The organism is Flavonifractor sp. An112, assembly GCF_002161085.1.
GTDB lineage: Bacteria > Bacillota > Clostridia > Oscillospirales > Oscillospiraceae > Flavonifractor > Flavonifractor avicola.
This window is the reverse complement of the sequence record NZ_NFLU01000014.1, coordinates 1-52,858: the sequence shown is the minus strand read 5'-3', so window position 1 is coordinate 52,858 and position 52,858 is coordinate 1. Positions and strand designations below refer to the sequence as shown.

Below are 52,858 nucleotides of genomic sequence, written 5' to 3'. Positions count from 1 at the left end.
GCGTCAGTGAAATCCTTGCTCGCAGCGCCGGCGCCCACGACCATCATGCCCATCAGCATAACAGCGGCCAGAGCCAGGCTGAGAGTCCTCTTGAGGTTTCTCATTTGGAATTCCTCCTTGTTTTATTTGACCATGAGGAGGGGACATCCTGCGAGTTTTTCAAGAATAGACTGTGCTGCAAGGCTTTCCTCTTTTTTAACCGGCTACTGGTAGCCAGCGGGTAGCCGTCAGGTAGCCACAAAAAAAGGCCGAAATCCCCTGTTTGGAGATTTCGGTCTTTTTGACCCAATCAATGGTTTTCCATCAGCCGCACAGGTCAATGATGGCCTGAGCGAAGATCTTGGCGGCGGTGAGCTGGTCGGCAATGCAGGTGTGCTCGTCGGCGCCGTGCATATTGCCATTGAAGCCGGGCATGGCGCAGCCGAAGGCCACGCCGCCGGGGATATCGTGGACGTAGGTGCCGCCGCCGATGGCCAGGCACTCCCCCTTCCGGCCACTGTACTGCTCGTAGCACTTGAGCAGAGTGCTGACCAGCGGGGTATCGGCGGGGGTATAATGGGGGGCCTGCATCCCGCCCTCGGCAGTAAAGCCGAACTTGGCAAAGGCGGCCTCAGCCGCGGCCTTGCAGTTTTCCTCGTTGGCGCACACCGGCACCCGGCTGTCAAACTGGCCGGACAGGCCGGTGTCGTTCAATTCCAGCAGAGAGAAGGCCAGGGTCAGCGGACCGGACATCTCGTCGGCCTGAGCAATGCCCAGGGCCTTACCGGCGCAGTCCCCGTGGGGGAAGAGGGCGTTCAGGGCATGGAGGGCAGCGGTGGAGCCCACCTTGGCCAGAGGCAGAGCGCACAGCAGATGGATCAGGCCGGTGATGGCGTTGACGCCCTCCTCCGGAGTGGAGGCGTGGGCGCCCTTGCCCTTGCACAGGATATGCAGGTCATCTCCCCGCTCGGTAAGCACATAGGTGACGCCGGTCTCACCGGCAGCCTTGTCGCAGTAGGGCTGCGCCGCTTTGGCGGACAGGCCGGCCACCACACACTCCGCCTCGGGAGGCAGCACGTTGATGCGGAACCCGCCGTGGAGCTCCTTCACCCGGGGGGTGGCGCTCTCCGCCGCCCAGGTCTTGGTGAATACCGGCTTGTAGCTGCCCTTCTCCAGGTTGATGACGGGGAACTCGCCGTCGGGGGAGAAGGTGCAGGGGGCGTAGGGCTCCTTACTATAATAATAGGCGATATCTTCAGAGCCGCTCTCCTCGTCGGTGCCCAGCAGCAGCCGGACATTCTTCTTCAGGGGCACGCCCAGGTCCCGGACGGCCTGCATGGCCAGCAGCACGGCGGCCACCGGGCCCTTGTCATCGTCGGTGCCCCGGCCGTACAGCATCCCGTCCACCTCGATGGGCTCATAGGGCTCCGTCACCGTCCAGCCGGTGCCCTCCCCCACCACGTCCAGGTGGCACAGGATGTGCAGCTGGGTCTCCTGATCGTTGAAGTCCACCGCGCCCACATAGTTGTCATAGTTCTTGACGGAGAAGCCCAGCTCCTCCGCCAGCTTCAGGCCCTCCGCCAGGGCGGCGGCGGGGCCGGGGCCAAAGGGCATCCCGGGCTGAGCCTCCTCCCGGACGCTGCGGATGCGCACAAGCCGGGAGATCATCTCCACCAGCTGCTGCCGGCGGGCCGGGTCGTCAAAATAGGCGTTGATTTGATCCTGATACATGGAACTTATTCCTCCTTGGGTTCTTCATCTCCGCCGGCGGCGCCGGTCAGCTCCCCCAGGTACTTGTACACCGTATACCGGGACACCTGGAGCCGCTTGGCCACAAAGGGCACCGACTTGCGGAAGGAAAAGGCGTTTTTCTGGTCCAACAGGGCAATGATCTTCATCCGGTCCCGCTTGGTCAGCACGTTCACCGGCTTGCCTACCGCCGCCAGGCACTCCTCGAAGATCTGGGTCAGCTGGCCCTCCCCGCCGTGCCACATGGCGCTTTGCAGGTCGGCCTCGGCGCTCATCAGATCCACCAGGATGCGGTTGGCATAGACCAGAGAGCTGTAGTCAAAGTTGATGCCCAGGGCCAGGTTGAAGTCCTCCCCGATGAGGTGGAAGGTACTGCTCTTGATCTGCTGGCCCGAGGGGGTGGTGGCGTAGAGGTTGACGAAATCGGTGACCAAGGCGTCCTGGTCCAGCTCCTTGGCGGTGCCCAGGATGTCCATGGTGGAGCCTACCGTCCGGCCGGATACATGGCCGTTATAAATGGATAAAATGGGGTGCCTGGGGTCCCCCATGTCGTGGACCAGCGTCTCGCAGGTGGAGCCAAACATCTCCGCGATCCCCCGGGCGGTCCGGTCCAGAAATTCAAAGGCTTCCTCCCGATCCATTGGTTCACTTCCTTCTCTCTTGGTTTCCAGTCCAGATTGTACTCTGAACCGGGCTAAAATGCAAGGCTCAGGCCTGGCGGTAGCTCTGGAACTTACCCAGCACCGCCTCCAGCTCCTCCGGCGTCAGGTTCACGCCGCCCCCGGCCTGCCTGGTGTAGTAGTACACCTTGGCCAGAAACTCCAGCTGCTGGGCGGCGTCAAAGGCGAAGGACAGGCTGCCCCCCACCGTCAGCAGGCCGTGGTTGCCCAGCAGGCAGGCGTTGTACTCCTCCTTCATCCCCTCCCAGGCCGCCTCGGCCAGCTCCAGAGAGCCGAAGGGATAGTAGGGGATGCAGGGCACCTGCCGCCCGGCGTAGGCCACCAGATAGTGGACCGGCTCAATATTCCAGCGCAGGCAGGAGAGCACCGTAGCGAAGGTGGAGTGGGTGTGGACCACCCCATTTACATCCTGCCGCCGCTGGTAAAACAGCCGGTGGAGGTCCAGTTCGCTGGAGGGCTTGCGCTTGCCCTCCACCACCTTGCCCTCCAGGTCGGCCACCACCACGTCCTCCGGGGTGGTGGCAAAATAGTCCATACCGGAGGGGCTGATGGCCATGAAGCCGCTCTCCCGGTCAAATACACTGAGGTTGCCGAAGGTTCCGTCGGTGAGGCCGGTGGTGACCAGCTTTTTGCCGTACTCCACCACCTGCTCCCGCTGCTCCTGTAACAGCATAAACAAGACTTCCTTTCTCCATGCTCGTTTCCTCAAGCATACGGAAAACCGGAGCGCAAGTCAAGCCTTTGCATTGACAGCAGGGCCACCCGCGCATAAAATGGACACAGACAAGGAGGCACCCATTATGACAACGGAAACCCTGCGCTTCGCCCTGGGGGGCGTGGCCGCTTATCGACATATTCTGGACACCCCTGAGCTGGGTCTGGTACGCACGCTGCTGGACAAGCTGGCCGGAGGGGACGCCGCCGGAGCGGCAGAAGCTTACGCCAGTCTCTTCTATACCCTGCGGGAGGGCCGGTATCCCGGCCTGGGGGACTGGCTGTACGACCAGCTGCGCTATACCGAGTCCCCCTACGCCCGGCTGGCCGAGGAGGGCGGGTCAGACCCCGCCCTGGAGGAGGCCGCCCGCCGGGACGTGGCCATTTTCGCCCAGCTGTGTGAGCTGGACTGCGGGCAGCTCATCGCCGCCATAGCCCGGAAGGCCGCCCCCGCCCTGCTGCCGGTGCTGGAGGGCCTGCCCCGGTGGCCCGCCGGCTGTCCCTTCACCTTTGAGGGGCTCACCGAGTTCTACCGCGCCCACGGCTCCGGCCTCTTCGCCCGCAGCCGTGCCTTCCTGTGGGAGGACGGCCAGCTCTTCCCGGTGGAGGAGCCCGACTGTCCCGGCCCCGACGAGATGCTGGGCTACGAGCTCCAGCGGGACCAGGTCATTGCCAACACCCGGGCCATGCTGGAGGGTCACCACGTCAACAACGTGCTTCTCTTCGGAGAGAGCGGCACCGGCAAGTCGGCCACGGTGAAGAGCCTGCTCTCCCGGCCCGGCTTTGAGGACCTGCGGCTCATCGAGGTACAGAAGGAGGGGCTGGCCGATCTGCCCCGGCTCATCCGGAAGCTGGGCGGGCGGCGGCTCAAGTTCATCCTGTTTATCGACGATCTGGCCTTCGATCAGGACGACACCACCTATTCTGTCATGAAAACCATCCTGGAGGGCGGTCTGGAGCGCCGTCCCGCCAACGTGGCCATCTACGCCACCTCCAACCGCCGCCACCTGGTGCGGCAGACCTTCTCCGACCGGGCGGGGGACGAGGTGGATGCCAGCGAGACCATCCAGGAAAAGACCTCTCTGGCCGAGCGGTTCGGCCTGCGTATCCCCTACCTGGCCCTGAACAAGGTGGAATTCCTGGACCTGGTGGAGAAAATGGCCGCGCTGCACGGGGTGACCATGGACCGGCAGGCCCTGCGCACCGGCGCCGACCGCTGGGAGATGAGACATCCCGGCCGAACCCCCAGAACCGCCAAACAGTACATCGCCAGCCTCAGTCTGGCATAAACACAGTGCCCCGTACAAGGAAAGGAGCATCTCTATGAGACGGAATCTGTTGAAAAAAGCACTGGCCGGTCTGCTCTCCGCCGCTCTGCTGGCCCTTCCCACGCTGGCGGCGGAGCCCCAGCAGCCCTCCCCCTGGGCGGTAAGCCAGCTAGCCGACAGCTACGCCCTGGGTCTGGTGGACGACAACTACACCACCTACATCCAGAGCCCGGTGACCATGGAGCAGTTGGAGTCCATGACCAAGGTAGTGGCCGACAAGCTGGCCCTGCTGGAGCTGGAACCCCGGACGGCAGACGCCGTGGGCCTGGTGGTAGACACCACCCGGGGCGGCGTGATGAACGCCCTGTATCAAGAGGCGGCCACTTATGACCTGCCCGGCGTGGAGGAGGGCCCGGAGGCCTTTCTGACCGGGCTGGGCGTGGTCCAGGGAGACGGCGCAAGCCTGGCCCAGGAGCGCACCTGCACCTATCAGGAGGCCATGGTCATGGCCAACCGGCTGATTCTGGCCATCTATGACGGGCAGGACGCCGGCTCCAAGGGCCTGCTGTGGAAGGCCACCAACGGGGATAATACCCTGTATCTGCTGGGCACCATACATCTGGACCGGGACAACGTCTATCCCCTCCACAAGTCCCTCCGGGACGCCATTCAGGCCTCCGAGGAGGTCATCTTTGAGCTGGATCTCAACGACCAGGAGGGCATTGCCCTGCTCCAGAGTATGCAGACCTATCAGGACGGCACCACCCTGGCCGACCACATCAGCCCCGAGCTCTATCAGCGGGTACAGGCCGCCGCTGCCGCCCTGGGCATGGCCCCCAACGGGCTGGACGCCTATAAGCCCTGGGCTCTGGCCTCCACCTTCTCCACCCTGTCCATGCAGGACGACACCACCGGCAGCAACGCCATGGCCATTGACCTCTATGTGAACGCCGCCGCCGTCAATTCCGGCAAGGCCATCGGCGCGGTGGAGACCTACGCCTTCCAGGGCGGCATCTTTGACGGTCTCTCCCCCGAGTATCAGGAGGCCTATCTGGACTCCGCTCTGGCTGGTTTTGAGGCCACCCTGTCCGGCGCCGCCACTTCCCCCGAGATCGACGAGGCGCTCCAGGCACAGGAGGAGATGCTCTCCGCCATGTTCGCCGCCTGGAAGGACCGGGACCCGGAGGCCTTCTCCAAGGTCTACGACAAGGCCGCCATCATCAACAGCACCGACGAGCTCAACTCCAAGCTGTTCACCCAGCGGGACCCCGGCATGATCGAGGCCGCCGCAGGCTATCTGGAGACCGAGGGGAGCCACACCTACTTTATGGCAGTGGGTGCGGGCCACATGGTGGACCCGGGTGGAATTGTCAGTGGTCTGCGTGAGCTGGGCTATACTGTAGAACTGGTGCCCTAAACTCCGCTAATCCCGAAAGGAGTACCATATGATCCTGAAAGGAACCTTCCTCCACACCCCTACGTTGGGGGAACTGGAGGTACGCCAAAATGCCTATCTGGTCTCTGAAGGCGAAACCATTGTGGGGCTGTACGACACCCTGCCCCCGGAGTACGCCGCCCAGCCGGTGGAGGACTGGGGGGACGCCCTGATCATCCCTGCCTTTACCGACCTGCACATCCACGCCCCCCAGATCATTAACCGGGGCATCGGCTACGACAAGGAGCTGCTGCCCTGGCTGGAGACCTATACCTTCCCGGCGGAGGCCCGCTTTGCCGATTCTTCCTTTGCCGACCGGGCGTGGAAGGCCTTCCTCAACCGCCTTTGGGCCGTGGGTACTTTGCGCTTTTCCGCCTTTGCCACCATCCACAAGGAGGCGGCCTGGCGTCTTATGGAGCTGTCCGAGGCCTCCGGCCTCCGGGGACTCATCGGCAAGGTGAACATGGACCGCAACTCCCCGGACGACCTGCGGGAGGACACCGACGCCTCCCTGGCGGACACCGAGGAGCTGATCTGCCGCAGCCGGGAAGCGCTGCGCCGCACCGGCTTCATCCTCACCCCCCGGTTCGTCCCCTCCACTACGGCAAAGCTGATGGACGGTCTGGGTCAGCTGGGCGAGAAATATGATCTGCCCATCCAGTCCCACCTGTCAGAGAACCAAAGTGAGGTGGCCTGGGTAGCCCAGCTCCACCCGGATATCCCCACCTACACCCAGGTGTACGAGCACTTCGGCCTGCTGCGGCAGGACAAGACCATCATGGCCCACGCCATCCACCTGTCCGACGGGGAGAAGGCCCTGCTCCGGGACAAGGGGGTCATGCTGGCCCACTGCGCCCTGTCCAACACCAACCTGTCCAGCGGCATCATGCCTCTGCGGCAGGATCTGGAGCAGGAGCTGCGGTGCTGCGTGGCCAGCGATGTGGCCGGAGGCCACACCGCCAACGTGAGCCGCAGCGTCACCGCCACGGTGCAGGCCTCCAAGCTGCGCTGGCTGAACCACCCCGACCAGGCCCCCCTCTCCCTGACCGAGGCCTTCTATCTGGCCACCCGGGGCGCGGGCTCCTTCTTCGGTCAGGTAGGCGCCTTCCTGCCCGGCTTCGCATTTGACGCCCTGGTGCTCCGTCCCTCCGCCCTGGACGCGCTGGTGGAGCGCACTCCCTTCGAGCGGCTGGAGCAGTTCCTCTATGACGGGGACGACCGGAACATCGCCGCCCGCTACTGCGCCGGGGAATTGATTCCTCAGCCCTTCTCCCAGCTTTAAACCAAAAGGGGCCTGCCGCCGCAGGCCCCTTTTTCCCATAAAAATTAGTTCTGACTGTAACCTTTCCCCCTCCCAACTCGCTGACAGGGGTGAAAGGCCTTTTCACCAGCCCACAGGAGAGGAGTGAGTACCGTGGAGGACGCCCAGATTGTGACCTTATTTCTGACCCGGGACGAGGGAGGCATCCGGGCGGCATCGGACAAGTACGGCAGCCGCCTGCGGCAGCTGGGCTTCCGGCTGCTGCCCGACCGGCTGACGGTGGAGGAGTGCGAAAACGACGCCTACCTGCTGGCCTGGGACAGCATCCCGCCCCACCAGCCCAGGGATTACCTCTTCCCCTTCCTGGCCCGGCTCATGCGCCACACGGTGCTGGACCGCTGCCGGGCCCTCACCCGCCGGCGGCAGCTGGCCCGGCTCACCGCTCTCACTCAGGAGCTGGAGGACTGCCTTCCCGGCCCCGACCACACCCAGGCGCTGGTGGACGCGCTGGCCCTGGGCGAGAGCCTGAACGCCTTTCTCAAGGCCCTGCCTGAGGAGGCCCGGAACCTTTTCCTGCGGCGGTACTGGTTCTTCGACTCCATCACCGCCATCGCCCGGCGGTACGGGCTCACCCAGAGCAAGGTGAAAACCACCCTGTTCCGCACCCGGCAGCGGCTGCGGGACCACCTGATTAAGGAGGGATTTACGGTATGAAAGCGGATGATCTGTTGGACAGCCTGGAGCACGTAGACCCGGAGCTGGTGGCTCAGGCAGACAAACCGCCCCAAAAAGCGCCTCACCGCCGCCCCCTGTGGATGGGGCTTACCGCCGTGGCGGCAGCCGCCGCCATCGTCATCGGCATCGTGCTGTGGCCGGGCGGCGGCCCCCTGACGGGCCAGGCCTACGCTCTGGCAGTGGCGGAGTACCCGGAGGTGCCCCCCTACCCCAGCGAGATGGACTATCTCAACCCCGACGGTTCCCTGGATTCCGACCGCTGGAGCGCCGACTACGACACCTGGCGGGCCGACCAGAAGGCCCGGCTGGACCAGCCCGAGGGCTACGACAGCGGCCTGGAGGGGTACTATACCGCCGCCCTGCGCCAGTTCCTGGGGGACAGCGGTACGGAGAACAAGGTCTGCTCCCCCCTGAACATCTACTTCGCCCTTGGGATGCTGGCCGAGCTTACCGACGGCAGCAGCCGACAGCAGATCCTGGACCTGCTGGGCCAGGACGGTATCGAGGCCCTGCGCACCCAGGCCAGGGCCCTGTGGAACGCCAACTACTGCCACGACGGAGCGGTGACCAGTATCCTGGCCTCCTCCCTGTGGCTCAATGAGGACGTACCCTTCAACCAGTCCACCCTGAACACCCTGGCCGACACCTACTACGCCTCCTCCTACCAGGGGGAGATGGGGTCGGCGGAGCTGGACCAGGCCCTCCAGACCTGGCTCAACGACCAGACCGGCGGGCTGCTGAAGGAGGCTGCGGACCAGGTGAGCCTGGACCCGGAGACGGTGCTGGCCCTGGCCACCACCGTGTACTATCAGGGCCGGTGGTCCCAGGAGTTCAACCCGGACAACACCGCCCCCGAAACGTTCCACGCCCCCGGCGGGGACGTGACCTGTGACTTCATGCACAGCTCCTCCTCCAACACCTACTGCTGGGGGGATCAGTTCTCCGCCGTGGGGAAGTCCGTGCTGTACGGCGGTACCCTGTGGATGGTCCTGCCCGACGAAGGAGTGAGCGTAGATCAGCTGCTGGACGACCCGGAGGTCATGGAGTTCCTGCTCTCCAACGGGGAATGGGAAAACCAGAAGTACCTCAGAGTCAACCTGTCCATGCCCAAATTTGACGTGTCCGGCCAGCTGGATCTGATTGAGGGATTGCAGGCCATGGGGATCACCGACGTGTTTGACCCGGCGGTGTCCGACTTCACTCCCATGACGGAAGCTGTGGAGGACATTTCTGTCACTCAGGCCACCCACGCCGCCCGGGTGGCGGTGGATGAGGAGGGCGTCACCGCCGCCGCCTTCACCGCCATGGCAATGGGGGGTTCCGGTATGCCGGAGGACGAGGTGGACTTCACTCTGGACCGTCCCTTCCTCTTTGTCCTCACCAGCGCCGCAGGCCAACCCCTCTTTGCCGGAGTAGTCAACCAGCCCACATAAAAAACGAGGCGCCTCCCCAGAAGGAAGGCGCCTCATTTCTTATCGATATTTATCTACCGCGGAGCACATCTTGTCCCAGCAGGCCTCCATATCGGCCACCAGCTTGAACTGGGTGCGGCACCGGTCCAGGTTCTGGCCGGGCCGGTGGATACGGAAGTATTTGTCCCCCTCCAGGTAGTCGGTGAGGAAGCGGATGCCGCACTCCAGGGTGATGAGCCGGGCGCCCCAGGGCAGGTAGTCCAGCTCCGCGGGGGTGAGGGCCCCGTCGGCCCCCTCCAGAAAACCCTGGGTGTAGGCATCAAACAGGTTCAGGTCGAAGTGGACCTTGTTCATATCCCGCTCATCCTCGTCGCAGTGGTTGGCACCGAACCGGATGGAGTCGCCGAAGTCGTTGACCGACAGGCCGGGCATCACGGTATCCAGGTCGATGACGCACACCGCCTCGCCGGTCTTGCGGTCCATCAGCACATTGTTCAGCTTGGTGTCGTTGTGGGTGACCCGCAGGGGCAGCTCTCCCCGCCGCAAGGCCTCCAGCACCACGGAACAGTCGGCCTCCCGGGCGGCTACAAAGTCCAGCTCGGGGCCTACCTCCTTCACCCGGCCCACGGGATCGGCAGCCACCACTTCCTTCAGCCGGGCCAGCCGGGCCTCGGTGTCGTGGAAGTGGGGGATGGTCTCATACAGCGTCTCCGCCGGGTAGTCCTTCAGCATCCGCTGGAACTTGCCGAAGGCCCGGGCCGAGGCGGCAAACCGCTCCGGCGTCTCGGCAGACTGGAGGCACATGGTGTCCTCCAGGAAGGGGTACACCCGCCAGGCACCTCCCTCGGGGTCGGTATGGTAGTAGCTGCCGTCCCGGGCGATGCACAGGGAGAGGGTCTCCCGCTCCGGATCGCCCCCCTCGGCGGCAATCTCCTTTTTCAGGTAGTTGGTGACCCCCGCAATGTTGGCCATCACCTGTTCCGGGTGGTGGAAGGCGTTGCGGGAGATCCGCTGGAGGATAAACCGGCGGCAGGGGTCCTCCCCCGGCTGGGTGTGGACGCAGAAGGTGTCGTTGATGTGGCCGGAGCCAAACCGCACCGCGCCCACCACTTCTCCTCCAAAGTCAAAGGCATTCAGGGCCTCCTGTAAGTACTGCTCAGCAGGCGCCATGGTCGCACACACCCCACAGATCGTCGGGATAGAGGCCCGCCTCGGTCATGGCCTTCACCGCAGCCACCACCACCGGCTTGTCCTCCCGGTAGGTGACGCCGTACCACTTATCGGCGCTGCGGAGCACCTTCACCCGGGCCTTGCCCTCCTCCAGTAACTGGGTCACCACGCTGGGCAGGAAGTACTCCCCTTTCTCCGGATTTTCCACCAGGGCCTTGTCCAGGAAGGCAGGGAACCGGGCTTGCGCCTCGGTGAGGAAGCTTTTGGTAAAGCCCCACAGGTTCATGGATACGATGGTATCGCCGCTGAGATGGGTCCAGGTCTGGCCGTCGTCCTCGGTATAGCGGGCGTCCGCCCCGTCCTTCTCAATGTGGGTGTGCTCCACCACCTCTTTCAGGTAGTGGTCCCCCTCCTCGGCGCACACGCCCCGGGCCACATGGCCGTGCTCGGTAACGGTGTTGCCCAGGCGGTAGCCCACCATGGCGTACTCATAGCAGCCGGGCTGGTCGGGATGGCTCTCCAGGTACTGATAGATCTCCCGGAAAGCCTGGGGGCCGTAGTAGTCGTCGGAGTTGATGACGGCGAAGGGACCGTCCACCACCTGACCGGCGGCCAGCACCGCGTGGCAGGTACCCCAGGGCTTCACCCGGCCGACGGGCACGGCGTAGCCCTCCGGCAGGTCGTCCAGCTCCTGATAGGCGTACTTTACGTCGATCACCTTGCTGAGCCGGTCGCCGATGGCAGCCTTGAAGGTATCCTCGATCTGGTGCTTGATGACAAACACCACGGTCTCAAACCCGGCCCGCCGGGCGTCATAGATGGAATAATCAATGATCATCTGGCCGTGGCTCCCCACGGGGTCGATCTGCTTGAGCCCTCCGTAGCGGCTGCCCATGCCCGCCGCCATGACCACAAGAACAGGCTTGTTCATGCCTCTGTTTCCTTCCTTCCTCTCCCCGTCCGGCACCGCAAAACACAACGCTGGAGGGGGAAATGGTGATACAATAGTAGGTTTTTTGCTGAGATCCGGCTTTTTCGCCGGATCTTATTTATTATATACGCCTGTGTGTCAATGTGCAACCGCAGAAACCGGACTTCACGCAGTTTTTCCCAGATCTGACCTTACTAAAAAAGCAATATGTGACACTTTAATAAGGTCAGTTTCTCTGTTATACTGCACCCAACGAAACCAGAAAGGAAGTGCGGTTCTTGAAACGGATCGTCAGCATTCAGGATGTGTCCTGCCTGGGGAAATGCTCCCTGACGGTAGCCCTGCCCATCATCTCGGCCATGGGCGTGGAGTGCTCCATCGTCCCCACGGCGGTGCTGTCCACCCACACCATGTTCTCCGGCTTCACCTGCAAGGATCTCACCGACCAGATTGAGCCCATTGCCGCCCACTGGAAGGAGAGCGGCCTGGGCTTTGACGCCGTTTACACCGGCTATCTGGCCTCCGCGGAGCAGATCGACTATGTGTGCGCCTTCTTTGACGCCTTCCGGCGGGAGGGCAGCCTCATTGTGGTGGACCCGGTGATGGCGGACAACGGCAAGCTCTACCCCGCTTTCGGGCCCGACTTCCCCGCCCAGATGGCCAGGGTGTGCGCCAAGGCCGACCTGATCCTGCCCAACCTGACCGAGGCCAGCCTGCTCACCGGCCTGCCCTACCGCACCGAACAGGACGAGGGCTATATCAAGGAGCTGCTCCAGGCCCTGGCCGCCCTGGGTCCCCGGTACGTGGCCCTCACCGGCGTCAGCTTTGAGCCGGACAAGCTGGGTGTCATGTATTACGACAAGGTCACCGGCCAGTACGGCAGCTACTTCACCCAGCACCTGCCCGCCAGCTTCCACGGCACCGGCGACGTGTTTGCCTCCACCTGCGTGGGCGGCCTCATGCGTGGCCTGGAGCTGGGGGATGCCCTGGCCCTGGCCGCCGACTACACGGTGGAATCCATCCGCTGCACCCTGGAATCTCCCGACGCCAACTGGTACGGCGTAGAATTTGAGCGCGCCATTCCCTACCTGGTCCAGCACCTGAACTGATCCCCAAAGCGCCAAAAACGGCCGCCTTTCGGCGGCCGTTTTGTTTTTTGCCTCTGTCAGGCTTCTTCCTGGCTCCGGTCGGCAAAGCAGACCCGCTTCAGCCCCAGAATGGGGGCGGCCCCTGACAGAGTGGTACCGAAGAACACTACCTCTTTATCCAGATCCAGATAGTCCACAATGGTGCCGTTGCACAGGGTGCTGCCGGTACACAGCACCAGGTCGGCCCAGTCCACCGCCTCCCGCCGGTCGGCCTCCCCGTCCAGCACCGGGCAGCCGTCCTTCATCTTGCCGATGTTGTCCGGGTTCAGGTCCAGCACCTTCACGGAAAAGCGCCGGGACAGTGCGGCGATGAGGGCGGGCTGGAAGCCCACCAGGGCGATTTTGGGGGCGCCGTAGTGGTCGGCCACCCACTCCACCATGTGGCGGGCGCAGAACTCCGGCCCGCCGTCCTTACAGTGGACGGTGTTGTCCGCCCGACCCAGATACTTCATCACCGCGTTCAGGGTGGCGATGAACAGCCCCCGGCTGTGAGGGTCCCCCTCCAGATCCAAAGCCAGCACCTGGTCCAAAGCCCCCTCAAACTGGGCGGGGGCGTCGGTGAAGGCCTGGCCCTTCGCCCCCCGGAAGTCGGCCATCAGCATGACCTCCTTGCCGGTGAGGATGGGGTAGTCGGTGCGCTGGGTGTGGCCGATGGCCTCCTCCGGCGTCAGCCCACGGGCTTTGATGGTCACCGCCGAGCCGGTAAGGCCGTGCTCCTCCAGGGCGGCAGCCAGAGCGGCGCGCAGGGTCTCGTACAGGGTATGCCGGTCCATGTTACAGATCCCTTCCTTTTCGTCCGGCCAGACGGCTTACCCCCTGGACCGCCAGGGAGAGCAAAAGCAGCAGTAGAGCCGCCGCCAGCGCCATGCCGTTGTCGCCGGTAGAGATATTAAGGTAGATGCTGGCGGGCAGGGTCTCGGTTTTCAGCCGGGTGACCCCCACCAGCATCAGGGTGGCGCCGAACTCCCCCATGCCCCGGCTCCAGGCCAGCAGAAAGGCCGACAGCAGGGCCGGGCGGCACAGGGGGAAGGTAATGTAGCGAAAGGCCTGGAACCGGGTGGCCCCCAGAGTCTGGGCGGTGAGGGGAAGCTCCGGGTCGATCTGCCGGAAAGCCTGGGCGGCCAGATGGATCACAAAGGGCAGGTTGATGAGCAGATGGACCGCCACAATGCCCTTTGGGTCAAATACCAGCCGCAGGCCCAGCTCTTTCAGGGCCTTGCCGAAGGGAGAGGAAAAAAGGGTGAGCAGGCACAGGCCCAGCACCAGATAGGGTAAGGCCAGGGGCAGCTCCAGCAGGGCCTCCGCCCACCGCTTGCCGGGCAGAGGCGTGAAGGCCAGCAGATAGGCGCAGGGGATGCCGATGAGGATGCACAGCAGGGTGGACAGGGTGGTGGTCCACAGACTCAGCCCCACGGCAAACCGGATCTCCCCGTCGGCCAGAGCACGGCCCAGGTTGGGCAGGCCCCCGGTCACCACCCCCCACAGGCTGGCCGCCACATAGAGCAGCACCGCCAGCAGCAGCACCAGAAAGCCCCACTCAAAGGGTTTTAACGGGCGTTTATCCCGCCAGCTCATAGCCGTAGCTGGTCCAGATGTCCTGGGCGGTCTGGCCGTTCAGAAATTCCGCGAAGGCGTCGGCAGCCTCAGCGTCCGCCGAGCAGGTCAGCCGGGCGGCGGGGATGGTCTTGACATAGGCCTCCATCTCGGCACTGTCCACGATCTCCCCCTGGTCGGCGCTGACGTTCTCCTTCCACACGATGATGGCATCGCACTCGTCGGCGGCCAGAGCGGTGGTCATGGCGGGAGCGGTGGCGGTATTGGACACGATATCCACCTGATTGGTAATGCCGAAGTCCTCAAAAAGCTGCACGGCGATCTTGCCGATAGGGGTAGCCTCCGGGTCACCGATGACCACACGGACCCCCTCCTTGGCCAGGTCGGCGGGGCCGGTGATCTTCAGCGGATTGCCCTTCTGCACCGCGATCACCGGGATGTGGCGCACCAGAGGAGTGGAGGACTCCACCAGCTGGGCCACCGGCTTGACCTCCTGCTCGGAACCAGCGATGAAGAAGTCGCCCTCCTGGGCGGTATTGATCTGAGTCTGGATCTGAGCGGCGTTGGCGCAGGTCACCTCCACCGTACAGCCGGTCTGATCCTGGAAGGCCTGGGCGATCTCAGCAAAGGGGTCCTTCATGCCTGCGCCGCAGAAGACCAGCAGGGTGTGGCCGCTGAGATCTGCAACAGCCGGGGTGGTCTCCACAGCGGCGGGGGTTGTCTCCGGAGCGGACGGCGTGGTCTCCGCCGGGGCAGGGTTGGAGCAGCCCGCCAGCATAGACAGCGCCAGCAGGGCGGACAGGGTCAGGGATACCAGTTTCTTCATGACAAACACCTCCAAGGTTTGCCACGAGTATACCAAAATCCCCTCACCCGGTATGTTGTCCGGACAACTTTTCTGGAAAAAGCGTAAACCGATTCTTGCGAAAGGTGAGCACCCCTTCCCCCTCCAGCTCCTTCAGGGTATGGGAGAGGACTGAGCGGTTGAGGCAGAGGTAGTTGGCCATGGCCTCCCGGTCGAAGGGGATGGTAAAGGTGGTGCTCCCCGACCGTCCGGCCTGGGCGGTGAGATACTTCAAAATCCGCTGTCTGGCGCTTTTCACCGAAAGGGCATCAATTTTATAATATTTTCGGATGTTCTGGTTGGATACGAAGTGGAGCAGATTGCCCAGCAGGGCCAGCCGCAGCTCCGCCGGCAGGGCGGGGTCGCTCAGCCGGTCCACGGGAACGCTCCAGGTGGTACAGCGCTCCAGGGTACAGACCGAGTAGGGGCTGGTGCGCCTGGGGGTGCAGGCCACCTCCCCCGCCACCAGATGGCCGGGAAAAAGCTGCTGGTAAAGAAATTCCGAGCCGTCGGCGTCCAGTCGGACCGCCCGCATGGTACCAGAGAGCAGCACCTCCAGCCGGTCCACCCGCTCCCCTTCCTGAATGACCACCCGGTTGGCGGGGTACTCCTCCTGCCGCCCGCCCAGCAGCGGCACTACCTCCTCCGGCTCCAGGTCCCGGAAGAGCACACTGCCCGCCAGGATCTCACGGTCCTCCATGGTCCCACCTCCTTGCCCGCAAGGATAGCACGCCCCGGTCTTTTTTGCAACCGCCGGGGCATACAGGCAGGAAAACCCGTTCTGCCACACTTGTTTTTGCCGTTCTTGTTTGATATAATAACGTGTCATCTTGTATTTGATCGCAGTTGGGAGGTCCCTATGCGTAAGAATAAGCTAACTCATCTGGTAGAGCCCAGTCTGAGGTTGTATTTCCTCTGTCTGGTGGTGTTTGCCATCATTACCGCCTTTTTCTCTGTCCCCGCTGCGGTGGCGGAGCTGGCGGTGGTGGTCATTCTCTACCTCTACTTCCGCCGCAGCAATGCCCTGCGGCAGAAGGAGATTTTAAAGTACATCGAAAACGTGACCTGCAACATGGACTCGGCCACCAAAGACACCATGGTGAACGCCCCCCTGCCCATGGTCATCTTCCGGCCGGAAAATGACGAGGTCATTTGGTCCAACGACCGGTTCCTCCAGATCACCGGGGAGCGGGAGCACCTCTTTGACGCCAAGATCACGGCGGCGGTGCCCGACTTTTCCTCCCGCTGGCTGATGGAGGGCAAGACCGAGTGCCCCACCGAGGTGCGCATCGGGGACCGGCGGTTTTTGGTGTTCGGCCATCTGGTCCGCACCGAGGAGCAGGGAGCCAGAGGCTATCTGGCCACCACCTACTGGGTGGACGTTACCGACTTTGCCACTGTGCGGGACGAGTTCTATGCCACCCGCCCCGTGGTGGCCATCCTGACGGTGGACAACTACGAGGAGCTAATGAAGGGCGCCAACGACAGCGCCAAGTCGGCCATGCGCAGCGAGATCGACGACCGGCTGGCCCAGTGGGTTGCCCCCGCCCAGGGTGTGTTTACCCGGTATGAGCGGGACCGCTACCTCTTCCTCTTTGAGGAGCGCTTCCTGGCCCAGTTCCAGGAGGGCAAATTCTCCATCCTGGACACCGTGCGCCAGGTGACCAGCCCCTCGGGCATTCAGGCCACCCTGTCCATCGGCATTGGCAAGGACGGCGACAACCTGGGCGATTTGTTCCAGTACGCCGCTCTGTCGGTGGAAATGGCCCTCAGCCGGGGCGGTGACCAGGTGGTGGTCAAAAACAAGTTCAACTTCGAGTTCTTCGGCGGACGCACCAAGGAGCTGGAGAAACGCACCAAAGTGAAGAGCCGGGTCATGGCCAACGCCCTGGGCGAGCTGATGGCCGACGCCTCCACCGTGTTCGTCATGGGCCACAAGTACCCCGATCTGGACTGTATCGGCGCCGCCGCCGGCGTATGCGCCATGGCCCGGAAAAAGGGCACCCCGGTCCATATCGTACGGGAGCCGGGCGTCAACCCGGCCAGCGAGATGAGCGACCGGCTGAGCCAGGTTCCCGAGTACAAGGACGCGTTCCTCTCCCCCCAGGATGCCATTCTGCTGGCCGACTCCAACTGCCTGCTGGTGGTGGTGGATACCAACCGTCCCGAGCAGGTGGTGAGCCAGGACCTGCTGGAGGCGGTCCACAAGGTGGCGGTCATCGACCACCACCGCCGCGCCTCCTCCTATATCGCCGACGCCGCCCTCAACTTCCACGAGCCCTACGCCTCCTCCGCCAGTGAGCTGGTCACCGAGTTGTCCCAGTATCTGCTGGAGCCTGCCGACCTGCTGAAGATCGAGGCGGAGGCCCTGCTGGCGGGCATGGTACTGGACACCAAGCAGTTTACCATGCGCACCGGCAGCCGCACCTTTGAGGCGGCGGCCTTCCTGCGCCGCTCCGGCGCCGACACCGGCGACGTGAAGAAGCTGTTCCAGAACGATCTGGACGGCACCATTGCCAAGTACGACATCATCCAGACCGCCCGGATGTACAAGGACGGCATTGCCGTGGCCCGTGTGGACCACACCGTGGGACGCATCACAGCCGCCCAGGCCGCCGACGAGCTCTTAAACATCTCGGGCATCGACACCTCCTTCGTTCTCTTCCCCGACAATGAGGGGCGGGTCATCCTGTCTGCCCGGAGCATGGGGGATGTGAACGTACAGGTGGTGCTGGAGAAGCTGGGCGGCGGCGGCAACGCCGCCACCGCAGGCGCCCAGGTCCCCGGCAAGACGGTGGACGAGGTGACCAAGCTGCTCCTCCAGGCCATTGATCAGTATCTGGAGGATGAATAAAAAAGCCTTCCCCTCGGGGGAAGGTGCCCCCGTAGGGGGCGGATGAGGGGTCCGATACCATTTCCCTCATCAGTCACGCTTTGCGTGACAGCTTCCCCCTGGGGAAGCCTAACAGGAAGGAGATAATAGTTATGAAAGTGATTTTGCAGCAGGATGTAAAGGGCCAGGGCAAGAAGGGCCAGATGATCGAGGCCAGCGACGGCTACGCCCGCAACTTCCTTCTTCCCCGCAAGCTGGCGGTTCTGGCCACCGCGGAGAATATCAACACCATGAAGATGCAGGAGAAGGCCAAGGCCGCCCAGATGGCCGCCGAGAAGGCGGAGGCCGAGGCCACCGCCGCCAAGCTGAAGGAACTCTCCGTCAAGGTTGTTGCCAAGGCGGGCAACGGCGGCCGGCTCTTCGGCGCCGTCACCACCAAGGAAATCGCCGACGCCCTCTCCGCCCAGCATGGCATTACCGTTCAGAAGACCAAGATCGTTCAGGATGAGCCCATCAAGGCCTTCGGCACCTACGAGCTGAAGGTGAAGCTGGGCTACGAGGTCACCGGCACCCTGAAGGTGGTCGTGGCCGAGCAGTAACTATGCGTAGGGGCCGATGCCCACATCGGCCCGTCCAGGGGAGGTGAAGGAACATGGCAACCGAAGAGGAACTGCTGCTGCGGCAGATGCCCCACAGCGTGGAGGCCGAACAGAGCGTGCTGGGCGCCATGCTCATCGACGCCCGGTGCGTACCCGATGTGATCGAGGAGCTGAAGCCTGAGGACTTCTACCTGCGGACCAACCGGGAGATCTACGAAACCATCTACTCCATGTTCAACTTCTCCCTCACCATTGACCCGGTGACCGTGCTGGACCATATGCGCCAGAACGGGGTATACGACGAGAACACCTCCCGCAGCTATATCCTCCAGCTGATGGAGGTCACCCCCACGGCGGCCAACGTGAAGGAGTATGTGGCCATCGTCAAGGACAAGGCCCTGCTTCGCCGCATTGCCGAGACGGCGGGGGATCTCACCGCCCTGGTGCAGGAGGGCACCGGCACCGGTCAGGAGGTGCTGGAGGCCGCCGAACAGCGGATCTATGCCATCCGTCAGGGCCGGGCCTCCCAGGGCCTGACCCACATCTCCGGCGTCATTCTCAACGTGTATGAGCGCCTCAATGAGCTGGCCGCCAGCGATTCCGCCGTGCCCGGCCTGAGTACCGGCCTGCCCGACGTGGATATGGCTATCTCCGGTCTGAACAAGTCCGACCTGATCCTGTTGGCCGCCCGACCCGGCATGGGCAAGACCTCCTTCGCCCTGAATATGCTGCTCCACGCCGGCAAGTTCTCCGGCAAGACGGTGGTCTTTTTCTCTTTGGAAATGAGCCGGGAGCAGCTGGCCATGCGCCTCATCTCCGGCGAGGCTTTCGTGGACAACAAGAAGCTGGTCACCGGCAAGCTGGGCGAGGAGGACTGGTCCAAGATTGCCGCCGCCTCGGCAGCCCTCAACCAGACTCAGATCCTCATTGACGACAACCCCGCCCTCTCCGTGGCCGACATGAACGCCAAGTGCCGCCGGGTGGATAATCTGGGCCTGGTGGTCATAGACTACCTCCAGCTCATGACCTCCGCCGGCGGTCCCACCCGCAGCAGCGACAACCGTCAGCAGATCGTCTCCGACATCTCCCGCGCCCTGAAGATCATGGCCAAGGAGCTCAACGTGCCGGTGGTCTGTCTGTCCCAGCTGTCCCGTGGCCCCGAGAGCCGCCAGAACAAGCGGCCCATGCTGTCCGACCTGCGTGAGTCGGGCGCCATCGAGCAGGACGCCGATATCGTCATGTTCCTCTACCGGGACGACTACTATAATGAGACCAGTGAGAACCACAACCTGGCCGAGTGCATCATCGCCAAGAACCGTCACGGCGAGACCGGCACGGTGGAGCTGCAGTGGCTGCCCGAGTACACCACCTTCTCTTCCATCGACCGGAGACACAGTGAGTATTAGAATCACCCCTACAGGAACACCACAGGAGAACACCTTTATGCTGGAAACCGTCAAGGCCCTCACAACCGAATACGATATGCTCCCCTCCGGGGGCAAGGTGCTGTGTGCCGTGTCCGGCGGGGCCGATTCCATCTGCCTGCTCCACCTGCTCCACAGCCTGTCAGCTGAGGGTGGTTTTCAGATAGCCGCCGCCCACTACCACCACGGGATGCGGGGGGAGGCCGCCGATGCTGACGCCGCCTTTGTGGAACACTTCTGCAAAGAGCGGAACATCCCCTGCGTGGTGGAGAGGGGCGACGTGTACGGTGAAGCCGCCCGCCGCGGCCTGGGGGTGGAGGAGACCGGCCGGGAACTGCGGTATGAGTTCCTCCGCCGTACGGCGGAACAGCTGGGCTGTGACCGCATCGCCACCGCCCACAACGCCGACGACAATCTGGAGACCCTGCTGCTTCACCTGACCCGTGGGGCCGGGCTCCACGGCCTGGCAGGTATCCCGCCCCGCCGGGGAGAACTGGTGCGCCCCCTGCTCACCACCCCACGGGCGAACATCGAGGCCTATCTGGAAGCCCATAACCTGGCCCATGTGGAGGACTGCACCAACACCGACGAGCGCTACGCCCGTAACAGGTTGCGCCGCCAGGTGATCCCGGTACTGCGGGAGCTGAATCCCCGGCTGACCGAGCGCTCTGTGGAAACGATGAGCTATCTCCGGGCTGATAACGACTACCTCAACGCCCAGGCCGCTATGGCTTGCAGCCACGCCCGCTGGGCGGAAGACGACCTGGTCATCGAGGCCCACTACATTGCAGAACTGCCCGCCGCCATTGCCCCCCGAGCAGCCCGCCGCCTGTTGGAAATGACGGGGGACGGCAACACCGACTGTTCCGCCGCCCATTTGAAAGCAGTGGTGGACCTGGCCGTGGGAGACGATCCCTCGGCGGTGGCTTTCCTGCCCAACGGGCGGCTGGCCCAGCGGGTGTACAAGGAGCTGCTCATTACCACCCAGAGCGACAACCCGGCGATGACCCCCTGTCCTCTGAACACTAACGGGGAGACCGCCCCGGAGGGCACCGACTGGCGCTGCACCTGTCGGGCAGTAACCTGTCCCCCCAAAGAGCAGCAAAAGCCCAACGCCTGGTATTTATCTCAGGAGGCTCAGGGCCCCCTGGTGCTGCGCCCCCGTCAGACGGGGGATGAACTGGCCCTGCCGGGCCGGGACACCAAGACCCTGAAAAAATGGATGATCGACGAGAAAATTCCTCGTCGGGACCGGGACCGCATCCCGGTGCTGGCGGATGAACGGGGCGTGCTGGCGGCAGCCGGTCTGGGCCCCCATAGAGAGCGTATGGCAAAGCCCGGCCAACCGGCCTGGGAAGTGGTATTTTGGAAGGAAAGGTAAGGAGAATTATGGAACATATGCTGGACAAAGACGTGGAGCGAATCCTTTTTTCTGAGGAAGAACTGAAAAACCGTGTGGCGGAGATTGCCGCTGAGATCGACAGAGACTACGCCGGCAAGGAGCCGCTGCTGGTCAGCGTGCTGCGGGGTTCCTTCGTCTTTATGGCCGACCTGGTGCGGCAGATCCACCTGCCCTGCACCGTGGATTTCATGGCGGTGTCCTCCTACGGCGCCGGCACCTCCAGCTCCGGCCAGGTCAAGATCATCAAGGACCTGTCCGAGCAGATCGAGGGCAAGGACCTGATTGTGGTGGAGGACATTCTGGACAGCGGCAACACCCTGAGCTATCTGCTCCAGCTGCTCCAGGCCCGCAAGCCCGCCTCCGTGCGGCTGTGCACCCTGCTGGATAAGCCTTCCCGCCGGGTGAAGGAAGTAGAGGTCAGCTACTCCGGCTTCTCCATCCCCGACTACTTCGTGGTAGGTTACGGCCTGGACTACGCGGAGAAGTACCGCAATCTGCCCTACATCGGCGTGCTGAAGCCCTCCGTGTACGGCGGGGAATAAGGCTCCTCAAATCTACCCGGAAAGGACGTGTCTGTTCCTTGAAACGTAACGGAAGCCTGCGGGACGTAGGCTTTTATGTACTCATTGCCATTTTGCTGATCGTATCCATCTTTATCCTCCGGGGCGGCATGAACACCGGGGACAACATGACCTACGGCCAGGTCCGCCGCCTGCTGGAACAGCAGCAGGTCACCAAGGTGGAGCTGGACAATAAAACCGTCACCCTCTGGCTGAAGGAGGCGGTGGGCGGCAAAGCCACCGTCACCTACGACGTGGCCAATCCCCAGTGGTTCTACAACGACTTCAACGACCTGATCGTGGAGCAGATGCAGCTGGGGATTATCCAGGACTACGACTACCCCGCCGGCTTCGAGCCTCCCTTCTGGGTCAGTTTCCTGCCCTGGATCGCGGTGCTGGTGGTCTTTGGTATGCTTTGGTACTTCATGTTCCTCCGCCAGGCCGGCGGCGGGGGCGGAGGCGGCGGAGCCGACCGCACCGCCCGCTTTGGCCGGGCCCGTACCCGCACGGTTGCCGACGAGCAGAAGAAGGTCACCTTTGACGACGTGGCCGGTGCCGAGGAGGAGAAGGGAGAACTGCAGGAGATCGTGGAGTTCCTCAAGGACCCCCGCCGGTTCCTGGACCTGGGTGCCCGTATCCCCAAGGGCGTACTGCTGGTAGGCCCTCCCGGCACCGGTAAAACCCTGCTGGCCAAGGCGGTGGCCGGAGAGGCGGGCGTCCACTTCCTGTCCATCTCTGGCTCCGACTTCGTGGAGCTGTATGTGGGCGTAGGCGCCAGCCGTGTCCGTGACCTGTTTGACCAGGCCAAGAAGAACGCCCCCGCCATTGTGTTCATCGACGAGATCGACGCCGTGGGCCGCCAGAGAGGCGCGGGCCTGGGCGGCGGTCACGACGAGCGTGAGCAGACCCTCAACCAGCTGCTGGTGGAGATGGACGGCTTCGGCAACAACGAGGGCGTGGTGGTCATGGCGGCCACCAACCGGCAGGACATCCTGGACCCCGCCCTGCTGCGGCCCGGCCGGTTCGACCGGCAGGTCTATGTGGGCTATCCCGACATCAAGGGCCGCGAGGCCATTCTGAAGGTCCACGCCCGCAACAAGCCCCTGGGAGATGACGTGTCTCTGGCGGAGCTGGCCAAGGGTACCGGCGGCTTTACCGGCGCCGACCTGGAGAACCTGATGAACGAGGCCGCCCTGCTGGCCGCCCGCCAGCACCGCCGCTTCATCGGCATGAAGGACCTGAACGAAGCTGTCATCAAGGTCATCGCCGGTCCCGAGAAGAAGAGCCGGGTGGTCATTGAGCGGGAGCGCAAGCTCACCGCCTACCATGAGGCGGGCCACGCCATTGTGATCCACGACCTCAAGACCCAGGACCCGGTCCACCAGATCACCATCATCCCCCGTGGTATGGCAGGCGGCATGACCATCTCCCTGCCCCAGGAGGATGTGACCTTCCAGTCCAAGCAGCAGCTCACCGAGCGCATTGCCGTCTGTCTGGGCGGCCGGGCCGCCGAGCAGCTGGCCCTGGGCGATATCTCCACCGGAGCGGGCAACGACCTGCAGAAGGCCAGCGCCATCGCCCGCAATATGGTCACCCGCTACGGCATGAGCGACAAGGTGGGCAACGTGGTCTTTGACTCCGGCCACGACGAGGTGTTCATCGGCCGCTCCATGGCCCAGACCAAGAACTACTCGGAAGAAGTGGCCGCCCTCATTGATCAGGAGATCAAGGGCCTTATCGACGGCGCCTACAACCGCTGCGTGGAGATCCTCTCCGCCCGGCGCAAGGAGCTGGACTTTGTGGCCGACTACCTGCTGAAGTACGAGAATATGGACGCCGCCGCCTTCGAGCTGGTGTTCACCGATCCCGCCGCCATCCAGCCCCCCGCCGCCTATCAGGCAGTCGAGGAGGCTCAGGAGGAGGAATCCAACCCTCAGGATGAGCAGGAGTAACCCCCGAAAATAAAAACACGGTGTATTTTCCTTTCCGGAAAATACACCGTGTTTTGTTTATTTCAGCTCCAGACCGGACAGATATCGCCGGGCCAGGTCAAAGCCGTGGCTGGCGGCAATATGGCGGATGCGCTGGCGGCCCATGGACAGATTCACCTTACGGACCCAGGTGCCGTCGGGGGTGGCCAGGCCGATGAACACCAGCCCTACCGGGTTGCCCCGCTCGTCGGGGTCAGGGCCCGCCACGCCGGTGGTGGAGATAGCCAGGTCACAGCCCAGCACCTTCCGGGCCCCCTCAGCCATGGCCCGGGCCACTGGTTCGCTGACAGCGCCGTACTGGTCCAGCAGGTCCTGGTCCACACCCAGGACGGTGTGCTTCACTTCGGTGGCGTAGCTCACCACGCCCCCCCGGAACACCGAGGATACCCCGGCCAGATCGGTCATCCGCTTGGCCACCAGTCCGCCGGTACAGCTCTCGGCGGTACCCAGGGTGAGGCCCTTCTCCTTCAGGAGGGCAAAGACCGCCGCCTCCAGAGAGGGAATATCCACTCCGTAGACCAGAGGGCCGAAGTGGGCCTTCAGGTCGGCCTCCACCGGGTCAATGAGGGCGTGGGCGGCCTCCTCGTCGACAGCCTTGGCGGTGATGCGGAGCTCACATTCCCCCTCTTTTGCGTAGGGGGCCAGGGTGGGGTTGGTCATGGCGTTCATGCGCTCCCGCAGCTGGGCCTCCATGGAGGACTCCCCGATGCCGAAGAGCTTCAGGGTGCGGGACACAATGACCCCGTCGGCCAGGTCCTTCAGATAGGGGACCACCCGGTAGGTGAACATGGCCCTGCACTCCCGGGGCGGGCCGGGGAGCATGATGACCCGGACACCATCGGCCTCAAAGGCCACGCCAGGGGCGGTGCCCCAGTCGTTTTCCAGCACGGTGCAACCCTCAGGCAGCATGGCCTGCTGGTAGTTGTTGTCTGTCATGGGGCGGTTGGGATGGAGCCGCTGGAAATAGGCCTCGATCCGCCGGGCGGAGGGCTCATGGAACACCAGCTGCTTGCCGAAGCACTGGGCCAGCACATTCTTGGTCAGGTCATCGCAGGTGGGACCCAGGCCGCCGGTGGTGATGATGATATCCGCCCGGGTCTTGGCTAGCTCCACGGCGGCGCGCAGCCGGTCCGGATTGTCCCCCACCACCGTGTGGTAGTAGACGTTGATGCCCAGGGCGCTCAGCCCCTGGGACAGCATCTGGGCGTCGGTGTTGGCGATATTTCCTAACAGCAGTTCGGTGCCCACCGCGATCAGTTCAGCGGTATGAGACATGAGGCAAACACTTCCTTTGTTGGAATTAGGGAACGGGCGGGGATAAAGCCCGCCCCTACTGGTTGCATTGTAGGGGCGACCCTTGTGGTCGCCCGCATTCCTTATACCTGTACCCGCTCGATGCCCTCCACGGCGGCCTTCACCAGGCCCTCCACATCCAGGGCCTCCTCGGCGTGCTCCAGCTCCCCCAGCACCGGGCGGAGACGGGGATGGCGGGGGGTGAACACAGTGCAGCAGTCCTCGTAGGGCAGGATGGAGGTCTCAAAGGTGTTGATCTTGCGGGCAATCCGCACGATCTCCTCCTTATCCATGCCCACTACGGGGCGAAGGATAGGCAGGTCGCACACGGCGGTTGTGGCCCGCATGGCCTCCATGGTCTGGCTGGCCACCTGGCCCAGGCACTCGCCGGTGACAATGGCCCCGGCGCCGCACCGGGCGGCCACCGCCTGGGCAATGCGCATCATGAACCGCCGCATAAGCACGGTAAACAGCTCCTCGGGGCACTTGCGCCTTAACTCTTCTTGGATCTCTGTAAAGGGTACCACATGGACGGTGAGCCGTCCGCACCAGGGGGTGAGCAGCTTGGCCAGGTCCAGCACCTTCTGCTTGGCCTCCTCGGAGGTGTAGGGGTAGGAGAAGAAGTGGACCATCTCCAGGGCGATGCCTCGCTTGGCAATCATCCAGGAAGCCACCGGGGAGTCGATACCGCCGGACAGCAGGCTCACCGCCCGGCCTCCCACGCCCACCGGCAGACCGCCGGCGCCCGGCTCCGGGTCGGCGTGGACATAGGCGGCGTAGTCCCGTACTTCAAGATAGACGGTGAGCTCCGGATGGTGTACGTCCACCTTCAAGTTAGGGTATTTCTCGTCCAGCTCGCCTCCCACATACTGGGACAGCTGGATGGAGGTCATGGGGAAGGTTTTGTCGGCCCGCTTGGACTCCACCTTGAAGGTGTGAGCGGCGGCCAGCTTGTCCCCCAGATACTCAATGGCGGTCTGAAGCATGGCGTCCTTGTCCTTCTCGCAGGCCCGGGCCCGGCTCAGGCCCACCACGCCGAACAGCTTGGTCATGGCCTCCCAGGCCCCGTCCAGGTCGCAGTCGTCGTTTTTGGGCTCCACATACATGGTGGACTGCTTGCAGTACACCTTGAAATCGCCATAATGTTTCAGGCGGCGGCGTGCGTTGGCGATCAGCTTATCCTCAAAGGTGCGGCGGTTCAGGCCCTTCAGGACCAGCTCCCCCAGCTTGAGCAGAATGATCTCGTTCAATGGTAGTTCTCCTTTATCAATGGTTTATAAATCCCGTTTCTTTTGCAGGCGAATGTCCTCCCCGTAGAAAGGCAGCACCCGGTACTCCCCCTCCAGCCGGGAGGAAATTTGGGGTGTGTAGCGCTGGCGCACCTGGGTCATGGTCAGGTTGGAGGAGATCACCGTCTGTTTTCCCGCCATGAGCCGGGAGTTGACCAGGGTATACAGGGCGGACTGGACGAAGGGGGTAGTGAGCTCGCTGCCCAGGTCGTCCAGAATCAGCAGGTCGCAGCCCAAGTAGCGCTTTGTCTCGTCTTTGGCCTCGTCGGCGTCCAGCTTGTCCCGGGCAAACTTCTGCTCCTCAAACCGGGCAAACACGTTGACCGCCGTATCGTATACCACGGAGAAGCCGTTTTCCGACACGGTGCGGGCAATGCAGGCGGACAGGAAGGTCTTGCCCAGTCCCGGCGCACCGGAGAGGAACAGGTTGCGCAGCTTGAACCGCCCGAACTTCCGGGCGTAGTTGGAGCACAGGTCGAAGATGAACTCCATGTTCTCCCGGGGCGACATGACCTCCCCCGGCCAGGGCAGAGGGGAGTAGTAATCCATGGAGAAGGTCTCAAAGGACTGCTCGCCCAGATCCAGCAGCTTGGACAGCTCCTTAATTTGCTCCTCACCGCACAGCTTTTTCAGGCAGGTACACATCCGGGCGCCCACCCAGCCGGTGTCGTTGCACTTGGGACAGGCGGGCTGCTCGTCCAGGGCGTCGGCCCCCCAGCCGTTCTGGAGGAGCAGTTGGGTGCGTTCGGCCTGGAGGGACAGATTGTGGTCCTTGATGACCTGGATGGAGGGGCCGGGGTCCCGCCCCTCCCGCAGAGAGGAGGCGATGATCTGGTACACCGTCCCCTTCAGCTCCTTGTCGATCTCCCGGACCCGGGGCAGCTGGGCATAGATCTCCGTCTTGCGGCGGGCAAGAGCCTCCTCCCGCCGGCGGCGGCCCTCCTCCAGCCGTTTGGTGGCCCGGTAGAGCACGCTGGCTTCGTATCCCATGGCTTATCCCTCCTTGTCCCGTTCCTTCTCCTGCCGGAGAAATTCCCGCATCCGTTCCAGATCCTCCCGCACACGCCGGTCCACATCGCCGGGGGCGGCGGGGTGGTCCTGCATGGCCGGCCTGCTGCCGGCGGAGGGAGCGCTCTGGGCCGTCCGGGCGGGCTTGTCCCCCGCCTCGATCTCCGCCAGGGTATGTAGGTTCTTCTTGTGCCAGCCCGTCAGGATGCCGTTCATGTAATCCCAGTCCATCTGCTGCTTCTTGTACACCGTCTTTTCGTAGGCCAGCCGCAGCACATCGTCGGAAAAGCCCATGTCGGTCCAGGCCGCCACCTTCCGCTTCTCCTTCTCCACCAGGGGCCGGGGCTTGAGACCCAGCAGCTGGAGGATGGCCCCCTCCCGGGTGCGGTAGAGGCTCTTGCGTTTCAGGTGGGCGTCGGCGGCCTGGGCGGTATCCACCCCCAGCCGCTTCCAGGCGAAGCCCTCCTTCAGCACCTGGGACATCCGGGGCTTCTGGCCTACGCCGTATTTCCGTTCAAACTCCTCCACGCACCAGCTCACCAGCAGGCAGATCACCTCGGCGGGGAGAGCCAGGTAGTCGTACAGGGTGTACAGGCTCTTCAGATCGGCGGTGGACAGCACCTTGCCCAGCCGCCGCTGGACCTCGTTCACCAGACCGGGGAAGGTAGAGGTGGTGTCCTCGATCTCCCGGGTGATGTCGGCGGCGGTGTAGTCCGGCGGACCCTGGGGGGCGGGGATGGGGGGGGCCTCGGCCTGGGTCTTGCCGTCGGACAGGCCCAGATTCACCAGGGCGGCGGAGGCCTCCTCCAGCCGCTGGCCGTCCCACTTAAGTCCCTTCCTAGCCTGGGCGGGGTCCAGCACCCCCCCGTGGCGGAGCAGCCACAGGTAGAGCAGAGCGGCGTCCCCGTTGCCGCAGGCGGTGAGCCGGTCGGCGGCCCGGGCGTCCATGGATATGATATTGCCCGGCAGCAGCAGCTCCGGCATAGGGCATCCCTCTTTCCCTCGTGATCTCGTACCTGTTATCATACCACATTCCGGGGGTTGGGCACAATCCCGCAGTAAACATTTCCGGAGATGTGTTTTTCTTGGGAATCAATTGCATTCCAAAGGAAAAATGGTACAATGATTGTGAAGAGATCCACCTGCAAGCCTTGGAAAGGGGGCCTTGCCATGACCCGGCAGAGTTACCTCTGGCTGCTGTGTGCCGTCAGCCTGCTGCTCACCCTGCGAAGCGTTTACCAGATTGGAAAAACCCTGTTGGCGGGCGGGATGACTGGCCTGCTCCCCAACGCCATCCTGCTGGTCTGCCTGATCGCTGTGGATGGCTATCTGCTGTGGAGCGCCCTCCGTGCCGCTCCAGCGGTGGAGGCCCCGCCCTCCCCCGGACAAAAAGCCCCCCTCTGCCGGGTGGGCTGGACCTGCCTGCGGATTCTGGCCGCGGCTGGGCTGCTGGTCCTGTTCCTGAAGGATCTGCTGCCCCTTTGGGCGGTGTTCCTCCTGCTCGGCGTGATGATCCTGCTGATGATACTCATCGCCTGGCGCTTCTGCCGCTGCCCCCGCTGCGGCGGACGGCTTCGGGAGCGGGACGTGGGCGCGGAGGGCATCTGCCCCCACTGCGGGGCCCGGTTATGAGGGGGGGGAATCTATGATGGGCGTGTTTGAATGGCTGGTTGTAATCGTCCTCGCGCTGGCCGGTCTGGTCAGCCTGATCTGTCCGGGCGCAATGTGGGAGCTCTGGCGGATCAGCCGCAGTCCCTGGATCAAGTCGGCGGAACCTACCCACCTCTTTCTCATTTCCACCCGCATTTCCGGCGCTCTCTTTCTGCTGTTTGACCTGATCATGGTCCTTCGGCTGTGCCGGGTCTTGCGCTTCTGACCTCAATCTATTCGATCCCATGAGCGGAATCCATGGATTCCGCTCATGGGATTTTTATTTGCATTTCCTCAGCAGACAATCTGTTTTCCCTTGAAAAACCGCACAAAATGTAGGGGCAACGTTCCGTTGCCCCCTCCGCAACAAATATGTGGTTTACAAAAACTTCTCCATTGGATAAGCTGATTTTTAAGGATAGAGATGACGCAGCCATGTCCGCGTCTGCAAAATGCGGCTCCCTATTCTTATTCCCTTCCAGAGTCCGGGGGCGGAATCAATCCATTCCGCCCCCGGGCTTTGTCATGTGCGGAGGAGGCTGGATGGACCACAGGTTGCGGGATCGGGCAAATGGCGGTAGAATTGAGGCACGCAACGCTTCATTGCTCATGTGCAACGGAGATGATGTTTACAAAAAATCAGGTATCAGCTAGGCTATTGAGGTGAAGAAAGATGAAATTGACAGAGAGACTGGTTGAGGCGCGGAAAGCCATGGGGCTTTCCCAGGCTGATGCGGCGGAGCGGCTGAACGTGTCCAGGCAGGCCATCTCCCGGTGGGAGACCGGCGTGGGTACGCCCTCCCTGGACAGCCTGATCCAGATGAGCCAGCTGTACGGGGTGTCCCTGAACGAGCTGGTATACGGCCCTGAAACAGCCCAGCCCCGGGAGGAAATGACGGAACCGGAGGCGCAGCCGGAGTGCCCGGCGGTGCGGGAGCCCCACAGGCGGCGGACAGCTCTGCTGGCGACGGTTCTGGCCTTTGCCGCCGCTGGCATCCTGGTCCTGGGAATCTGGATCGGCTTTGGAATCGCCGGCACAAGCGGGGATGCTAAAATGTTTTCAGACGATCTAGTAGTAGAAGAAAATGTAAATGTTGGAGAGGAGTTTGATTTAGTGCCATGGGAATGAATTGTAAAAATAGGTTAAAAGCAGTAACGGCTTGTGTTGCCCTGCTGGGGTGTCTCAGTATGCAAAGCCCGACTTTTGCGATCCAATGTGATATGACGCACGGTGTGGGTGCAAAGTCTCTTCTGGAGCATCAAATAGACAGCCTTATTGAATCCAGAGCGACTGAAACCTATAATATTAGAATTTCTGCAAATACACTGTCAAAGGCCTCCAGCAGCTTTTCCATGTCTGCGGGAGAAACCATCACCATCAACGCCACCTACACCCCCTCTACCGCAAAACTGGACGTGGGACTGATCTATTCAGACGGCTCCTTCCACTATTTCACCGTCACCGGCGGACAAATCAGCAAAACAATTGAAATGACGGAGGCCGGTACCTATACGCTGGCCATCCGAAATAACGCATCTTATAAGGTCGGTGTTTCCGGTTCTGTCAACTATTAAGAAGCAGGTGGAAGGCGGATCTTCCCGCCTACCGTGCAGCAGGAAAGGGGTGAAGCCGATGGGCTAATCTATCGCTTTCTGGGAGGATATCACTGCTTTGCTGTCAAGTACGCTAACCGGAATATCTCTGCTTTGAACGCTATTCCCTGCTAGTTTTTTTAATATTCAACCCAAGCAATCTAACATTTAAACAGAGGGGGAGGAGTGCAGAAAAATGGAACCGAATCCATATAAAATAATCTTTGATATTATATTTGCTTGTACTGGGCTGATTGGTAGCATGATGGTCTTAGGCATTTCTCTTTTCCTGACGTTTGATGGTTCTTGGGACGGAGATTTGTGGGGCAATATGCGCTACACCGGCCTGAACAACTTCCTTATTTTCTTTGTTGTAATCTATTTGATTGGAATTATTCTAATCCTGATCCATGCTAAGAGTAGGAAAACTCCGTTTCATTAAGGAGGTTTGGACTCAATGAATAAGCGCTTAATATCTGCATTATTGTTTATAGCTGTTCTGTCCTCACTAGTCCCCGCCTCTGCACTTTCCAGCAGCGATATTCAAGAAGATTTATTAATGGCAGACTACAGAGCACAATCTATCATAAATGCCTACCCTAATGAAATAGAACTTGTGGAAAGTCTGTGCAATATATCTATCTCTCAAGCGGACGAAACTACTCTTCAAAAAATAGCAGAGACAGCTATAAATTATTATGATAATGACTCTTACGATTTTTCCGGTCTTATGACCTCACTTTCTGTTCTAGCTACCGAAAGAGAAATGGCCTCCTATTTCGACTCGCTCTATCCCAACAGTCTAGTAGATAATTGTACTGTTACTCCTTTTCAGGCATTTTCAGCACTAAAAGGGAAGTATATATGCGATCTGCCAATTGGAGCCACTTCAGAACGCTCGGGTACTATTTCTATAGGCATTGCCACCGGAGAGCTTATTAGTGCTGTAGAAATAGCAGCTGGTATATCTAAATCAACAACATATGAATTTGCCGGCCCGAGCCCTGGCGAAACAATGCATGATGGTAGTTATCCAACCCACCGTATTCTTGTTGGGGCATTCTGGGGATCCATAAATAAGGTAGAATTTGATGTGTATAATCCAATTACCGGTATGACAACGCACCATGTTGAATATAGGATCCCATCAGAAACCGCTTTCGTTAAGAGCTATGGGACACTTGCAATTATATTTACACCTTGCCGTATTGAAAGCGCAACCAAGTCTTACATTGTTCAGTATCCTACTTGGCCTGATTTTATCTCTATTTTTGAGACAACTCCATCTATAATTCTAACAGAATATTAAAATATGTTATTTTACCATGTTCTCAGTTTACCCACTAAGACAGTGGTTTAATGATCCCGATTCCCTTTGGTGCCCGTAGGCGGAATGAATCATTCCGCCCACGGGCCTTTTGCGCGCCCTCGAAAATTCACGAAGAATTTGTTTTTCTTCCAGGGCTGGATGTGATATAATACTATAAATTATTATGGTCAGGAGGGGTTTGCATGAAAAACCGCGTCGCCGTTACCATCGCCGGGCAGGAGTACACCCTGGTTGGCACCGAGGACGCCGGCTATACCGAGAAGGTGGCAGCCCACGTGGACGAAAAGGTGCGGGAGGTCATGGAGGGCGCCCGCGTCTCCCTGGTAGACGGAGCTGTCCTGGCGGCGGTCAATATCGCCGATGAATATTTTAAAGAGGTGGAGGCGGCGGAAAACCTGCGCCGCCAGCTGAAGGAATATCTGGAGGAAGCCACCAAGCTGAAGATGGAGCTCTCCGAGGCGAAACGGGAGATCTTCAAGCTGCAGAATAAGAAGTAAGGAAACGGGGGGCGTTCTGCCCCCCTGCTCCGGGAGGGATCGTATGTTGGAACTGCTCGCCCCCGCCGGGTCCATGGAGGCCGTGGCGGCGGCTGTACAGAACGGCGCGGACGCCGTCTATTTGGGATACGGAGATTTTAATGCCCGCCGCAACGCGAAGAATTTCTCCCGGGAGGAATTTGCGGCGGCGGTTTCTTATTGCCATGTGCGGGGAACCAAGGTATATCTGACCCTGAACACCCTGCTCACCGACCGGGAGCTGCCTCAGGCCGCCGACTTTGCCGTGGAGGCCAGCACTCTGGGAGCCGACGCGGTGCTGGTGCAGGACATGGGCGTACTGCGGATGGTCCGCCAGGTGGCTCCTGATCTGCCCATCCACGCCTCCACCCAGATGACCGTCCACAATCTGGACGGCGTCAAAATGGTGGCCGATCTGGGCATGACCCGTGCGGTGCTCTCCCGGGAGCTGTCCCGGGACCAAATCGAATATATCTGCCAGCGCTCTCCCATTGAGATCGAGGTATTTGCCCACGGCGCGCTGTGTATGTGCTACTCGGGCCAGTGCTTCCTCTCCTCCGTCATCGGGGGACGCTCCGGCAACCGGGGCCTGTGCGCCCAGCCCTGCCGGCTGAAATACGGCTGGGAGGGCAAGGCGGACTCCTATCCCCTGTCCCTGAAGGACCTGTCTCTGGCGGGTTACCTGCGCCAGCTGCGGAAGATGGGGGTAACGTGCGTCAAGCTGGAGGGCCGGATGAAGCGGCCCGAATATGTGGCGGTGGTCACCGGCATCTTCTCCCGGGCCATCCATGAGGACCGGGAACCTACCCCCCAGGAGATGGAGCAGCTTCAGGCGGCCTTCTCCCGTCAGGGCTTTACCCAGGGCTACTACCTGGACCAGCAGGGGAGCCATATGTTTGGCGTACGGGAGGAGACCCGCGAGCCCAAGGAGCTCTTCGCCGCCGCCCGCAACACCTACCAGAGCGGCGAGGCCCAGCGGGTGCCCGTCACCTTCTACGCCATGCTCCGCCCCGGCGAGCCCGCCCATGTGGGCGTGAAGGACCCCGAGGGCCGGGTATCCACAGTGGAGGGTCCGGTGCCCGAAGAAGCCCGCACCCGTCCCCTGACGGCCGACGCGGTGGAGAAGCAGCTTGCCCGCACCGGCGGCACCCCCTATCGGGCGGAGCGGATGCGGGTGCTGGTGGAGGACGGCCTGTCCCTGCCGCTGTCCACCCTCAATGCCCTGCGGCGGGATGCCCTGGACGGTCTCACAAAGCAGCGGGAACAGCTGCCCCAGCGCCGCACCGGCGAATACCACCCCGGCGCCCGGTATGAGAACCGGCGGGAGGCCCCCGCTCTCACCATTTCGGTGCGCTCCGCGGATCAGGTCACCCAGGAGCTGCTGGACCTGGGACCCGCCCTGGTCTACATCCCCCTGGAGGAACTGGCCGCCCATCCGGAGAAAGCCAACGCCCCGGCGGGCACCTCTATCGGGGTAATCCTGCCCCGTATTGCCTGGGATCGGGAGTTCCCCCAGATGGTGGAGAACCTGAAAAAGGTGAAGGACCTGGGGGTAAAAGATGCCCTGGTGGGCAACCTGGGCATGATTCAGGTGGCCAAGGAACTGGGCTTCACCCTGCGGGGAGATTTCGGTCTGGAGGTCTATAACGCTCAGGCTGTGAAAGAATATAAACGTCTGGGCTTCTCCTCCCTCACCCTGTCCTTTGAGCTGAAGTTCCCCCAGATCCGGGATATTTCCAAAAGTCTGGACACCGAGCTCATCACCTACGGCCGGCTGCCCCTGATGATCATGGAAAACTGCATCATTCAAAACCGCACCGGCGGCTGCAAACAGGGCTGCCAGGGCACCAACATTCTGACCGACCGGAAGGGCGCCAAGTTCCCGGTGGTGAAGGCCCCCGGCTGCCGCAACGAGCTGCTCAACTCCCAGAAGCTCTTCCTGGCGGACAAGGCCGCCGACTACCGCCGCATCGGCCTGTGGGCCCAGCGGCTGCTGTTCACCACCGAAACCCCTGACGAGTGCGTCCAGGTGACCCGGCGCTATCTGGAGCAGGGCAGCTGGAGCCCCAACGAGTACACCCGTGGTCTTTATTATCGAGATGTGGAGTAACCATAGATGAAGCTGAGAATCAAAGCGGTGTCCCCCAGAATCGGCCGGGACCTGCCCTGGCCCAGCCGGGCCACCGCCGGCTCCGCCGGTATGGACCTGTCTGCCTGCATCGAGGAAGATATCATCATCGCACCCCGGCAGCTGGTGAAGATCCCCACCGGCATTGCCATCGCCCTGCCGGGGCCGGAGTATGTGGCTCTGGTGTTCGCCCGCTCGGGGCTGGGCATCAAGCACGGCATCTCCCTGTCCAACGGGGTGGGTGTCATTGACAGCGACTATCGGGGTGAGATCATGGTGGGGCTCACCAATCTGTCTGAGGAGCCCTACACCATCCACCCCGGCGACCGGATCGCCCAGCTGGTGATGACCCCGGTGGTACTGCCCCAGCTGGAGCTGATGGCCGAGCTGGATGAGACCGACCGGGGGACCGGCGGCTTTGGGTCCACCGGGCAATAATGGAAAGGAACGAAAATCGCATGGATATCATTCTGGCCTCCAAAAGCCCCCGGAGACGGGCGCTGCTGGAGCAGATGGGGGTGCGGGATTTCCGCATCGTCACCCCCGACATCGACGAGCATATGGACCGGGGCCTGCCTCCGGCGGAGCTGGTGCGGCAGATCTCCCTGGAAAAGGCCCAGGCGGTGGCCGCCCAGGCCGACCCCAACACGGTGGTCATTGCCGCCGACACGGTAGTGGCCCTGGACGGGGTGGTGCTGGGCAAGCCTGCCGACAAAGAGGAGGCCTTCCGGATGCTCTCCCTGCTGTCGGGCAACCGGCACCAGGTATACACCGGCCTCACCGTACTGCGGGGAGAGCAGGTGTTCAGCCAGTGGGAGGAAACCGCCGTCACCTTCCGCTCCCTGACCGCTGAGGAGATCGAGGCCTATATCGCCACCGGCGAGCCCATGGACAAGGCGGGGGCCTACGGCATCCAGGGCTACGGGGCCCTGTTCATTGAGGGCATCAGCGGCGACTATTATAATGTGATGGGTCTGCCGGTGTGCCGTCTGGGTCAGATCCTGGGACAGCTGGGCATGGACTGTATGGCCCTGGCCGCAGCACGGTAAGAAAGGCTGGATGCAGGCGTGAAGGACTTTTTCCGGCGTAACGGACTTTTGATATTGATCGCCGCCATCCTGCTGGCACTGGTGACGACGGTAGTCTCCATGCTGCTGGGAGGCAAGGCCAACCCGGTGGCCAACCTTGTCAATTTCATCACCACCCCGGTCCGCAACGGCATCAGCGCCGTCACCAACTGGGCGGAGGAGCGCTATTCCGACGCCTTTGAGCTGGAGCAGATGAAGACCAAGCTGGCAGACCTGAAGAAGGAGAACGCCGAACTGCAGGCCAAGATCCGGGAGGCGGAGGCCGCCATCCAGGAGAACGAGCGGCTGTACAACCTGCTGGAGCTCACCCCCAAGGGCAAGGAGTTCACCAAGGAGGCCGCCATGGTCACCGCCCGCTCCACCTCCAACTGGGAGTCCACCCTCACCCTGAGTAAAGGTTCTGCTCAGGGGATCGAAGTGGATGACTGCGTGGTGGACGAATACTGGAATCTGGTGGGTATCGTGGCCGAGGTGGGCGAGAACTGGTGTACCGTCCGCACCCTCATTGACGCCAACACCGAGATGGGCGGTCAGCTGGTCCGTACCGGCGGCGCCGCCATTCTGGAGGGCGACCTGGCCCTCATGGGCGAGGGCAAGCTGAAGCTGACCTACCTGCCGGAGAACAGCCAGCTCATGTCGGGCGACCTGGTGACCACCTCGGGCCGGGGCGGCGTCTATCCCTCCGGGCTGGTGGCCGGCCATGTGGAGGAGGTACGCACCGACGCCTCCGGTATGACCGACTATGCCGTCATCGTCCCCGAGACTGACCTGGGCAACCTCCAGCAGGTCTTTGTCATCAAGGACTTTACCATTGTGGAGTAGACCCTGAAGGAGGAACGTACCCTGTGACCAGACAGGATTTTTTCATCAAGTGGGGCGTATATGCCCTTGCCCTGCTGCCGGTGTGGTTTTGTGAGGTCTATATCCTCAACCGCTTTCCCCTGTTTGGGGTGGCCCCCATGCTGCTGCCTCTGGCCGCCATCGCAGTGGCGGTGCTGGAGGGTACCGTGGCCGGTGCCGGGTTTGGCCTGGGCGTGGGCATTCTGTGCGACGCGGTCTATTTCAACCCCGACGGCGCCATGACTCTGGGCCTGTGTCTGCTGGGCTTCGGCGCCGGGGCGCTGGCCCAGTATGTGCTGCGGCAGAACCTGCTGGGCTGTCTGCTGTGCTCCCTGCTGGCCCTGGTGTGTATCGACGCTGTGCGCATCCTCTCCCGGCTGCTGGCGGGCACAGCCACGCTGCCCGCCATGCTGTCCCTGGCCGGGCGGGAGATCGCCTGGTCCATGGTATTTGTATTTCCGGTATACGCTCTCTTCCTGTGGGTGTTTCACCGGGTCCCCAAGAAAACCGTTCTATAGGGAAAGAGAGAATAACGATGCAAGGTATCCATTCGGCCTGGAAAAAATACGGGCCCTGGCTGCTGCTGGCTCTGCTGGCGATCAGCCTGATCCCCATCCTGCTGCTGGGCCGGTACGACTGGCCCTCTGCCGACGACTACAGCTACGCCCTTTTGTCTCATGAGTCTTTGCTCAAGGGAGAATTTCCTCTGGTGGGCAGCTGGAAGTATATTTTAAACTGCTACAAGGGGTGGCAGGGCACCTTCTCCGCCATTGGCATGATGACCCTCACCCCCCTCACCTTCTCCCCCTTTCTCTACTGGCTCACCCCGGTGGTTATGCTGGCCTCCCTGTGCATCGGCACCTTTAAGCTGGCCCATACCCTGGTGTGCCGGGCTCTGGGGGGGACCTGGCGGCAGGTCATTTTCCTGGCCGTTCCCATTCTGCTGCTGTCCATCCAGTTTGTAGAGTCCCCCAAGGACACCTTCTACTGGTGGAACGGCGCGGTATATTACACCTTTACCTACGGCATCTTTTTGCTGCTGATTGAGCGGCTGGTGGCCCTCAAGCTGGCCTCCACCCGGCGGCAGACCCTGTGGGCGGTGATTCCCGGCGTACTGGCCGCCCTGATGGTGGGCGGAAGCAACTATGTCTCCGCGCTGCTGGGCACCCTGCTGTGCGGACTGTTCCTGCTGTGGTTTCTGTGGAAGGATCGGAAAAAGTTCCTTCCCGCCCTGATTCCCACGGCGGTGCTGGTGGCTGGCTTCCTGATCAGCGTGGTCGCCCCCGGCAACCAGGTCCGGCAGGCCACCGTGGCGCCCCCCATCGGGGTGGTGGACGCGGTGTGCCGCTCCATTGAACAGGCATGGGCCGATGTGCTGGAGTGGTTCAGCTGGCCCATTCTGATGGTATTCCTGCTGATGATCCCCCTGCTGTGGGCCCTCACCGGCAAGGTGAAGTTCACCTTCCCCCTGCCTGTGGTCTTTTCGGTCTTTACCTTTCTCCTCTTCGCCGCCCAGAACGCCCCCCACTTCTATGCCCTGGGGGAGGCAGGACCGGAGCGGCTGCGGAGCATCGTGTTTTATTTCTTCTTCTGGCTGGTGACCTCCAACCTGTGGTACTGGCTGGGCTGGATTCGCCGGGCAGTGCTGCCCCGGCTGGCCGGTGGGGAGAAGGTGCTGCGCCGGGCCTGGGTGGCCGTGCCGGTGCTGCTGGCCCTGCTGGCTTTCACCACTGTTTACTACCACTACTACGACATGAGCACCGCCGGCCGGACCGCCGCCGCCCTGGCCGACGGCTCGGCAGAATACTACTGGCAGCAGCAGGTGGACCGCCTGCCTCTGCTGGAGGACCCCACCGTTACCGATGTGGTACTGAAGCCGTTGGACGTGCCGGCTAACCTGAATGATCTGCTCTTCAACGGCGACCTGAAGGAAGACCCCGCCATCTGGGTCAACCGGGCGGCAGCCAACTTCTACCACAAAACGACCGTTTGCATTCGCCCCTGACCCCGGAAGGAGACCTGAACTCGTGGAAGGCAAGCAATTCAACATCCGTACCCTGATTATTTCCATCCTTCTGGCATTGCTGTTGATTGGCTTTGTCATGGTCCTTTACAATCTGCAAATCGTTAAGGGCGATGAATACCGGGCCGCTTCCACGGTAAAGATCGCCAACACGGTGACAGTGGAGGCCGCCCGGGGAGAGATCCTGGATCGGTACGGCCGCTCTCTGGTGGGCAACCGTGCCACCTATGAGATCACCCTCAACTCCTCCCTCATGGGGGCGGAGGCGGAGCGCAACGCCAATTTGATGGAGCTGATCACCATCTGCCGGGACAACGGCCTGGAGTGGACCGATACCCTGCCCATCTCCAAGGACGCCCCCTTCACCTATACAGATGAAAATGCCCTGGTGTATACCAACAGCGAGGGGAAAGTCAAATTCAGCTACCTGGGATCTCTGCTGAACGCCCTGCCCCTGGGCACTGATATTCTTCCCAACCGCTGGGACAGCGACGACCTGGCCGCCGCCTCCAGCGTGGCTGACCTGGGAGAGGGCCCCACGGCGGAAGAGGTCATCGACGGCCTGCGGCAGTACTTCCTCATTGACGAGTCTCTCTCCGACGCCGACGCCCGTGCCCTCATCGGCGTGCTGTACGAGCTCAATCTCCGCAGCCAGAACGTGAAGCAGACCGAGTATATCTTTGCCCAGGATGTGGATATCGACGTGATCTCAGCCGTGAAAGAGCGGAGTCTCACCGGCGTGAATATCTCCGCCACCACCGTCCGGCAGTACAACACCACCAGCGCCGCCCATCTTCTGGGCCGGGTGGGCTCCATTCAGAGCGCAAACTGGGAGACCTACAAGGCCAAGGGCTATAATATGAATGATAAAGTGGGTATCGACGGCATGGAGGCCGCCTTTGAGGACTACCTCCGGGGCAAGTCGGGCACCCTGATCCAGGAGATGAACACCAGCGGCAAGGTGGTCAGCGAGAGCTGGATGGTGGACGATGAGACCGGCGAGGCTATGGAACCCGAGCCGGGCAACCATGTCATGACCACCCTGGACCTGCGGCTCCAGGAGAAGGTGGAGGAGGTGCTGGCCAACACCATCGAGAGTCTGGCCGACACCAAGGAGAAGGGCGCCATCATCGTGCAGAGCGTCAACGACGGCGGCATTCTGGCCATGGCCTCCTACCCCACCTACGACCTGTCCACCGTATACAGCAGCACCGAGGCCTATAAAGCGGTGTCCGACGATCCCCGCAACCCCTTTGTCAACCGGGCCACCAGCGAGATCTATTACCCCGGTTCCACCTTCAAACCTCTGGTGGCCATTGCCGCCCTGGAGGAGGGGCTGGTGACCCCCACCGAGGAAATCCAGGATACCGGTGCGCTCCAGCTGCCCGAGGAGGAGCACTATCCCTACGGCGACTACCATCCCCAGTGCTGGATCTACCGTCAATACCGGGGCACCCACGGCTGGGAGAACATGGCCGACGCCCTGCGGGACTCCTGCAACATCTATTTCTACACCCTGGGCCACCGGCTTGGCATTGATAAGATCGACGAGTACGCCGCCATGTTCGGCCTGGGCCAGAAAACCGGCCTGGAACTGAGCGAGGCGGAAGGCTATGTAGCCGGCCCGGAAACCAGCGCCATGCTGGGCCAGGAGTGGTACGGCGGCAACCTGCTGTCCGCCGCCATCGGTCAGGACAACACCAAGATCACCATGCTTCAGCTGTCCAACTACATTGCCACCCTGGTCAACGGCGGCAACCGCTACCAGACCCACCTGCTCAAGACGGTGAAATCCAGCGACTTCTCCGAGACGGTGTATGAGTATGAGGCTCAGCCTGTGGAAACCCTGGACCTGGACCCCGCCTATGTGGAGGCGGTGAAGAAGGGTATGTGGGAGGTGGCCAACGACGAGGAGAGCACCGTGGACCAGTACCTGAGCAATCTGGCGGTGGAAGTGGGCGCCAAGACCGGTTCCGCCCAGGTGTCCGCCGATGAAAACGCCAACGCCGTGTTCGTCCTCTTCGCCCCCTATGACGATCCGGAGATCGTCATCTCCATGGTGGTGGAGGGCGGCGCCTCCGGTGCCAACCTGGCCAGCGCCGCCGGTGAGATCGTGAACTATTACTTCGGCAGCGAGCATACCATGGAATCCATTGGGACAGAAAATACCTTGATCCGCTGAAGGGAGTCTTTTCTTTGCTGGATGCAATGACCTTTGACAGCCGGGACAGCCGGTATAAACAGCCCTATGGCGCGGTGCCCTCGGGCACTCAGGTATCCCTCACCCTGCGCCCACTCCGGACGGAGGGCTTCTCCCAGGCGGTGCTCATCGCCTACTTTGAGTCCTCTCAGGAGCGACGGCTGGAGCTGCCCATGGCCTGGGACGGCATTGATGGGGACCGGGACGTGCTCAAGGTCATCCTGGACACCGGGGACCATGTGGGGCTGATCTGGTACTCCTTCCGTCTGGAAGGGCTGGACGGCCGCCAGGAGGAGCTGGGCCCCTATCAGCTGACAGTGTACGACGGCACCGACCAGGTGCCCGGCTGGTTCGGGGAGGGGGTCACCTATCAGATCTTCCCCGACCGGTTCCGCCGCACCAGAGTGCCCGATCCCACCGGGATGCCCGGGGGCCGCACCGTCCACACCAGCTGGCGGGAAGAGCCGGAGTACCGGCCCGACCAGAACGGCGAGGTCCGCAACCGGGACTTCTTCGGAGGCGACCTGAAGGGCGTTATGGAAAAGCTCCCCTACCTCCACGACCTGGGGGTGGAGACCATCTACTTCTGCCCCATCTTTGAAGCGCCGGAAAACCACCGCTACGGCACCGGCGACTATGAGAAAATCGACCCCATGCTGGGCACCGAGGAGGACTTCAAGGCCCTGTGCGGCGCCGCCCACAAGCTGGGCATGAAGATCATGCTGGACGGTGTGTTCAACCACCAGGGCTATGTGAGCCGCTATTTTAACGGGGACGGCTCCTATCCGGAAAACGGAGCCTGCCAGTCCCAGGACAGTCCCTACTACAAGTGGTACCATTTCTCCCATTGGCCGGATAAATATGACTCCTGGTGGGGAATCTACTCCCTGCCCGCCGTCAACGAGGGGGAGCCCTCCTACCGGGACTATATCTTCGGGGATGAAAACAGCATCGTCCGCCGCTGGCTGCGGGCGGGGGCGGACGCATGGCGTCTGGATGTGGCTGACGAGCTGCCCGACGACTTTGTCCACGGCATCCACCAGGCCGTCCGGGAAACCAACCCTGAGGCGGTGGTCATCGGCGAGGTGTGGGAGGACGGCTCCACCAAGATTGCCTACGGCGTCCGCCGCAAGCACATCCTGGGGGGCCACTGCGACGGCCTGATGAACTACCCCTTCCGCAACAGCCTGCTGGGCTATCTGATGGGGGGCGACGCCGTCCACTTCAAGAACACCATGGAGGCCATCCGGGAGAACTATCCCCCCTTTGCCTTCCACTCCGCCATGAACTTTCTGGGCACCCATGACACCCCCCGCATCCTCACCCTGCTGGGTTACGGCGGGGACGGCCAGGACCACGACAAGGACTGGCGTTCCTCCTACTTCCTTACCCCGGAGCAATATCTGCTGGGCCGGTCCAAGCTGATGCTGGGGGCTCTGGTGCTTTTCGCCTTCCCCGGCTCCCCCATGATCTATTACGGGGACGAGGCGGGCATCGAGGGCTTTGAGGACCCCTTCAACCGCCGGACCTACCGCTGGGAGATGGCGGACGACGTGCTCCGCCGCTGGTACGCCAGCCTGGGCAAGGCCCGGAGGGAGCTGCCTGCCCTGCGCCGGGGGAGCATCCGCTGGTGGAAGGCGGAGGGCAAGCTGCTCTCCTTCCTGCGGGAGGGGGAGGGTCAGCCGGTGCTCACCGCCGTCAACATCGGCAAAGCTCCTGAGCTCATCACTCTGCCCTGGGCCGCCAAAGACTGGATGACCGGCATGGAGCTGCCCGCCGGGCAGGTGGCTCTGCCTCCCATGACCGGCTGGCTGCTCACCCCCTACCGGCCGGGGACCCGATAAAATCTGAAACGGGCCTGCTGCAACTGCAGCAGGCCCGTTTGGTTTATATTAGATCAATGACCCAGTTCAGGTCCCCATAGACCACGTCATCCTGGGTTCGGACGATGCCTCCTCCTGGACCGTCCCACCAGGTATCATGCTCATAGACCAGCCTGATCGCCCCGATCTCCACCGCCACAATGGGTTCCTCCACCCAGTCGGGGGCAGAGGCCAGCTGGACGTTCACATGGCCGGAAGTGAAACTGCGGAAGCCCTCTCCCGCGTCGGGGTAACGCTCCCCGGAGGCCCCGATAAAGGTGACCTGATGGTGGAAGAGAGCAGCCCCCGTCAGCAGCAGGCCGTCGTCGTTCTCCTCCTGGTGGGCGTATACCGACAGCTGCCGTCCATCCTGGCTGACCAGGGCAGTAACCGTGCCCTCCTCAAAGGTCCGGCTGTCCGTGTGGGCAGCCAGGGTCTCCGCCGAGGTGAGTTCCAGCAATCCGGTGCGGGACCCGCCCGCCTCCAGATCCAGCAGCTCATAGGTCACCTCCCGGGGCGTTTCCTCCGGCAGCCGATAGAGGAAGGCCATGTGGACCCGGGACTGGTAACCATCCTCCCGCCAGGCCACCTCCGGCCCACAGTCCAGGCCAGAGAGGGACACCCACGCCTGGCCCTGGGGAGCAAAGCCGTTGTAGGGCAGCCACTCCGAGTAGACCAGACACCCCTGTTCCAGGGGGGTGTCCCCGGCGTAGACCTGGAGCTTCCGGGTGGCCAGCTGATGCTCTTCCAACTCCGGGCTCACCAGGTAGAGTTCCAGCAGCAGCCACTCCCCCTGGCTCACCCCGTCCAGCTGGCACAGCCAATCCCCCTCAGTCCACTGGTCGGCCTCCTCCACCACCATGACGGGGGTCTCCGACGCCCCGGTACCGGCAAAGAACCGGATGATCTTTTGGACCCCCGCCGCCAGGGCCTGATAGTTGCCCACCCCCAGCACCAGGGCCAGACACACCAGGGCGGCCGCCAGCCGCTTGGCGGGGATGCCCCTCCGCCGGGGCCGCTCCGCCGCCGCCAGGGTATCCTCCACCAGATCCCGGCTGGGGGACGCCCGGTCAAACAGCGCCCGATAGTTCTCTTCCGTCATAGCTCTTCCGCTCCTTTCCATGCGTCGTGCAGCAAGGCCCTGCCTCGGGCCAGCTGACTGCGGACGGTGTTGGGACTGCGGCCCAGGATGGCCGCAATCTCCCCGGTGGCGTAGCCCTCGTAGTAGTAGAGGTGGAGCACCGCCCGGTACTTCTCCGGCAGGCCCTCTATCAGCTGGAGCAGCTCCCCCTCCTCCTCCGTCCGGGCGGGGATGGCCTCGGACAGGGCCGTGGTATGCCGCCGCCAGAAGGAGGTGTGGAATTTTTTGCAGCAGTTTACCGTCACCCGCAGCAGCCAGGCCTTCCGGTGCTCCTCCTCCCGAAAGTCCGGGGCGGCGCGGAGATAGCGGAGAAAGACCTCCTGAAATACGTCGTCGGCGTCGTGGCCGCTGTGGGTCTGGGCCAGGGCCAGGCGGTACACCATGTTCCCATAGGTCTCCACCACCTGCCGCAGGCCGGTTTCCTCTGCCATTGCCCTCCCCCCTTTCGCCCCTAACATCCCTGAGGGGGCACTTTTGTTGCATCCGCTCCAAAAAATAATGCTTGCGCCCAACGGCGGATGGTGCTATTATCATAGTATCTTAATCATACCATATGGTTTAAAAAGGAGAATCATCATGAAAGAACTGGAACAAAAGGTCGCGCTGGTCTCGTCCTCCACCCGGGGCATCGGCCTGGCCTGCGCCAAGGCTCTGGCCGCCCAGGGCGCTGCTGTCTATCTGGGCGTGCGCCGTATGGACGCCGGTCAGCAGATCGCCGACGAGATCATCGCCGCCGGCGGGCGGGCCGGGGTGGTCTACTTTGACGCCGCCAACGAGGAGAGTTACTCCGGTATGGTGGAAGAGGTGGCCAAGAAGGAGGGCCGGCTGGACATTCTGGTCAACAACTTCGGCGCCACCGACGTCAAGACCGACCTGGACGTGGTGACCGGCGACACCGACGACTTCTTCCGCATCGTCAACACCAACCTGAAGAGCGTGTACCTGCCCAGCAAGGCAGCGGTGCCCGTCATGGCCAAGAACGGCGGCGGCTCCATCATCAACATCGGCTCGGTGGGCGGCCTCTATCCCGACCTGAGCCGCACCGCCTACGGCGTCAGCAAGGCCGCCATCCACTTCCTCACCAAGGACATCGCCGTGCAGTACGCCCGGCAGGGGGTGCGGTGCAACGCGGTACTTCCCGGCTTCACCGCCACCGACGCGGCCCTGAACAATATGTCCCAGGCCTTCCTGGACCTGTTCCTGAAAAACGTCCCCCTGAACCGTCCCGGCCGTCCCGAGGACATTGCCGACGCCGTGGCCTTCCTGGCCAGCGACCGGGCCGCCTTCATCACCGGCGAGATTTTGCCCGTGGCCGGCGGCTTCGGCCTGCCCACTCCGCTGTACAGCTCCTATATGGGCGACGGCGCCAAAGGCTGATTCCAACTTCCCAAAAGGGCCCTTCGGGGCCCTTTTTATTTGCCCCGCTCCCCCGGACATGATATACTATCCTATCATACCGCAAAGGACGGCAGCTATGGAAAAATTAGTCGTGGGCATTCTGGCCCATGTGGACGCAGGCAAGACCACCCTCAGCGAGGGACTGCTCTACACCTGCGGAAAATTGAAAAAGCTGGGCCGGGTGGACCACGGGGACGCCTTTCTGGACACTGACCCTATGGAGAAGGAGCGGGGCATCACCATCTTCTCCAAACAGGCGTTGCTCCCCCTGGAACAGATGGAGATCACCCTGCTGGACACCCCCGGCCACGTGGACTTCTCCGCCGAGATGGAGCGCACCCTGTCGGTGCTGGACTGCGCCATTCTGGTGGTCAGCGGAGCCGACGGGGTCCAGGGCCACACCCATACCCTGTGGAAGCTGCTGGAGCGCTATCATGTGCCCACCTTCCTCTTTGTCAACAAAATGGACCTGGCGGGGGCGGACAAGGCCGCTCTGCTTGGTGAGCTGAAAAGCAAGCTGAATGAGGGCTGCGTGGATATGGGGGACAAAGAGGCTCTCTGTGAGCAGGCCGCTCTGTGTGACGAGTCTCTACTGGAGGACTACCTGGAGACAGGGAGCATTGCCAACGCCGTCCTCACCGCCCTCATCGCCCAGCGGAAGCTCTTTCCCTGCTGGTTCGGCTCGGCCTTAAAGCTGGAGGGGGTGGAGGACTTCCTCCGGGGCCTGGAGCGCTACGCCCCCCGTCCGGTGTACGGCGAGGAGTTTGGCGCCCGCATCTTCAAGATCTCCCGGGACACTCAGAACAACCGGCTGGCCTGGATGAAGATCACCGGCGGCAGCCTGAAGGTAAAGACGGTGCTGGATGGCCCCGGCTGGAGCGACAAGGCCGACCAGCTGCGGGTATACTCCGGCCTGAAATTCCAGCCGGTGGACATGGCCCCGGCGGGGTCCGTGGTGGCGGTCACCGGTCTGGGCTCCGCAGCCGCCGGGCAGGGCCTGGGCTTTGAGGCTGAGGGTGCGCCCCCCGCTCTGGAGCCGGTACTCACCTATCAGGTGATCCTGCCTGACGGTCAGGACCCGGTCACCGCCCTGCAGAAGCTGCGCCAGCTGGAGGAGGAGGACCCCCAGCTCCATCTGGTGTGGAACGAGCGGTTGAAGGAAATCCATATTCAGCTCATGGGCCAGGTCCAGCTGGAGATTTTGCAGCGGCTCATTGCCGAGCGGTTTAACATGGACGTGACCTTCGGACAGGGGGGCATCGTGTACCGGGAGACCATCGCTTCTCCCGTCATCGGCGTGGGCCACTATGAGCCTCTCCGCCACTACGCCGAGGTCCATCTGCTGTTGGAGCCGGGGGATCGTGGCAGCGGCATCGTGCTGGATACCGCCTGTCCGGAGGACGTGCTGGACGGCAACTGGCAGCGGCTCATTCTCACCCATCTGGCCGAGCGGGCCCACCCAGGCGTCCTCACCGGCTCCCCCCTCACCGATGTAAAAATCACTCTGCTGGCTGGCCGCGCCCACCTGAAGCACACCGAGGGGGGCGACTTCCGGCAGGCCACCTACCGGTCGGTGCGCCAGGGGCTCATGGAGGCGGAGAACATCCTGCTGGAGCCCTGGTATTCCTTCCGGCTGGAGGTGCCTGCCGCCCAGGTGGGCCGGGCCATGAGCGACCTCCAGCGGATGGGTGGCGACTGCGATCCCCCAGAGACGGCGGGGGAGCTGACCATCCTCACCGGCTCCGCCCCGGTGGCCGGGCTGCGGGACTACGGCAGCGAGGTGGCCGCCTACACCAGAGGCATGGGGCGGCTCAGCTGCACCCTGAAGGGCTACTACCCCTGCCACGACCAGCAGGCCGTGGTGGAGGCGCTGGGCTACGACCCGGAGCGTGACGTGGACAACCCCACCGGCTCGGTGTTCTGCGCCCACGGGGCGGGGTATAACGTGAAGTGGGACCAGGTGAAGGAGATGGCCCATGTGGACAGCGGCCTGTCCCTGGACGCACCCCAGGAGCCTGAGACTCCCTCCGCCCCCGCACGGCGGAGCAGTTCCAACCCCGGCCTGTCATTGGAGCAGGACAAGGAGTTATTGGCCATCTACGAGCGCACCTACGGCAAGGTGGAGCGCAACTCCTTCCGCCCCCAGCCCAAACCTGCCCGCACCAGCCTGGACGAGGGGAAGTACAACGTCCAGGCCCAGAACAAGGGACCGGAGTACCTGCTGGTGGACGGCTACAACATCATCTTTGCCTGGGAAGAACTGAAGGCGGTGGCCCAGACCAACTTGGACGCCGCCCGGCAGCTGCTGATGGATCTGCTGAGCAACTACCAGGGCTTTAAAAAATGCGTGGTCATCCTGGTATTTGACGCCTACAAGGTGCCCCGCAATGTACAGGATGTATTCAAATACCATAATATTTACGTTGTGTATACCAAAGAGGCGGAGACAGCGGACACTTATATCGAGCGGGCCACCTATGAGATCGGCAGGCACCACCAGGTCCGGGTAGCCACCTCCGACGGGGCGGAGCAGCTCATCATCCTGGGCCACGGAGCCCTGCGTTTGTCCGCCACCGCCTTCAAGGCGGAGGTGGAGCAGGTAGGCGGGCAGATCGCCGCCATCCTGGCCCGCAACAACCGGTCTACCCCGTCCCGGCCGGTGGCCGCCGCCCTGAAAAAGGCACAGGAGGGAAGCAAATGATCCCCATGCATATCATCGCCCGCATCCGCAGCGACTTCCCCACCAAGTTCGGCATTCCCCGGCAGAGCGGGCTGGTGGAGGAGTTGAAGGCCACCATCATCTTTGAGCCCGAGTACCGCAACCCGGACGCCCTGCGGGGACTGGAGGAATTCTCCCACATCTGGCTCATCTGGCAGTTTTCTGAGGCGGTGCGGGACAAGTGGTCCCCCACGGTGCGGCCTCCACGGCTGGGGGGCAACACCCGTATGGGGGTATTTGCCACCCGCTCCCCCTTCCGGCCCAACGCCATCGGCCTGTCCTGCGTGAAACTGGAGTCCATCCAGAAGGACCCCAAACTGGGTACCGTGCTGGTGGTGTCGGGGGCCGACCTGATGGACGGCACCCCCATCCTGGACATCAAGCCCTATCTGCCCTACGCCGATTCCCATCCGGAGGCCACCGGCGGCTTTACCGGCAACGTGGGGGGCAAGGTGCTGGAGGTGGAGTTCCCCCCGGAATTGCTCTCCCAGGTACCGGAGGACAAGCGGGAGGCTCTCATCGGGGTGCTGTCCCGGGACCCCAGGCCCTCCTACCAGCACGACCCCGACCGGGTGTACGGCATGGCCTTCGGCGGGGTGGAGGTGGGCTTTTCGGTAGATGGAGAGACCCTCACCGTCCGTTCCGTCAAACACGCCTCCCCCGCCGAAACGAGGATGTGAACTTATGACGGAAAAAGAAATCCGCACCATCAAGAAGTACTATACCCGCCCTGTGACGGCGGCGGCCTATCTGTGTACAGGCCTGCTGTCCATGTTTATCTGGATCTTTCTGGACATGATCCGAAGCGTGGTGTTTCACCTGTCCGGTTCCAGCATGGAGGTAGCCTATGTGGCAATTGCCATTCTTCTGATCTATATGGTCCTGTTTTTATTTCAGGGTGTCAGCGTCATATGGGGAGTCAGAAGAAAAAAGTGGGAGGTCATTCAGGAAAAGGCCCACACCTATCTATCCTACACCGACCGCTCGGCGGAGGTACTGGCCGCCAACACCGCCATCGCCGCCGGGCGGCTCATGTCCCGCTCCGACGACGACAGAGTGAAGACTGCGGGTGACATCAGCACTGCCGTGGGCGGACTGATCGGACTGCACGCCATTGTGAGCATCCTGTTTGAGATCCGGAAAAGCGCCAAGCGCATTGCAGACGCCCTGGGCATGAAGCTGCCCTCCGTCAAGCTGCGGGTGGCGGTCATCATCCTGGTTCCGCTGGCCCTGCAGCTGGCTGTGGCGACGCCGTACTATGTGCAGGCAGTCCGGGAGAGCAGGGAGGGCGCGGCCCGGGCGGCGGTGGTGATTGATGAGCTGGAGCGGGTGTTCCAGGTCTCCTGTGACCGTGCGTATGCCGACGACCCCATGGAGTATTACAAGGATTACGGGTACCGCGTAACGGGTTACCTGGAACACGAGGACAACGACACCCAGTCCTACCTGTCCGCCACGGTGAACAACGACGGCGTGGTGGAGGACATTACCTACTCCCTGGACATCGACGTCAATGCCTCCAAGGAGGACAACATCGCTCAGGCAAAGGCAGATCTGGCCCGCCTGAACCAGGCCCTCCGTTCGGCGGATGTTCCCTTCCTGTCCCCCAATCTGGGGGAAGAGCACACCCTCAGGGAGGACTTTATCGCCCTCTTCCAACAGAACTCCTACTATGAGAACTGCCGGTCCTATTATGATGAAGAGGGCCTGTTCATCGGCTACTATACGGAGAGCCAGGAGGACTACAACGACTACAGCTCCTCCTACATTTACATGACTGTGGAGCCGCCGGAAGAAGAGAGCTGACCGTCTGTTCCGTTAAAAAGGGCCTGCTGCACCATTGCAGCAGGCCCTTTGCCTGTCCATATTCCCTTTCCTCCTCAGGTCTGGGGCAGGGAGTCGTCCTCCCGAACCCAGTCCTCCACATGGACCACGGAATAGTCGGTCTTGGTGTTGCGGATGACCACCCGCTGGATGCCTGCGTTGATGATGAGCCGCCGGCACATGGAGCAGGAGGTGGAGTTGGGGATCAGCTCCCCGGTGGCGGGATCCACACAGGCCATGTACAGGGTGGCCCCGATGGTCTCGCTGCGGGCGGCGGAGATGATGGCGTTGGCCTCGGCATGGACCGAGCGGCACAGTTCATACCGCTCCCCGGAGGGGATATTCAGGGCCTCCCGGGTACAGTAGTTCAGATCCACGCAGTTTTTCCGGCCCCGGGGAGCCCCGTTGTAGCCGGTGGCAATGATCTCGTCGCTCTTTACCAGGATCGCGCCGTAGCAGCGGCGCAGGCAGGTGGCCCGCTCGGCCACAGTCTGGGCGATGTCCAGATAGTAATTTTCCTTGTCGATGCGGCCCATGGGGACCCTCCTTTGTGTCACTTCTCATTTGATACCGTCAGTATAGCGGTTTTTTCTCCAAACCGCAAGTACCGCCTTCTCCGCCGGTCCATCGTTCATGAAATGTTTACGGTTGTATCCTTGACGAAAAAAGCCGCAGGCGCTATCATATAGACATCAAAAGTGCACCCAATTCTTACGTCAAAGGAGACGACCGTATTTCATGCTCATGAATTTTTTGCGAAAATTGATGTACGGACGGTATGGCAGCGATCACCTCTCCTTTTTCCTGCTTTTCCTGTATGTGGTGCTGATTTTTATATCGGCACTGCCCCATATGGCATGGATCTCCTGGCTGGCACTGGCCGTGCTGCTGTGGGACCTGTTTCGGATGTTCTCCCGCCGCATTGACCGCCGTCGGGCGGAAAACGCCCGGTTTCTGGCCCTGTTTGGGCCGTTCATCCGCTGGTTCAAAATGCGGCGCACCATCCACCGGGACAAAGATCACCGCTATTTCAAATGCCCCAACTGCGGGCAGTATCTGCGGGTGCCCCGGGGCAAAGGGAAGATCACCGTCAACTGCCGCAACTGCGGCGCCAGTTTTGAGGAACGTAGCTGAATCCAGTCAAGGGCTGCTGCCGGACGCAGCAGCCCTTTTCATCACAGAAAGGGGGAGCGCCCATGAGACAGTGTATGGACGCCGACAATCTGCACCGCCGCTTAAAGAAAATCATCGGCCAGCTCAACGCCATTGACCGGATGGTAGACGAGGACGTGCCCTGTGAGGAGATGTTGATGCAGATCAACGCCGCCAAAAGTGCCCTGCACAAGGTGGGTCAGGTGGTGCTGGAGGGTCATCTCAACCACTGTGTCCGGGACGGCATCGAGCACGGCGACGCCGACCGCACCATTGCTGAATTCGCCAAGGCCATCGAGCATTTTTCCCGTATGAGCTAAGAGGTGTGCCCCACAGACATGGGGCACACCTCTTTTTTATTTGCCCATGGCACTCACTGCCGCCCGGACGGCAGCGGCGTCGGTGACCGGCACCTGCTCCTCCGGGGGACATACCCCGCCGGAGAAGGACACTGCCGGGTTGTGGGTGGCAGAGATGTCGGTCCGGCTGGTCTTGAAGGAGCCGTGGAGCTGATGGCAGCCGGTGGCCGCCAGCAAGGCGGCGGCGTTGTCCGGTTTCACGCCGCAGCCGGGCAGGATCTGGATGCGCCCCGCGGCATACTCCCTCATGGCCCGGATGGTGTCCGCCCCCGCCGGGGCGGAACTGGCCTGACCGCTGGTGAGCACCCGGGTCACCCCCAGCTCTATCAGCACGTCCAGAGCCTCCCGCCAGTCGGGCACCACGTCGATGGCCCGGCTGAACACGCTTTCCTTCTCCCCAATGACCTCCAGCATGGCGGCGCACCGGGCCCTGTCCATCCTGCCGTCGGGGTGGAGGCAGCCGAACACGATGCCGTCCGCCCCCGCCGCCAGCAGGGCGCGGGCATCGGCCAGCATGGCGGCAAACTCCGCCTCACTGTAGCAGAAGCCCCCCTCCCGGGGCCGCACCATGGCCATAATGGGGATGGACACCTGCCGGGCCACTGTCATGGCCCCGATGGAGGGAGTCAGTCCCCCCAGAAACAGAGCGGAATTCAGCTCCACCCGGTGGGCTCCAGCCTGTGCGGCAATCAGCACATCCTCTGCCGAGCCGCAGCACACTTCCAGAATCATGGCAACACCTTCTTTTCTTATCTGGGGCTATGATACCACAAAGAAATGTGATATCATAGCCCCATTCCAAAGGAGTGGATCATATGGATCAGGAACTGACTTTTATCCGGCAGGCCCTGCCGGAGGACTGGGACAGCTACCCCCAGTCCCTGTTTGAGGCCTTCGCCGCCCACAGCCATATGCTGCGCCAGACCGTCCCCTGGTGCGCTTCTCTCAGCCGGGAGGCCTACGAGCAGTACGTCCTCTGCCCCCGGGTCAACGACGAGGATCTGTCCGACCACCGGGCATTGTTTTACAGCCATCTGTGGAACCGGGTGAAGGACCTGTCCCAGGAGGAGGCCGCCCTGGAGGTCAACCGCTGGTGCCACGAGCAGGCCAGCTATCAGGCCCAGGACGACCGCACCGCCTCCCCCCTGACGGTATACCGCTGCGGCAGCGGCCGGTGCGGGGAGGAGTCCGCCTTCCTGGTGTCCGCCCTGCGCGCTGTGGGTCTGGCCGCCCGGCAGGTGTACGCCCCCCGCTGGTCCCACTGCGACGACAACCACGCCTGGGTGGAGGTGCTATGTGAGGGCAGGTGGCGCTTCCTGGGAGCCTGCGAGCCGGAGCCGGTGCTGGACCGGGGCTGGTTCAACACCGCCGCCTCCCGGGCCATGCTGGTCCACAGCCGCACCTTCGGCCCGGTGGCCGACCTGGCCCTCCACGGCGCCCCTCTGGGCAGGCAGGGACAGGCCCTGTACCACAACCAGACAGCCCGCTACGCCCACACCAAGATGTATACCTTCCGGGCCGAGCCGGGGGAGACCATTACGCTGGAAGTCCTCAACGAGTCTCGCTTCTGCCCCATTGCCGCCCTTACCGCCGATGAAACCGGCAGGGTCCAGGTTGAGCTGGGGATAGGTGACCTCCATCTGTCCGCCGGTGAAAAGGAAGCCTTCTGCCACGGCCAGACCGAGGACGGGGCGGAGCTGACCCTCCCCTCCCCCTGCACGGACTGGACTCCCTTCGATTTCCGTGCCCCCCAGGAC

At 62.4% G+C, this 52,858-nt stretch carries 51 protein-coding genes; 34 read left to right on the top strand and 17 right to left on the bottom strand.

The features are described from left to right. Positions 1 to 303 precede the first annotated feature (303 nt). From B5E56_RS11895 to B5E56_RS11885, 3 genes are all read right to left on the bottom strand, one after another. Positions 304 to 1,710: a Sapep family Mn(2+)-dependent dipeptidase gene (locus B5E56_RS11895; RefSeq protein ID WP_087390406.1), complete on the bottom strand. Its 1,407-nt coding sequence runs from the start codon at positions 1,708 to 1,710 to the stop codon at positions 304 to 306. A gap of 5 nt (positions 1,711 to 1,715) precedes the next feature. Then, positions 1,716 to 2,369, bottom strand: coding sequence for a helix-turn-helix transcriptional regulator (locus B5E56_RS11890; protein WP_087189213.1), 654 nt, complete (start codon positions 2,367 to 2,369; stop codon positions 1,716 to 1,718). A 67-nt stretch (positions 2,370 to 2,436) separates the two neighbouring features. Next, on the bottom strand, positions 2,437 to 3,081 hold the full coding sequence (locus B5E56_RS11885) for an L-fuculose-phosphate aldolase (RefSeq protein ID WP_087390403.1): 645 nt from the start codon (positions 3,079 to 3,081) through the stop codon (positions 2,437 to 2,439). Positions 3,082 to 3,208: 127 nt separating this feature from the next. On the opposite strand from B5E56_RS11885, the gene B5E56_RS11880 reads away from it, so the two are divergent. The 5 genes from B5E56_RS11880 (at position 3,209) to B5E56_RS11860 (ending at position 9,254) form a co-directional block, all read left to right on the top strand. Continuing rightward, positions 3,209 to 4,411: an ATP-binding protein gene (locus B5E56_RS11880; protein WP_087390400.1), complete on the top strand. Its 1,203-nt coding sequence runs from the start codon at positions 3,209 to 3,211 to the stop codon at positions 4,409 to 4,411. A 34-nt stretch (positions 4,412 to 4,445) separates the two neighbouring features. Continuing rightward, a complete protein-coding gene (locus B5E56_RS11875; RefSeq protein ID WP_087390397.1) occupies positions 4,446 to 5,807 on the top strand; it encodes a TraB/GumN family protein in 1,362 nt (453 codons plus the stop codon). Between the two features lie 28 nt (positions 5,808 to 5,835). After that, on the top strand, positions 5,836 to 7,107 hold the full coding sequence (locus B5E56_RS11870; RefSeq protein WP_087390394.1) for an amidohydrolase family protein: 1,272 nt from the start codon (positions 5,836 to 5,838) through the stop codon (positions 7,105 to 7,107). A gap of 123 nt (positions 7,108 to 7,230) precedes the next feature. Further along, the gene (locus tag B5E56_RS11865; RefSeq protein ID WP_242958957.1) at positions 7,231 to 7,800 is read left to right on the top strand and encodes an RNA polymerase sigma factor; all 570 of its coding nucleotides are present in this window, start codon (positions 7,231 to 7,233) and stop codon (positions 7,798 to 7,800) included. Beyond that, positions 7,797 to 9,254, top strand: coding sequence for a serpin family protein (locus B5E56_RS11860; RefSeq protein WP_087390388.1), 1,458 nt, complete (start codon positions 7,797 to 7,799; stop codon positions 9,252 to 9,254). The genes B5E56_RS11865 and B5E56_RS11860 overlap by 4 nt, the downstream gene beginning before the upstream one ends. A gap of 39 nt (positions 9,255 to 9,293) precedes the next feature. On the opposite strand, the gene B5E56_RS11855 is transcribed toward B5E56_RS11860, so the two are convergent. Together B5E56_RS11855 and B5E56_RS11850 are read right to left on the bottom strand one after the other, a co-directional pair. After that, positions 9,294 to 10,403: a phosphotransferase enzyme family protein gene (locus tag B5E56_RS11855; RefSeq protein WP_087269948.1), complete on the bottom strand. Its 1,110-nt coding sequence runs from the start codon at positions 10,401 to 10,403 to the stop codon at positions 9,294 to 9,296. Continuing rightward, positions 10,390 to 11,334: a nucleotidyltransferase family protein gene (locus tag B5E56_RS11850; RefSeq protein ID WP_087390385.1), complete on the bottom strand. Its 945-nt coding sequence runs from the start codon at positions 11,332 to 11,334 to the stop codon at positions 10,390 to 10,392. The genes B5E56_RS11855 and B5E56_RS11850 overlap by 14 nt, the downstream gene beginning before the upstream one ends. Positions 11,335 to 11,603: 269 nt before the next feature. On the opposite strand from B5E56_RS11850, the gene B5E56_RS11845 reads away from it, so the two are divergent. Continuing rightward, on the top strand, positions 11,604 to 12,443 hold the full coding sequence (locus B5E56_RS11845) for a pyridoxamine kinase (protein WP_343214249.1): 840 nt from the start codon (positions 11,604 to 11,606) through the stop codon (positions 12,441 to 12,443). Positions 12,444 to 12,499: 56 nt separating this feature from the next. On the opposite strand, the gene B5E56_RS11840 is transcribed toward B5E56_RS11845, so the two are convergent. From B5E56_RS11840 to B5E56_RS11825, 4 genes are read right to left on the bottom strand one after another with little or no spacing between them, the layout of a single operon-like run. Continuing rightward, entirely contained in the window at positions 12,500 to 13,255 is a 756-nt protein-coding gene (locus B5E56_RS11840; RefSeq protein WP_087390379.1) for a Rossmann-like domain-containing protein, read from the bottom strand. 1 nt (position 13,256) lies between these two features. Then, positions 13,257 to 14,057, bottom strand: coding sequence for an ABC transporter permease subunit (locus B5E56_RS11835; RefSeq protein ID WP_087390376.1), 801 nt, complete (start codon positions 14,055 to 14,057; stop codon positions 13,257 to 13,259). Then, on the bottom strand, positions 14,041 to 14,862 hold the full coding sequence (gene modA / locus B5E56_RS11830; protein WP_087390372.1) for a molybdate ABC transporter substrate-binding protein: 822 nt from the start codon (positions 14,860 to 14,862) through the stop codon (positions 14,041 to 14,043). Before modA ends, B5E56_RS11835 begins: the two co-directional genes overlap by 17 nt. Positions 14,863 to 14,905: 43 nt before the next feature. Beyond that, on the bottom strand, positions 14,906 to 15,580 hold the full coding sequence (locus B5E56_RS11825; protein ID WP_158098716.1) for a Crp/Fnr family transcriptional regulator: 675 nt from the start codon (positions 15,578 to 15,580) through the stop codon (positions 14,906 to 14,908). 159 nt (positions 15,581 to 15,739) lie between these two features. On the opposite strand from B5E56_RS11825, the gene B5E56_RS11820 reads away from it, so the two are divergent. The 6 genes from B5E56_RS11820 (at position 15,740) to ftsH (ending at position 23,650) form a co-directional block, all read left to right on the top strand. Next, positions 15,740 to 17,734, top strand: coding sequence for a DHH family phosphoesterase (locus tag B5E56_RS11820; RefSeq protein ID WP_087390367.1), 1,995 nt, complete (start codon positions 15,740 to 15,742; stop codon positions 17,732 to 17,734). Between the two features lie 131 nt (positions 17,735 to 17,865). Beyond that, positions 17,866 to 18,312 carry a 50S ribosomal protein L9 gene (gene rplI, locus B5E56_RS11815; RefSeq protein WP_087390364.1) on the top strand — a complete coding sequence of 149 codons (447 nt, stop codon included), beginning with the start codon at positions 17,866 to 17,868 and terminating at the stop codon, positions 18,310 to 18,312. A 53-nt stretch (positions 18,313 to 18,365) separates the two neighbouring features. Then, on the top strand, positions 18,366 to 19,718 hold the full coding sequence (dnaB, locus tag B5E56_RS11810; protein WP_087390361.1) for a replicative DNA helicase: 1,353 nt from the start codon (positions 18,366 to 18,368) through the stop codon (positions 19,716 to 19,718). Positions 19,719 to 19,755: 37 nt separating this feature from the next. Then, complete coding sequence (tilS, locus tag B5E56_RS11805) at positions 19,756 to 21,117, top strand: tRNA lysidine(34) synthetase TilS (protein WP_087390358.1); 1,362 nt, start codon at positions 19,756 to 19,758, stop codon at positions 21,115 to 21,117. A gap of 8 nt (positions 21,118 to 21,125) precedes the next feature. Further along, on the top strand, positions 21,126 to 21,680 hold the full coding sequence (gene hpt / locus B5E56_RS11800) for a hypoxanthine phosphoribosyltransferase (protein WP_087390355.1): 555 nt from the start codon (positions 21,126 to 21,128) through the stop codon (positions 21,678 to 21,680). Positions 21,681 to 21,718: 38 nt separating this feature from the next. Further along, the gene (gene ftsH, locus B5E56_RS11795; protein WP_087189232.1) at positions 21,719 to 23,650 is read left to right on the top strand and encodes an ATP-dependent zinc metalloprotease FtsH; all 1,932 of its coding nucleotides are present in this window, start codon (positions 21,719 to 21,721) and stop codon (positions 23,648 to 23,650) included. Positions 23,651 to 23,707: 57 nt separating this feature from the next. Here the strand turns inward: ftsH and B5E56_RS11790 are convergent, their stop codons facing one another. From B5E56_RS11790 to B5E56_RS11775, 4 genes are all read right to left on the bottom strand, one after another. Further along, a complete protein-coding gene (locus tag B5E56_RS11790; protein ID WP_087390352.1) occupies positions 23,708 to 24,964 on the bottom strand; it encodes a competence/damage-inducible protein A in 1,257 nt (418 codons plus the stop codon). Positions 24,965 to 25,065: 101 nt separating this feature from the next. After that, entirely contained in the window at positions 25,066 to 26,232 is a 1,167-nt protein-coding gene (gene thiI / locus B5E56_RS11785; protein ID WP_087390349.1) for a tRNA uracil 4-sulfurtransferase ThiI, read from the bottom strand. A 24-nt stretch (positions 26,233 to 26,256) separates the two neighbouring features. After that, entirely contained in the window at positions 26,257 to 27,261 is a 1,005-nt protein-coding gene (locus B5E56_RS11780) for an ATP-binding protein (protein ID WP_087390346.1), read from the bottom strand. Positions 27,262 to 27,264: 3 nt separating this feature from the next. Beyond that, positions 27,265 to 28,263, bottom strand: coding sequence for a DnaD domain protein (locus B5E56_RS11775; RefSeq protein ID WP_087390344.1), 999 nt, complete (start codon positions 28,261 to 28,263; stop codon positions 27,265 to 27,267). A gap of 186 nt (positions 28,264 to 28,449) precedes the next feature. Here B5E56_RS11775 and B5E56_RS11770 point away from each other — a divergent pair, with 186 nt between their 5' ends. The 15 genes from B5E56_RS11770 (at position 28,450) to B5E56_RS11705 (ending at position 42,490) form a co-directional block, all read left to right on the top strand. Next, on the top strand, positions 28,450 to 28,911 hold the full coding sequence (locus B5E56_RS11770) for a hypothetical protein (RefSeq protein WP_143383168.1): 462 nt from the start codon (positions 28,450 to 28,452) through the stop codon (positions 28,909 to 28,911). A gap of 13 nt (positions 28,912 to 28,924) precedes the next feature. Further along, a complete protein-coding gene (locus B5E56_RS11765) occupies positions 28,925 to 29,155 on the top strand; it encodes a DUF6199 family natural product biosynthesis protein (protein ID WP_087390338.1) in 231 nt (76 codons plus the stop codon). A gap of 447 nt (positions 29,156 to 29,602) precedes the next feature. Further along, entirely contained in the window at positions 29,603 to 30,058 is a 456-nt protein-coding gene (locus B5E56_RS11760) for a helix-turn-helix domain-containing protein (RefSeq protein ID WP_087390335.1), read from the top strand. A gap of 224 nt (positions 30,059 to 30,282) precedes the next feature. Next, complete coding sequence (locus B5E56_RS11755; protein ID WP_087390333.1) at positions 30,283 to 30,504, top strand: hypothetical protein; 222 nt, start codon at positions 30,283 to 30,285, stop codon at positions 30,502 to 30,504. A 214-nt stretch (positions 30,505 to 30,718) separates the two neighbouring features. Next, complete coding sequence (locus B5E56_RS11750) at positions 30,719 to 30,964, top strand: hypothetical protein (RefSeq protein WP_087390330.1); 246 nt, start codon at positions 30,719 to 30,721, stop codon at positions 30,962 to 30,964. 15 nt (positions 30,965 to 30,979) lie between these two features. Continuing rightward, on the top strand, positions 30,980 to 31,831 hold the full coding sequence (locus B5E56_RS14480; RefSeq protein WP_143383167.1) for a hypothetical protein: 852 nt from the start codon (positions 30,980 to 30,982) through the stop codon (positions 31,829 to 31,831). 203 nt (positions 31,832 to 32,034) lie between these two features. Then, the gene (locus tag B5E56_RS11745; RefSeq protein ID WP_087188397.1) at positions 32,035 to 32,349 is read left to right on the top strand and encodes a cell division protein ZapA; all 315 of its coding nucleotides are present in this window, start codon (positions 32,035 to 32,037) and stop codon (positions 32,347 to 32,349) included. Between the two features lie 43 nt (positions 32,350 to 32,392). Beyond that, the gene (locus B5E56_RS11740; RefSeq protein ID WP_087390327.1) at positions 32,393 to 34,477 is read left to right on the top strand and encodes a U32 family peptidase; all 2,085 of its coding nucleotides are present in this window, start codon (positions 32,393 to 32,395) and stop codon (positions 34,475 to 34,477) included. Positions 34,478 to 34,483: 6 nt separating this feature from the next. Then, complete coding sequence (dut, locus tag B5E56_RS11735) at positions 34,484 to 34,933, top strand: dUTP diphosphatase (RefSeq protein WP_087390323.1); 450 nt, start codon at positions 34,484 to 34,486, stop codon at positions 34,931 to 34,933. A 20-nt stretch (positions 34,934 to 34,953) separates the two neighbouring features. After that, complete coding sequence (locus tag B5E56_RS11730; protein WP_087390320.1) at positions 34,954 to 35,544, top strand: Maf family protein; 591 nt, start codon at positions 34,954 to 34,956, stop codon at positions 35,542 to 35,544. A gap of 18 nt (positions 35,545 to 35,562) precedes the next feature. After that, positions 35,563 to 36,405, top strand: coding sequence for a rod shape-determining protein MreC (mreC, locus tag B5E56_RS11725; protein WP_087390317.1), 843 nt, complete (start codon positions 35,563 to 35,565; stop codon positions 36,403 to 36,405). Positions 36,406 to 36,428: 23 nt separating this feature from the next. Then, positions 36,429 to 36,941, top strand: a complete 513-nt coding sequence (gene mreD / locus B5E56_RS11720; protein ID WP_087267425.1) for a rod shape-determining protein MreD — start codon at positions 36,429 to 36,431, stop codon at positions 36,939 to 36,941. A gap of 17 nt (positions 36,942 to 36,958) precedes the next feature. Continuing rightward, the gene (locus B5E56_RS11715) at positions 36,959 to 38,428 is read left to right on the top strand and encodes a DUF6056 family protein (protein WP_087390315.1); all 1,470 of its coding nucleotides are present in this window, start codon (positions 36,959 to 36,961) and stop codon (positions 38,426 to 38,428) included. A gap of 22 nt (positions 38,429 to 38,450) precedes the next feature. Continuing rightward, a complete protein-coding gene (locus tag B5E56_RS11710) occupies positions 38,451 to 40,628 on the top strand; it encodes a penicillin-binding transpeptidase domain-containing protein (protein WP_087390312.1) in 2,178 nt (725 codons plus the stop codon). Positions 40,629 to 40,642: 14 nt separating this feature from the next. Next, positions 40,643 to 42,490, top strand: a complete 1,848-nt coding sequence (locus B5E56_RS11705; RefSeq protein ID WP_087390309.1) for a glycoside hydrolase family 13 protein — start codon at positions 40,643 to 40,645, stop codon at positions 42,488 to 42,490. Between the two features lie 43 nt (positions 42,491 to 42,533). Here B5E56_RS11705 and B5E56_RS11700 read toward each other — a convergent pair whose 3' ends face one another. Together B5E56_RS11700 and B5E56_RS11695 are read right to left on the bottom strand one after the other, a co-directional pair. Then, the gene (locus B5E56_RS11700) at positions 42,534 to 43,610 is read right to left on the bottom strand and encodes a hypothetical protein (protein WP_087390307.1); all 1,077 of its coding nucleotides are present in this window, start codon (positions 43,608 to 43,610) and stop codon (positions 42,534 to 42,536) included. Further along, positions 43,607 to 44,080, bottom strand: a complete 474-nt coding sequence (locus tag B5E56_RS11695; protein WP_087390304.1) for an RNA polymerase sigma factor — start codon at positions 44,078 to 44,080, stop codon at positions 43,607 to 43,609. Before B5E56_RS11695 ends, B5E56_RS11700 begins: the two co-directional genes overlap by 4 nt. 145 nt (positions 44,081 to 44,225) lie before the next feature. Here B5E56_RS11695 and B5E56_RS11690 point away from each other — a divergent pair, with 145 nt between their 5' ends. The 4 genes from B5E56_RS11690 to B5E56_RS11675 all read left to right on the top strand — a co-directional run bounded on the left by B5E56_RS11690 (position 44,226) and on the right by B5E56_RS11675 (position 49,572). Then, the gene (locus tag B5E56_RS11690) at positions 44,226 to 45,026 is read left to right on the top strand and encodes a 7alpha-hydroxysteroid dehydrogenase (RefSeq protein ID WP_087390301.1); all 801 of its coding nucleotides are present in this window, start codon (positions 44,226 to 44,228) and stop codon (positions 45,024 to 45,026) included. Positions 45,027 to 45,123: 97 nt separating this feature from the next. Continuing rightward, on the top strand, positions 45,124 to 47,748 hold the full coding sequence (locus B5E56_RS11685) for a translation factor GTPase family protein (RefSeq protein ID WP_087390298.1): 2,625 nt from the start codon (positions 45,124 to 45,126) through the stop codon (positions 47,746 to 47,748). After that, on the top strand, positions 47,745 to 48,446 hold the full coding sequence (gene tsaA / locus B5E56_RS11680) for a tRNA (N6-threonylcarbamoyladenosine(37)-N6)-methyltransferase TrmO (protein WP_087390295.1): 702 nt from the start codon (positions 47,745 to 47,747) through the stop codon (positions 48,444 to 48,446). The genes B5E56_RS11685 and tsaA overlap by 4 nt, the downstream gene beginning before the upstream one ends. A gap of 4 nt (positions 48,447 to 48,450) precedes the next feature. After that, on the top strand, positions 48,451 to 49,572 hold the full coding sequence (locus B5E56_RS11675; protein ID WP_087390292.1) for a hypothetical protein: 1,122 nt from the start codon (positions 48,451 to 48,453) through the stop codon (positions 49,570 to 49,572). Between the two features lie 74 nt (positions 49,573 to 49,646). Here B5E56_RS11675 and B5E56_RS11670 read toward each other — a convergent pair whose 3' ends face one another. After that, a complete protein-coding gene (locus B5E56_RS11670; RefSeq protein ID WP_087188412.1) occupies positions 49,647 to 50,126 on the bottom strand; it encodes a deoxycytidylate deaminase in 480 nt (159 codons plus the stop codon). Positions 50,127 to 50,328: 202 nt separating this feature from the next. Here B5E56_RS11670 and B5E56_RS11665 point away from each other — a divergent pair, with 202 nt between their 5' ends. Continuing rightward, complete coding sequence (locus tag B5E56_RS11665) at positions 50,329 to 50,724, top strand: hypothetical protein (RefSeq protein WP_087390289.1); 396 nt, start codon at positions 50,329 to 50,331, stop codon at positions 50,722 to 50,724. 62 nt (positions 50,725 to 50,786) lie between these two features. After that, on the top strand, positions 50,787 to 51,062 hold the full coding sequence (locus B5E56_RS11660) for a metal-sensing transcriptional repressor (RefSeq protein ID WP_087329751.1): 276 nt from the start codon (positions 50,787 to 50,789) through the stop codon (positions 51,060 to 51,062). A gap of 36 nt (positions 51,063 to 51,098) precedes the next feature. On the opposite strand, the gene B5E56_RS11655 is transcribed toward B5E56_RS11660, so the two are convergent. Continuing rightward, on the bottom strand, positions 51,099 to 51,833 hold the full coding sequence (locus B5E56_RS11655; RefSeq protein ID WP_087390286.1) for a copper homeostasis protein CutC: 735 nt from the start codon (positions 51,831 to 51,833) through the stop codon (positions 51,099 to 51,101). Positions 51,834 to 51,916: 83 nt separating this feature from the next. On the opposite strand from B5E56_RS11655, the gene B5E56_RS14475 reads away from it, so the two are divergent. Continuing rightward, the coding region (locus tag B5E56_RS14475; protein WP_143383166.1) for a transglutaminase-like domain-containing protein at positions 51,917 to 52,858 on the top strand (942 nt) is incomplete at its 3' end.

Coding starts and splice junctions, on each gene's coding strand:
- B5E56_RS11760 (WP_087390335.1), top strand. CDS start 29,603: ATGAAATTGACAGAGAGACTGGTTGAGGCGCGGAAAGCCATGGGGCTT.
- B5E56_RS11870 (WP_087390394.1), top strand. CDS start 5,836: ATGATCCTGAAAGGAACCTTCCTCCACACCCCTACGTTGGGGGAACTG.
- rplI (WP_087390364.1), top strand. CDS start 17,866: ATGAAAGTGATTTTGCAGCAGGATGTAAAGGGCCAGGGCAAGAAGGGC.
- B5E56_RS11770 (WP_143383168.1), top strand. CDS start 28,450: ATGACCCGGCAGAGTTACCTCTGGCTGCTGTGTGCCGTCAGCCTGCTG.
- B5E56_RS11665 (WP_087390289.1), top strand. CDS start 50,329: ATGCTCATGAATTTTTTGCGAAAATTGATGTACGGACGGTATGGCAGC.
- B5E56_RS11860 (WP_087390388.1), top strand. CDS start 7,797: ATGAAAGCGGATGATCTGTTGGACAGCCTGGAGCACGTAGACCCGGAG.
- B5E56_RS11690 (WP_087390301.1), top strand. CDS start 44,226: ATGAAAGAACTGGAACAAAAGGTCGCGCTGGTCTCGTCCTCCACCCGG.
- B5E56_RS11755 (WP_087390333.1), top strand. CDS start 30,283: ATGTCTGCGGGAGAAACCATCACCATCAACGCCACCTACACCCCCTCT.
- B5E56_RS11750 (WP_087390330.1), top strand. CDS start 30,719: ATGGAACCGAATCCATATAAAATAATCTTTGATATTATATTTGCTTGT.
- B5E56_RS14480 (WP_143383167.1), top strand. CDS start 30,980: ATGAATAAGCGCTTAATATCTGCATTATTGTTTATAGCTGTTCTGTCC.
- B5E56_RS11655 (WP_087390286.1), bottom strand. CDS start 51,833: ATGATTCTGGAAGTGTGCTGCGGCTCGGCAGAGGATGTGCTGATTGCC.
- tsaA (WP_087390295.1), top strand. CDS start 47,745: ATGATCCCCATGCATATCATCGCCCGCATCCGCAGCGACTTCCCCACC.
- B5E56_RS11660 (WP_087329751.1), top strand. CDS start 50,787: ATGAGACAGTGTATGGACGCCGACAATCTGCACCGCCGCTTAAAGAAA.
- B5E56_RS11780 (WP_087390346.1), bottom strand. CDS start 27,261: ATGGGATACGAAGCCAGCGTGCTCTACCGGGCCACCAAACGGCTGGAG.
- B5E56_RS11790 (WP_087390352.1), bottom strand. CDS start 24,964: ATGTCTCATACCGCTGAACTGATCGCGGTGGGCACCGAACTGCTGTTA.
- B5E56_RS11700 (WP_087390307.1), bottom strand. CDS start 43,610: ATGACGGAAGAGAACTATCGGGCGCTGTTTGACCGGGCGTCCCCCAGC.
- B5E56_RS11820 (WP_087390367.1), top strand. CDS start 15,740: ATGCGTAAGAATAAGCTAACTCATCTGGTAGAGCCCAGTCTGAGGTTG.
- B5E56_RS11890 (WP_087189213.1), bottom strand. CDS start 2,369: ATGGATCGGGAGGAAGCCTTTGAATTTCTGGACCGGACCGCCCGGGGG.
- B5E56_RS11670 (WP_087188412.1), bottom strand. CDS start 50,126: ATGGGCCGCATCGACAAGGAAAATTACTATCTGGACATCGCCCAGACT.
- B5E56_RS11880 (WP_087390400.1), top strand. CDS start 3,209: ATGACAACGGAAACCCTGCGCTTCGCCCTGGGGGGCGTGGCCGCTTAT.
- B5E56_RS11675 (WP_087390292.1), top strand. CDS start 48,451: ATGACGGAAAAAGAAATCCGCACCATCAAGAAGTACTATACCCGCCCT.
- B5E56_RS11875 (WP_087390397.1), top strand. CDS start 4,446: ATGAGACGGAATCTGTTGAAAAAAGCACTGGCCGGTCTGCTCTCCGCC.
- B5E56_RS11895 (WP_087390406.1), bottom strand. CDS start 1,710: ATGTATCAGGATCAAATCAACGCCTATTTTGACGACCCGGCCCGCCGG.
- B5E56_RS11855 (WP_087269948.1), bottom strand. CDS start 10,403: ATGGCGCCTGCTGAGCAGTACTTACAGGAGGCCCTGAATGCCTTTGAC.
- B5E56_RS11840 (WP_087390379.1), bottom strand. CDS start 13,255: ATGGACCGGCATACCCTGTACGAGACCCTGCGCGCCGCTCTGGCTGCC.
- B5E56_RS11835 (WP_087390376.1), bottom strand. CDS start 14,057: ATGAGCTGGCGGGATAAACGCCCGTTAAAACCCTTTGAGTGGGGCTTT.
- tilS (WP_087390358.1), top strand. CDS start 19,756: ATGCTGGAAACCGTCAAGGCCCTCACAACCGAATACGATATGCTCCCC.
- modA (WP_087390372.1), bottom strand. CDS start 14,862: ATGAAGAAACTGGTATCCCTGACCCTGTCCGCCCTGCTGGCGCTGTCT.
- B5E56_RS11685 (WP_087390298.1), top strand. CDS start 45,124: ATGGAAAAATTAGTCGTGGGCATTCTGGCCCATGTGGACGCAGGCAAG.
- B5E56_RS11765 (WP_087390338.1), top strand. CDS start 28,925: ATGATGGGCGTGTTTGAATGGCTGGTTGTAATCGTCCTCGCGCTGGCC.
- B5E56_RS11850 (WP_087390385.1), bottom strand. CDS start 11,334: ATGAACAAGCCTGTTCTTGTGGTCATGGCGGCGGGCATGGGCAGCCGC.
- B5E56_RS11775 (WP_087390344.1), bottom strand. CDS start 28,263: ATGCCGGAGCTGCTGCTGCCGGGCAATATCATATCCATGGACGCCCGG.
- B5E56_RS11695 (WP_087390304.1), bottom strand. CDS start 44,080: ATGGCAGAGGAAACCGGCCTGCGGCAGGTGGTGGAGACCTATGGGAAC.
- B5E56_RS11740 (WP_087390327.1), top strand. CDS start 32,393: ATGTTGGAACTGCTCGCCCCCGCCGGGTCCATGGAGGCCGTGGCGGCG.
- B5E56_RS11885 (WP_087390403.1), bottom strand. CDS start 3,081: ATGCTGTTACAGGAGCAGCGGGAGCAGGTGGTGGAGTACGGCAAAAAG.
- B5E56_RS11825 (WP_158098716.1), bottom strand. CDS start 15,580: ATGGAGGACCGTGAGATCCTGGCGGGCAGTGTGCTCTTCCGGGACCTG.
- dut (WP_087390323.1), top strand. CDS start 34,484: ATGAAGCTGAGAATCAAAGCGGTGTCCCCCAGAATCGGCCGGGACCTG.
- B5E56_RS11745 (WP_087188397.1), top strand. CDS start 32,035: ATGAAAAACCGCGTCGCCGTTACCATCGCCGGGCAGGAGTACACCCTG.
- B5E56_RS11730 (WP_087390320.1), top strand. CDS start 34,954: ATGGATATCATTCTGGCCTCCAAAAGCCCCCGGAGACGGGCGCTGCTG.
- dnaB (WP_087390361.1), top strand. CDS start 18,366: ATGGCAACCGAAGAGGAACTGCTGCTGCGGCAGATGCCCCACAGCGTG.
- hpt (WP_087390355.1), top strand. CDS start 21,126: ATGGAACATATGCTGGACAAAGACGTGGAGCGAATCCTTTTTTCTGAG.
- B5E56_RS11715 (WP_087390315.1), top strand. CDS start 36,959: ATGCAAGGTATCCATTCGGCCTGGAAAAAATACGGGCCCTGGCTGCTG.